The organism is Pseudomonas sp. B329, assembly GCF_023127835.1.
GTDB classification, from domain to species: domain Bacteria; phylum Pseudomonadota; class Gammaproteobacteria; order Pseudomonadales; family Pseudomonadaceae; genus Aquipseudomonas; species Aquipseudomonas synxantha_A.
Genome location: NZ_SPKP01000019.1, coordinates 1 through 57,671 on the forward strand (window position 1 = coordinate 1; position 57,671 = coordinate 57,671).

General features: G+C 60.5%; 48 protein-coding genes and 1 pseudogene (1 of these 49 running past the window's edge). 22 read left to right on the forward strand and 27 right to left on the reverse strand.

The genetic code is table 11. From position 1 onward, the window contains the following. The first annotated feature begins 261 nt into the window (after positions 1-261). Positions 262-2,154 carry a penicillin-binding protein 2 gene (gene mrdA, locus E4P00_RS11785; RefSeq protein WP_248131539.1) on the forward strand — a complete coding sequence of 631 codons (1,893 nt, stop codon included), beginning with the start codon at positions 262-264 and terminating at the stop codon, positions 2,152-2,154. Between the two features lies 1 nt (position 2,155). Here mrdA and E4P00_RS11790 read toward each other — a convergent pair whose 3' ends face one another. Next, positions 2,156-2,557, reverse strand: a complete 402-nt coding sequence (locus E4P00_RS11790; RefSeq protein ID WP_248131541.1) for a GFA family protein — start codon at positions 2,555-2,557, stop codon at positions 2,156-2,158. A gap of 99 nt (positions 2,558-2,656) precedes the next feature. Between E4P00_RS11790 and E4P00_RS11795 the strand changes: the two genes are divergently transcribed. Then, entirely contained in the window at positions 2,657-3,124 is a 468-nt protein-coding gene (locus tag E4P00_RS11795) for an SRPBCC family protein (RefSeq protein ID WP_032876921.1), read from the forward strand. A gap of 43 nt (positions 3,125-3,167) precedes the next feature. Here E4P00_RS11795 and E4P00_RS11800 read toward each other — a convergent pair whose 3' ends face one another. Continuing rightward, the gene (locus tag E4P00_RS11800) at positions 3,168-5,381 is read right to left on the reverse strand and encodes a TonB-dependent siderophore receptor (RefSeq protein WP_248131543.1); all 2,214 of its coding nucleotides are present in this window, start codon (positions 5,379-5,381) and stop codon (positions 3,168-3,170) included. A gap of 212 nt (positions 5,382-5,593) precedes the next feature. Between E4P00_RS11800 and E4P00_RS11805 the strand changes: the two genes are divergently transcribed. The 3 genes from E4P00_RS11805 to E4P00_RS11815 all read left to right on the forward strand — a co-directional run bounded on the left by E4P00_RS11805 (position 5,594) and on the right by E4P00_RS11815 (position 9,358). Next, on the forward strand, positions 5,594-7,951 hold the full coding sequence (locus E4P00_RS11805) for a DNA polymerase II (protein WP_248131545.1): 2,358 nt from the start codon (positions 5,594-5,596) through the stop codon (positions 7,949-7,951). A gap of 49 nt (positions 7,952-8,000) precedes the next feature. Beyond that, the gene (locus E4P00_RS11810; RefSeq protein ID WP_078820816.1) at positions 8,001-8,633 is read left to right on the forward strand and encodes a glutathione S-transferase; all 633 of its coding nucleotides are present in this window, start codon (positions 8,001-8,003) and stop codon (positions 8,631-8,633) included. A 152-nt stretch (positions 8,634-8,785) separates the two neighbouring features. Then, positions 8,786-9,358 (forward strand): DUF4174 domain-containing protein, encoded by a 573-nt coding sequence (locus tag E4P00_RS11815; protein ID WP_032876911.1) that lies wholly within the window; start codon positions 8,786-8,788, stop codon positions 9,356-9,358. A 59-nt stretch (positions 9,359-9,417) separates the two neighbouring features. On the opposite strand, the gene E4P00_RS11820 is transcribed toward E4P00_RS11815, so the two are convergent. The 15 genes from E4P00_RS11820 to E4P00_RS11890 form a co-directional block, all read right to left on the reverse strand. After that, positions 9,418-10,824 carry a lipid II flippase MurJ gene (locus E4P00_RS11820; protein ID WP_078820817.1) on the reverse strand — a complete coding sequence of 469 codons (1,407 nt, stop codon included), beginning with the start codon at positions 10,822-10,824 and terminating at the stop codon, positions 9,418-9,420. After that, positions 10,824-11,645 (reverse strand): acyltransferase, encoded by an 822-nt coding sequence (locus tag E4P00_RS11825; RefSeq protein WP_005786788.1) that lies wholly within the window; start codon positions 11,643-11,645, stop codon positions 10,824-10,826. Before E4P00_RS11825 ends, E4P00_RS11820 begins: the two co-directional genes overlap by 1 nt. Then, positions 11,642-13,045: an O-antigen ligase family protein gene (locus E4P00_RS11830; RefSeq protein ID WP_005786790.1), complete on the reverse strand. Its 1,404-nt coding sequence runs from the start codon at positions 13,043-13,045 to the stop codon at positions 11,642-11,644. The genes E4P00_RS11825 and E4P00_RS11830 overlap by 4 nt, the downstream gene beginning before the upstream one ends. Beyond that, entirely contained in the window at positions 13,045-14,148 is a 1,104-nt protein-coding gene (locus E4P00_RS11835; protein ID WP_078820818.1) for a glycosyltransferase family 1 protein, read from the reverse strand. The genes E4P00_RS11830 and E4P00_RS11835 overlap by 1 nt, the downstream gene beginning before the upstream one ends. Then, positions 14,139-15,353: a glycosyltransferase family 4 protein gene (locus E4P00_RS11840; RefSeq protein ID WP_032876904.1), complete on the reverse strand. Its 1,215-nt coding sequence runs from the start codon at positions 15,351-15,353 to the stop codon at positions 14,139-14,141. Before E4P00_RS11840 ends, E4P00_RS11835 begins: the two co-directional genes overlap by 10 nt. Positions 15,354-15,375: 22 nt before the next feature. Next, on the reverse strand, positions 15,376-16,716 hold the full coding sequence (locus E4P00_RS11845; protein ID WP_103735419.1) for a beta-xylosidase: 1,341 nt from the start codon (positions 16,714-16,716) through the stop codon (positions 15,376-15,378). After that, a complete protein-coding gene (locus tag E4P00_RS11850) occupies positions 16,713-17,894 on the reverse strand; it encodes a glycosyltransferase (RefSeq protein ID WP_248131548.1) in 1,182 nt (393 codons plus the stop codon). The genes E4P00_RS11845 and E4P00_RS11850 overlap by 4 nt, the downstream gene beginning before the upstream one ends. Then, positions 17,894-19,873 (reverse strand): exopolysaccharide transport family protein, encoded by a 1,980-nt coding sequence (locus E4P00_RS11855; protein ID WP_248131550.1) that lies wholly within the window; start codon positions 19,871-19,873, stop codon positions 17,894-17,896. The genes E4P00_RS11850 and E4P00_RS11855 overlap by 1 nt, the downstream gene beginning before the upstream one ends. A gap of 76 nt (positions 19,874-19,949) precedes the next feature. Beyond that, positions 19,950-20,744 (reverse strand): polysaccharide biosynthesis/export family protein, encoded by a 795-nt coding sequence (locus tag E4P00_RS11860; RefSeq protein WP_078820823.1) that lies wholly within the window; start codon positions 20,742-20,744, stop codon positions 19,950-19,952. A gap of 6 nt (positions 20,745-20,750) precedes the next feature. Beyond that, positions 20,751-21,662 (reverse strand): glycosyltransferase, encoded by a 912-nt coding sequence (locus E4P00_RS11865; RefSeq protein ID WP_078820824.1) that lies wholly within the window; start codon positions 21,660-21,662, stop codon positions 20,751-20,753. Then, on the reverse strand, positions 21,662-23,122 hold the full coding sequence (locus E4P00_RS11870) for a mannose-1-phosphate guanylyltransferase/mannose-6-phosphate isomerase (protein ID WP_078820825.1): 1,461 nt from the start codon (positions 23,120-23,122) through the stop codon (positions 21,662-21,664). The genes E4P00_RS11865 and E4P00_RS11870 overlap by 1 nt, the downstream gene beginning before the upstream one ends. Continuing rightward, on the reverse strand, positions 23,122-24,561 hold the full coding sequence (locus E4P00_RS11875) for an undecaprenyl-phosphate glucose phosphotransferase (RefSeq protein ID WP_078820826.1): 1,440 nt from the start codon (positions 24,559-24,561) through the stop codon (positions 23,122-23,124). The genes E4P00_RS11870 and E4P00_RS11875 overlap by 1 nt, the downstream gene beginning before the upstream one ends. A 434-nt stretch (positions 24,562-24,995) precedes the next feature. Beyond that, on the reverse strand, positions 24,996-27,482 hold the full coding sequence (locus E4P00_RS11880) for a TonB-dependent receptor (protein ID WP_248131552.1): 2,487 nt from the start codon (positions 27,480-27,482) through the stop codon (positions 24,996-24,998). Positions 27,483-27,587: 105 nt separating this feature from the next. Then, the gene (locus tag E4P00_RS11885) at positions 27,588-28,538 is read right to left on the reverse strand and encodes a FecR domain-containing protein (protein ID WP_248131554.1); all 951 of its coding nucleotides are present in this window, start codon (positions 28,536-28,538) and stop codon (positions 27,588-27,590) included. After that, positions 28,525-29,040: a sigma-70 family RNA polymerase sigma factor gene (locus E4P00_RS11890; protein WP_032876877.1), complete on the reverse strand. Its 516-nt coding sequence runs from the start codon at positions 29,038-29,040 to the stop codon at positions 28,525-28,527. The genes E4P00_RS11885 and E4P00_RS11890 overlap by 14 nt, the downstream gene beginning before the upstream one ends. Positions 29,041-29,170: 130 nt before the next feature. Here E4P00_RS11890 and E4P00_RS11895 point away from each other — a divergent pair. Continuing rightward, a pseudogene (locus tag E4P00_RS11895) lies at positions 29,171-29,341 on the forward strand (LysE family translocator); the annotation flags it as partial. Positions 29,342-29,840: 499 nt separating this feature from the next. On the opposite strand, the gene E4P00_RS11900 reads toward E4P00_RS11895, so the two are convergent. After that, positions 29,841-30,521, reverse strand: coding sequence for a DJ-1/PfpI family protein (locus E4P00_RS11900; protein WP_122734959.1), 681 nt, complete (start codon positions 30,519-30,521; stop codon positions 29,841-29,843). 88 nt (positions 30,522-30,609) lie between these two features. Between E4P00_RS11900 and E4P00_RS11905 the strand changes: the two genes are divergently transcribed. Further along, positions 30,610-31,578 (forward strand): helix-turn-helix domain-containing protein, encoded by a 969-nt coding sequence (locus E4P00_RS11905; protein WP_078820829.1) that lies wholly within the window; start codon positions 30,610-30,612, stop codon positions 31,576-31,578. Here the strand turns inward: E4P00_RS11905 and E4P00_RS11910 are convergent. Genes E4P00_RS11910 through E4P00_RS11920 form a run of 3 tightly spaced genes read right to left on the reverse strand, consistent with a single transcriptional unit; the run spans position 31,564 to position 35,082 of the window. Then, positions 31,564-32,475, reverse strand: a complete 912-nt coding sequence (locus E4P00_RS11910; RefSeq protein ID WP_216091011.1) for an alpha/beta hydrolase — start codon at positions 32,473-32,475, stop codon at positions 31,564-31,566. The two genes, E4P00_RS11905 and E4P00_RS11910, sit on opposite strands and share 15 nt — an antisense overlap. After that, entirely contained in the window at positions 32,463-34,289 is a 1,827-nt protein-coding gene (locus E4P00_RS11915; RefSeq protein WP_248131556.1) for a glycoside hydrolase family 15 protein, read from the reverse strand. The genes E4P00_RS11910 and E4P00_RS11915 overlap by 13 nt, the downstream gene beginning before the upstream one ends. Beyond that, entirely contained in the window at positions 34,282-35,082 is an 801-nt protein-coding gene (locus E4P00_RS11920) for a glucose 1-dehydrogenase (RefSeq protein WP_248131558.1), read from the reverse strand. Before E4P00_RS11920 ends, E4P00_RS11915 begins: the two co-directional genes overlap by 8 nt. A gap of 177 nt (positions 35,083-35,259) precedes the next feature. On the opposite strand from E4P00_RS11920, the gene E4P00_RS11925 reads away from it, so the two are divergent. From E4P00_RS11925 to E4P00_RS11955, 7 genes are all read left to right on the forward strand, one after another. Continuing rightward, on the forward strand, positions 35,260-35,655 hold the full coding sequence (locus tag E4P00_RS11925) for a cytochrome c (RefSeq protein ID WP_228309670.1): 396 nt from the start codon (positions 35,260-35,262) through the stop codon (positions 35,653-35,655). Between the two features lie 98 nt (positions 35,656-35,753). Next, positions 35,754-36,251 (forward strand): sigma-70 family RNA polymerase sigma factor, encoded by a 498-nt coding sequence (locus tag E4P00_RS11930; protein ID WP_216091014.1) that lies wholly within the window; start codon positions 35,754-35,756, stop codon positions 36,249-36,251. A gap of 26 nt (positions 36,252-36,277) precedes the next feature. Then, complete coding sequence (locus E4P00_RS11935) at positions 36,278-37,228, forward strand: FecR domain-containing protein (protein WP_148854458.1); 951 nt, start codon at positions 36,278-36,280, stop codon at positions 37,226-37,228. 97 nt (positions 37,229-37,325) lie between these two features. Continuing rightward, positions 37,326-39,731, forward strand: a complete 2,406-nt coding sequence (locus E4P00_RS11940) for a TonB-dependent receptor (protein ID WP_223019147.1) — start codon at positions 37,326-37,328, stop codon at positions 39,729-39,731. Between the two features lie 161 nt (positions 39,732-39,892). Continuing rightward, positions 39,893-40,945, forward strand: a complete 1,053-nt coding sequence (locus tag E4P00_RS11945; protein WP_236648022.1) for a type III secretion effector protein — start codon at positions 39,893-39,895, stop codon at positions 40,943-40,945. 140 nt (positions 40,946-41,085) lie between these two features. Further along, positions 41,086-41,403 (forward strand): hypothetical protein, encoded by a 318-nt coding sequence (locus tag E4P00_RS11950; RefSeq protein WP_032876842.1) that lies wholly within the window; start codon positions 41,086-41,088, stop codon positions 41,401-41,403. A 419-nt stretch (positions 41,404-41,822) separates the two neighbouring features. After that, positions 41,823-42,485 carry a type III secretion effector protein gene (locus tag E4P00_RS11955; RefSeq protein ID WP_228309674.1) on the forward strand — a complete coding sequence of 221 codons (663 nt, stop codon included), beginning with the start codon at positions 41,823-41,825 and terminating at the stop codon, positions 42,483-42,485. 9 nt (positions 42,486-42,494) lie between these two features. On the opposite strand, the gene E4P00_RS11960 is transcribed toward E4P00_RS11955, so the two are convergent. Next, the gene (locus E4P00_RS11960; RefSeq protein ID WP_032876840.1) at positions 42,495-43,646 is read right to left on the reverse strand and encodes an MFS transporter; all 1,152 of its coding nucleotides are present in this window, start codon (positions 43,644-43,646) and stop codon (positions 42,495-42,497) included. A gap of 596 nt (positions 43,647-44,242) precedes the next feature. Here E4P00_RS11960 and tssI point away from each other — a divergent pair. Genes tssI through E4P00_RS11980 form a run of 4 tightly spaced genes read left to right on the forward strand, consistent with a single transcriptional unit; the run spans position 44,243 to position 50,025 of the window. Next, a complete protein-coding gene (gene tssI / locus E4P00_RS11965) occupies positions 44,243-46,258 on the forward strand; it encodes a type VI secretion system tip protein TssI/VgrG (protein WP_078820838.1) in 2,016 nt (671 codons plus the stop codon). Further along, positions 46,258-47,094: a DUF4123 domain-containing protein gene (locus E4P00_RS11970; protein ID WP_248131560.1), complete on the forward strand. Its 837-nt coding sequence runs from the start codon at positions 46,258-46,260 to the stop codon at positions 47,092-47,094. The genes tssI and E4P00_RS11970 overlap by 1 nt, the downstream gene beginning before the upstream one ends. A 4-nt stretch (positions 47,095-47,098) precedes the next feature. Next, on the forward strand, positions 47,099-47,860 hold the full coding sequence (locus E4P00_RS11975; protein WP_248130148.1) for a hypothetical protein: 762 nt from the start codon (positions 47,099-47,101) through the stop codon (positions 47,858-47,860). 14 nt (positions 47,861-47,874) lie between these two features. Then, on the forward strand, positions 47,875-50,025 hold the full coding sequence (locus tag E4P00_RS11980; protein WP_248131562.1) for a lipase family protein: 2,151 nt from the start codon (positions 47,875-47,877) through the stop codon (positions 50,023-50,025). A gap of 8 nt (positions 50,026-50,033) precedes the next feature. On the opposite strand, the gene codA is transcribed toward E4P00_RS11980, so the two are convergent. The 5 genes from codA to E4P00_RS12005 form a co-directional block, all read right to left on the reverse strand. Further along, on the reverse strand, positions 50,034-51,269 hold the full coding sequence (gene codA, locus E4P00_RS11985) for a cytosine deaminase (RefSeq protein ID WP_248131564.1): 1,236 nt from the start codon (positions 51,267-51,269) through the stop codon (positions 50,034-50,036). A gap of 50 nt (positions 51,270-51,319) precedes the next feature. Beyond that, positions 51,320-52,588 (reverse strand): cytosine permease, encoded by a 1,269-nt coding sequence (codB, locus tag E4P00_RS11990; RefSeq protein WP_248131566.1) that lies wholly within the window; start codon positions 52,586-52,588, stop codon positions 51,320-51,322. A gap of 149 nt (positions 52,589-52,737) precedes the next feature. After that, positions 52,738-53,361, reverse strand: coding sequence for an NUDIX hydrolase (locus E4P00_RS11995; RefSeq protein WP_078820845.1), 624 nt, complete (start codon positions 53,359-53,361; stop codon positions 52,738-52,740). A gap of 65 nt (positions 53,362-53,426) precedes the next feature. Beyond that, positions 53,427-53,783, reverse strand: coding sequence for a 6-carboxytetrahydropterin synthase QueD (gene queD / locus E4P00_RS12000; RefSeq protein ID WP_003190259.1), 357 nt, complete (start codon positions 53,781-53,783; stop codon positions 53,427-53,429). A 96-nt stretch (positions 53,784-53,879) separates the two neighbouring features. Beyond that, entirely contained in the window at positions 53,880-54,959 is a 1,080-nt protein-coding gene (locus tag E4P00_RS12005) for a patatin-like phospholipase family protein (protein ID WP_148854446.1), read from the reverse strand. Positions 54,960-55,118: 159 nt separating this feature from the next. Between E4P00_RS12005 and E4P00_RS12010 the strand changes: the two genes are divergently transcribed. The 4 genes in view from E4P00_RS12010 to E4P00_RS12025 are tightly spaced (each overlapping or abutting the next) and all read left to right on the forward strand, a layout consistent with a single transcriptional unit that may run on beyond the window. Next, complete coding sequence (locus tag E4P00_RS12010) at positions 55,119-55,421, forward strand: PepSY domain-containing protein (RefSeq protein WP_005786863.1); 303 nt, start codon at positions 55,119-55,121, stop codon at positions 55,419-55,421. Continuing rightward, on the forward strand, positions 55,421-55,732 hold the full coding sequence (locus tag E4P00_RS12015; protein ID WP_078820847.1) for a PepSY domain-containing protein: 312 nt from the start codon (positions 55,421-55,423) through the stop codon (positions 55,730-55,732). The genes E4P00_RS12010 and E4P00_RS12015 overlap by 1 nt, the downstream gene beginning before the upstream one ends. Next, entirely contained in the window at positions 55,732-56,400 is a 669-nt protein-coding gene (locus E4P00_RS12020; protein WP_005786867.1) for a response regulator transcription factor, read from the forward strand. Before E4P00_RS12015 ends, E4P00_RS12020 begins: the two co-directional genes overlap by 1 nt. Continuing rightward, positions 56,397-57,671, forward strand: the 5' portion of a protein-coding gene (locus tag E4P00_RS12025) for a sensor histidine kinase (RefSeq protein ID WP_032876820.1). Its footprint extends 39 nt past the window's final position; 1,275 of the gene's 1,314 nt are visible here — the first part of the coding sequence; the start codon lies at positions 56,397-56,399; its stop codon lies beyond the right edge, outside the window. Before E4P00_RS12020 ends, E4P00_RS12025 begins: the two co-directional genes overlap by 4 nt.

Below are 57,671 nucleotides of genomic sequence, written 5' to 3' on the forward strand. Positions count from 1 at the left end.
GTAGTGTGGGGTTTCCCCATGTGAGAGTAGGTCATCGTCAAGATTAAATTCCGAAACCCCTGTTTGCTAACGCAAACAGGGGTTTTGTTTTGGGCGGTCGAAAAGCCGGCTGCCTCTGGGACTCTCGCTTAAATAACGTGCCGTTGGGGAAATCAATGCAAAGTGTTTCTGCATTTTTGGTATGGTGCAGCACATTTTCACAAGGACTGATCGTTACCCGCAGGAGGCGGCGTCGCTAATTTCCAACGAGATGCTGTAGAAATGCCTGAGCCGATACCTATCAAAGATCACGAAAAAGAAAACCGCCTGGTCAACAAGCGCTTGCTGGCCTGTGCACTGCTGGTGGTAGGCATCACCTGTGCCCTGGTGGGGCGTATGTATTTTCTGCAAGTGGTGCAGTACGACTACCACTCCACGATCTCGGAAAACAATCGGGTTCACGTACTGCCGATCACGCCAACTCGCGGCTTGATCTATGACCGTAATGGTGTAGTCCTGGCCGACAACCGTCCGAGTTACAACCTGACCATCACCCGTGAACGCACCACCGACCTTAAGGGTGAGCTGGACGCGCTCGTCAATCTGCTGCATCTGCCTGCCGAAGACCGAGCGATGTTCGATAAGGCGCTTAAGCAGGCTCGTCACCCGTTTGTTCCGGTCACGCTGTTCTATGAGTTGAACGAAGAACAGATCGCCGTTTTGGCCGTCAACGAGTTCCGTCTTCCAGGGGTAGACGTCGAGCCCCAATTCGTCCGCCACTACCCGCTGGGTGCGCACTTTGCCCACTCCATCGGCTACGTCGGCCGCATCAATGAGAAAGAATCCAAGGCCCTTGATTCCGTGGAGTACCGCGGTACCCAATCCATCGGTAAAACCGGGATCGAGCGTTTTTACGAGGCCGAGTTGCACGGCCATGTCGGTTATGAAGAGGTCGAGACCAACGCCCAGGGGCGCGTACTACGCGTGCTCAAGCACACCGATCCGATCCCTGGCAAAAACATCGTCCTGAGCCTCGACGTCAAGCTTCAGGAAGCCGCGGAAGAAGCCCTGGGCGACCGGCGTGGTTCGGTGGTGGCCCTGGATCCGCAAACCGGTGAAGTACTGGCCATGGTCAGCAAACCGAGTTTCGATCCGAACCTGTTCGTCACCGGCATCAGCTTCAAGGAATACGCCGCGCTGCACGATTCCATTGATCGGCCGCTGTTCAACCGCGTGCTACGTGGGCTCTATGCGCCGGGTTCAACCATTAAGCCGGAAGTGGCTATCGCGGGTCTCGACAGTGGCGTTGTCACCCCGCAAACCCGGGTGTTTGACCCTGGCTATTACCAGTTGCCGGACTTTGACCACAAATACCGCAATTGGAACCACAGTGGCGACGGTTGGGTAGACATGGACGCCGCCATCATGCGTTCCAACGACACTTACTTCTACGACCTGGCCCACAAGCTAGGCATCGATCGCCTGCACGACTACCTCGCCGAGTTCGGCCTTGGTCAGAAGGTGTCCCTGGACATGTTCGAAGAGTCCGCAGGTCTGATGCCCTCTCAGGCCTGGAAGCGTGCGACCCGTCGCCAGCCCTGGTTCCCAGGCGAAACCGTCATCCTTGGCATCGGCCAGGGCTATATGCAAGTGACACCGCTGCAACTGGCCCAAGCCACTGCATTGATCGCCAATAAAGGCATCTGGAACCGTCCGCACCTGGCCAAGACCATCAACGGCGTGCCTCCGGTGGATGAGAACCCGATGCCCAACGTGGTCTTAAAAGACCCGCGTGATTGGGAGCAGGTCAACCATGGTATGCAATTGGTGATGCACGACCCACGCGGTATCGCCCGGGCGGCAGCGCAAGGCGCCCAATACCGCATCGCCGGCAAGAGCGGCACTGCCCAGGTAGTGGCGATCAAGCAGGGTGAGCGCTACAACCGCAACAAGACGCTGGAGCGTCATCGCGATAACGCCTTGTTCGTCGGTTTTGCGCCGGCCGAACATCCGAAAATCGTGATTTCCGTCATGATTGAAAACGGCGAGGCCGGAGGCCGTGTGGCTGGGCCGGTTGTGCGGCAGATCATGGATGCCTGGTTGCTTGACCAGGAAGGTCATCTCAAGCCGCAGTATGCGACGCCAGCCAAAGCGCCAGGCGACCCACGCGTCTGACTCAGGCCCGCCACTCGTCCCAGCGCTCTAAGCCTTCATAGGCCAGCCATGGCACCTCATGGGCCATCCAGATATGCGAGGTGGGCCTGACGCCGGGATCATCGTCCAGCGTCGCCACCCGCACGATCACGTGGGGCTGATGCCCCCGTTCGGCAATCAGATGTGAGCCGCAGCGCGAGCAGAAGCGTCGGAGTTTCCCCGGCGAGGATTCAAAGGATGCCAAAAGCTCTTCACCGTGCGTCCAGCGAAAATGCTCGCGCATCACCCCGGCAGTGGCAACAAACGCAGCTGCGTGTGCCTTGCGACAGCTGTCGCAATGGCAGTGGCTGATGGGCATGTCCAGGCTGTCCACCTGATAGCGCACAGCTTTGCACAAGCAACTTCCATTCAATGGGTCAGTCATAACCTATGGCCAGGTCAAGGAGAGGGTCATCATCATCGCGCACAACGCAAGGTTGCGCATTGGTCGATGTCGCCTACTGTTCAAAGAAGGAGGTGACTCATGCACGTATTAGATCGAATCGAACGCAAAGTCCTGCTCAATGCATCGCGTAAACAAGTTTGGGAGGCTCTCACGGATGCCGAGCAATTTGGCAGCTGGTTCGGTATCGCGCTCAAGGGCAAAACCTTTGTAGCCGGGCAAACCATCGAAGCGCCAATTACTTACCCAGGCTACGAACATGTGGTCTGGAAGGCCAGGATCGAACGCGTCCTGCCGCAAACCCTGTTCTCTTTCTGGTGGCACCCCTTCGCGGTAGAGGAGGGCATCGACTACGACAACGAAACACCGACTCTGGTGGAGTTCACCATCGAGGATCACGCCCCCGGCATCCTGCTGCGGGTTGTCGAATCCGGTTTCGACCAGGTTCCCGAGGCACGGCGCCAGAAGGCGTTCAAGATGAACTCCCGTGGTTGGGATGAGCAGATGGGCAATATCGAAACCTATCTGAGCGAAACCCGACCAGTATGATGGTGGGCAAGGGGGCAGATCAGCCCCCCAACGTAATCACGTTCTAGAAATCAATCGACGCCGACAACTTCGCCACTCGCGGATCCCCCTGGCTCAGGAACCCGCCCTGGGCCGACTCCCAGTATTTCTCGTTGGCGACGTTCTCTACCGTGGCACCCAATGTCACCTCGCGCTTGTCCACGGCGAAGGTGTAGCGCGCACCCACGTCGAAGCGGTTCCAGGCCGGCAGGCTCAGGTTGTTGGCCGCGTCGGCGTACTGCCCGCCGGTGCGCAGCATACGCCCGCTGAGGCTTACGCCTTGCAGGCCGGGCACATCCCAATCCACCCCGGCGTTGAGCTGGAATGACGGTACGCCAATGGCACGGTTGCCGTCGTTGGCGCCGTTGAGGGTGCCCTTGAGTTCGGTTTTCATCAGGGTCACCCCGCCCAGCAAGCGCAGGCCGCTGACCGGTTCGCCGAATACGTTGAGCTCGACGCCCTTGTTGATCTGCTGACCTTCCCGCACGTAGCGGGCGGTGGTGGCGTCGATGGCCTCGGCATAACCCGCGCCGGGCTGCTCGATACGATATACACCCAGGGTCGCGCCATAGGTGCCCATGTCCACTTTGACACCCGCTTCGATCTGCTTGGACCGGGCAGGCGCATAAGCTTGCCCGCCACCGATGACCGTCAGGTTGCCTGATTTGAGCGGCGACGTCGGGCCCTGAGCCAGGCCTTCAATGCGGTTGGCATACAGAGATACGTGCTCCCACGGTTTGAACACGATGCCGTACACCGGCGTGGTGATCGATTCGTCATAGTTGGCGGTGCGGGTACCGCTCATGTAGTTGTAACTCTGCACCACCATCTGCTGGCGACGTGCACCAACGGTCACTAACAGGCGGTCATCGAAGAACCCCAAGGTGTCGGATACCGCGACGCTACGCACGAATGTCTTGTCGGTGATGGTCGGATCGCTGAAGTCGGTACCTGGGGTATTGCGTGGGCTGTTGAGGGCCGGCGGCGCGCCGGTCACGGGGTTGTAGATATTGGTCGGGGTTTTTGCGCTGGCGAATACATAGGCGTTGCGCGCCTCGGTCCAGATGCCTGCCAGGCCGAAGTTGAGCCGATGGCTCACCGGGCCGGTGTGGAACTTGCCATTGAGGCCACCCATGGCACTGGTATTGTTTTCTTCGTGGGCGATAGTCGAGCCGCTGGCGCTGGCATTGCCGAGATTATCGCTCAAGGTCACCGACGAGTAGCGCCCCATTTCACGGCTGTGCTTGGCACCGGTTGCCGCGTAGGCGGTCCAGTTTTCATTCAGGTCATATTCGGCGCGCAGCATCCCCAAGGTGTCTTCAAGGTTGGTACTGCTCCAGCTTGGCGCGTAGTTGGTGTCTGCCGACGGCGCATCCGGCACCTGGGTGATGGTGCCAAGGAACACCGAGTTACGCCCACCGTTGATACGCTGCTTCTGATACACAAAATCACCGGACAGCCGCAACGCATCGCCGCGGTAATCAAGGCCGACGGCAAACAGCTTCGAACGCTGGTTTTCATCATCAATCCCGGTATCGCCTTCGCGCTGGGACAGGTTGACCCGTGCGCCAAACCGGTTGTCTTCGCCGAAGCGCTGGCCAATATCCAAGTGTTCGCCAATCCGCCCATCACTGCTGATGTCGGTACTGAAACGACGCAGTGGCACATCATCGGCTCGCTTGGGTTGCAGGTTCACGCCGCCACCAATCCCCGAGCCGGTGGGGGTGACGCCGTTGATAAAGGCGTTAGGGCCCTTGAATACCTCCACGCGCTCCAAGGCGTCAGTGGAAATGATCTGGCGCGGCAGGACACCGTACAAACCGTTATAGGAAATGTCGTCACCATTCAACGGCAAGCCACGAATCATGAACGTCTGGGACTGGTTCGCATACCCTGAGGCCTGGCGCACAGAAGAGTCATTGAGCAACACGTCGCCGACGGTTTCCGCCTGCTGGTCGCGAATCAGCTTTTCGGTGTAGGAGGACATGCTGAAGGGCACATCCATGATGTCCTGGTTGCCCAGCACACCCAATTGGCCGCCGCGTGCAACCTGGCCACCTGCAAACTCAGGGGGCAGCGCTGTGGGCGCCAGGGCTTGGACATTGATGTTGGTGGCGCCCAGTTCCAATACGTTGTCTGAGGCCGCTGGGGTTGCCGCCTGTGCAGCAAGGCTCACGGAGCAACAAAGGGCGAGCAGGGTCGGGCGAAATGGCGCAGCGAAAAGATTGCAGAGGGGCATGGTCGATCCAGACGGCTAACTTATGAGGAAGGGGGCAGCGACGTTGCGCTTCCTCACTGCGCGGATACGACTCCGACGCAAATGATAGTGATTGTTATTAATGTCCTGCAACAAATTTATGCGATTGCGCTCTGCGTGCGCGTTAACCTGCCGCGTTTGTACAGATGCCGAGTAGAATCACGCCCTGAAAGCGATTCCTGAGGTGCGGTACGGTGGATTTACAGCAGGGTTTTGTCCTGACCCGGCATTGGCGCGATACCCCGTTAGGCACGGAGGTCAGTTTCTGGCTGGCCACCGACCACGGGCCTCGGTGTATTCGCCTACCCGTGCAAACCTCGGTGATGTTCATCCCCGAAGTCCATCGCAAGCCGCTCGATTGGCTGCTCAAGGGCGAGCGTGATCTGGAGTTGCGTGCGCTGCAACTGTGCGACTTCCACCATCGCCCGGTCCTGGGCCTCTATGCCCGCCAGCACCGCCAATTGATGGACATCGAAAAGCGCCTGCGCAGCGCCGGGGTCGATGTCTACGAAGGCGACGTGCGACCGCCCGAGCGTTACATGATGGAGCGTTTTATCACTGCCCCCGTATGGTTCGGCGGCACGCCCGACGCGAACGGCACCTTGCTCGACGCGCAGATGAAGCCCGCGCCCGACTACCGCCCGCGCTTGAAGTTGGTGTCCCTGGACATCGAAACCACCGCCCAGGGCGATCTGTATTCCATCGCGCTGGAAGGCTGCGGCGAGCGCCAGGTGTATATGCTCGGCCCGCCAAACAAAACCGATGCCGTGGACTTCAAGCTCGACTACTGCGACACCCGTGCGCAACTGCTCGAACGCCTCAACCAATGGCTGGCCACCTTTGATCCCGATGCGATCATCGGCTGGAATGTGGTGCAGTTCGACCTGCGCGTCCTGCATGAGCACGCCCAACGTCTGAACGTGCCGCTGTTGCTGGGGCGTGGCGGTGAAGCCATGACCTGGCGCGAGCACGGCAGCCGCAATCACTACTTCGCGGCAGCGGCGGGGCGCTTGATCATCGACGGGATCGAAGCGCTGCGCTCGGCGACCTGGAGCTTTGAATCCTTCAGCCTGGAAAACGTCGCACAAACCCTGCTCGGCGAAGGCAAGGACATTTCCACCCCGTACCAGCGCATGGACGAAATCAACCGCATGTTCGCCGAGGACAAGCCCGCCTTGGCGCGCTACAACCTCAAGGACTGTGAGCTGGTCACACGGATTTTTGAAAAGACCGAGTTACTCAAGTTCTTGCTGGAGCGCGCCAGCGTCACTGGCTTGCCGGCCGATCGTAACGGCGGTTCGGTCGCCGCCTTCACCCACTTGTACCTGCCGTTGATGCATCGCCAGGGTTTCGTCGCGCCGAACCTGGGCGACAAACCGCCCCAGGCCAGCCCTGGCGGGTTTGTCATGGACTCACGCCCGGGCCTCTACGAATCGGTGCTGGTGCTGGACTACAAAAGCCTTTACCCATCGATCATCCGCAGCTTCCTGATCGACCCGGTGGGCTTGATCGAAGGCCTCAAGCATCCCGACGACAGCGACTCGGTAGAAGGCTTTCGCGGTGCGCGCTTCTCCCGCACCCGGCATTGCCTGCCGTCCATCGTCACCCGGGTGTCCGAAGGCCGCGAAGAGGCCAAGCGCGAGCGCAATGCGCCGCTCTCCCAGGCACTGAAGATCATCATGAACGCCTTTTACGGTGTGCTCGGCTCCAGCGGCTGTCGGTTCTTCGACACTCGACTGGCATCCTCGATCACCCTGCGTGGGCACCAGATCATGCGCCAGACCCGCGAGCTGGTGGAGGCCCAGGGTTATGAAGTGATCTACGGCGACACCGACTCCACCTTCGTCTGGCTCGGCAGCGCCCATTCTCCGCAGGATGCCAATCGCATCGGCCTGGCGCTGGTGCAGCACGTCAATGATTGGTGGCGCGCCCACCTGAGCACCGAGTACGGCCTGCAAAGTGCTTTGGAGCTGCAATACGAAACCCACTTCAGCCGCTTCCTGATGCCGACCATCCGTGGCGCGGAGGAGGGCAGCAAGAAGCGCTACGCCGGTTTGGTGGTGCGCGACGATGGCAGCGAAGAGATGGTCTACAAAGGCCTGGAAACCGTGCGCAGCGATTGGTCGCCTCTGGCCCGGCAATTTCAGCAGGAACTCTACCGGCGCATCTTCCATCGCCAGCCCCATCAGGACTACATACGCGACTACGTGCGCCGTACCCTGAGCGGCGAGTTCGACGAGTTGCTGATCTACCGCAAGCGCCTGCGCCGGCCCTTGCACGACTACGAACGCAATGTCCCGCCCCATGTGCGCGCGGCACGTTTGGCCGACGAGTACAACGACCGCCTGGGGCGCCCGCGCCAGTACCAGCGCGGTGGCTGGATCAGCTACGTGATCAGCGTCAACGGCCCCGAACCCTTGGAAGTGCGGCAAGCGCCCGTCGACTACGACCACTATGTGACCCGGCAATTGCAGCCCGTTGCCGACGCGATCCTGCCGTTTGTGAATGATGACTTCGGTACCCTGGTGGGCGGGCAGATGGGGCTATTCTAGGCAATGGACCACACTGTCCCTATCGCCCATCGCTCAGGAGGCAACGCCCATGTACACACTTTATGGCACCGACGAATCCGGTTCCTGCATGATCGAAATCGCCCTGCAGCGCTGCGCCGTGCCGTGGCATCGCGTGGACGCCAGCTCCTGGCAGGACGGCGAGGGCAGTGACGCTCTTGCACGTATCAATCCACTCAAGCAGATCCCCACCCTGGTCACCCCCAATGGCCAAGTGTTGACCGAAAGCGCCGCTATCCTGATCCACCTGGGCCTGGAGTACCCCAAGGCCGAGTTGCTGGCCGGCGATCGTGCGCAGATCCTGCGCGGCTTGCTGTACATCGCCGCCAATTGCTATTCGGCGATCGGCATCATCGACTACCCGCAACGCTGGTTGGGTAATGCCGATGAGGCGCAGCAAGCGCAACTGGTCAGCGGCACACGGCGCTACCTGCACCAGGCCTGGATCGTGTTTGCCGATCAGTTTGCCGACCAGCTGTTTACCCCGGGCAACGTGCCAAATGCACTGGGCATCATGGCGGCGGCGGTGTCGCGTTGGGATGACGCGCGCGAGGTGCTCGGCAACCTGGCGCCGGGCTTTGCACAGAGCCTGGAGCGGGTAGACGCCGACCCTGTCGTGGCCCCGGTTTTTGCCCGGCATTGGCCGCAGTGGAAGGTCTCGTAACCGGAAGAAACAATGACCTGGCCACTCTCCAAGCCCTTGCGTAGCGGGTGTCCTGACCTACTCTTCTCAAAGTGATGTAGGAATCATCCTTGAATTTGACTGTCGCAGACATGAAACTCAAGAACCCTGCATGGAATTCAAAGGAGGTGCGCATGCTCATCCGGTCGCTGACCCTGGCTACCTTGATGGCTTTTACGGGGCCGTTGTTGGCCGCTGATGATAATCCGCTCAAGCAGGAGTTGGGCAAGACGCGCCCGCTGGTGGTCGTGGAGCTTGATGCTGGAAACCCGACACTGGCAACGCTGAAGAAACAACTGGAAGAGGCTGCCACCAAGCAGTCCTTCGAAGAGCGCAGCATGGTGTTCTACACCGTCAAGTTCGGTAGCATTGGCGCCGAAGGGGAGAAGTTCGCCAAGGACCCAAAGGACAGCAAAAAGCTCACGCCGCCTGAAACCAACGCGCTGATCCGTGCCCTCAAGCTCGGCGTCGGCAGCGGCACCAAGGTGATCCTGATCGGCAAGGATGGCGAGAAGAAACTGGAGAAGACCGTACCGCCGGATACCCTCGACCTGAAGGAATTTTTCAGCGCCATCGACCAGATGCCGATGGCCGAGAAAGAAGCGGCTGCTCCGGTTGTGCCAGAACCGGCGCCTGCGCCTGGCAAGAACGCTACCAAAGCGGGTAAGGCAACCAAGCCGGCTGCGCCTCAACAGCTGGATGACTGAGTCCGTGCAGGAGCTGGCTTGCCAGCTCCTGCGCAGGCCATTGCGGTGGTGGCTCCAGTTCACTGTTTCCACGGCTTGAACCACCCAGCCAACCCTCCCAATACCAGGGCCGCCGTCACGGTACTCAAGCCCAGTTGCCACCCATCATTGTGCAGCGGGTGCAATATCACGGCTGCAAAACCCAGTAAAACCGCACTCAGCCCCCATTGCAGCGGCCAGCCCAGTTGCCCAAGCAATTGCTGGCGCTGCATCAGCAGCAGATTGGTGACGATAACCCCGCCCAACGCCGCCAGGGCGATACCCGGCAAACCCAGAAAGTACGGCAGCAGCACCAACAGCAAAGCGTTGACCCCGCTGCCCAGCAATTCGCAGCGCAAGGGCAGGCGCGTGTCGCCGCTGGCATAGGCGTAGCGGGCGAGCATAGCGTTCCAGGCGCCGAACACCAATGGCGTCGCGAACCAGGCCAGCAGGGCGGGCAGTGGGCTGTCGGCGCTTTGGGCGGGCATCAGCAGATGAATCAGCACCGGGCTGGCGCCGATCAGGCCGAGGGCGGCCGGCAGGCTGAGCAGGGTCGCAGCATCCAGGCCTCGGCGCAGCAGGGCCAGGCGCTGCTGGCCTTGTTCGCCGCTCATCATGCCCAGCAGTACCTGGTTGAGGCTCATCAGGGCGATCAAGGGCAGATTGATCAGTTTGCGTGCAAGGTTGACCCACGTGACGGCACCTTCCCCCAGGTAACTGGCGATCAAGCGTTCGAGCAGCGCCAAACCCTGGCTGGCGACATTGCTGGCCAACAATGGCCCGATGCGCCCCAACAGTTCGCGGCCCGCCAGCTTGTCGCCAGTGACTTGCCACGGCCGCCAGCCGAAAGACCAGACCGGCGCCAGCAGTGGCAGGCACATCAATACACTGCCGGCAAAAAAGCTCATGGCCAGTTCGCCGCTGTCGCTTGCGCTGCCACGGATAAACAGGTACAGCACCGGCGGCAGGTTGAACAGCAAAGAGCCCAGCCCCGGCAGCACAAAACGCTGGCGTGCCTGCAAGGGAATACTGAACAACCCATGCATCACCAGGCCCGGCGCACAGGCCGCCAGCCAGCGCAAGTTAGCGGCGGCTTCGGCATGGGCTGCGGCGTCCAGGCCGGGGCCGATCAGGCGCACCCACAGCGGCGCGCCCAGCGCCAATACGGCAAACAGGGCCAGGCCTACTCCCAGCAGGCGTGGAGAAAGGCTGGCCAGCCAGGCTTGCTGGCGTTGTGGGTCGCGTTGTTGATAGAGGGGCAGGGCAGCCGCCGCAAGCAAGCCGGCGGCCAGGGTCATGCGCAACGCTTCGGGCAAAAACACCGCCACCAGAAACCCGTCGCTGCGGCTGCCCGCGCCCCAGGCCGCCACCAGCAGCCATTCGCGGGCAAAACCGGCGACCAGCCCGGCGAGGGTCGCGACGGTCAGCCAGAGCGTGCTGCCGAACATCAGTGGAACAGGGTGAACAGGCCTTTGCCACCCACCTTGTAGTTCAGATCATGGCAACGTTCGCCCATGATTTTGGCCCCGGAACCGCCAATGATTTTGTAGGGGGCCACAGCCTTGGCCACCACGGTATTGGCGCTGATCACCGAACCATGACCCAGGTGCGTGCCGTAGCCGATCAACGCCCGGCTGCCGATCCACACATAGTCGTCGATGTAGATCGGCCCGGAAATCGACCAGAACTCCGGTGCCTGCAAATCATGACTGCCGGCGATGATCAGCACGTGGGAGGCAATCGCCACGTGGTTGCCGATCACCAGCCCGGCGCGGGCGTCTACCTGGCAATGCCAACCGATCACCGTATCGTCACCGACTCTCAAGTTGTGGATGCCCAACACTTCGGTGTTACGCCACAAGCTTGTGCCCTTGCCGATCTTCGCGCCGCCCAGGCGCAGCCAGGCAATGCGCACATGGTGGCTGGGGATCTTGTTGATCAAAATGTTGTAGGCCATGTCCCAGGCGTTGCGCCAGCGATCCTTGATCGTTGCCCAGTTTTTGCCATAGCGCGGCAACAGCTTGCCCGGCAGGTCCTGCTTCATACGGCGGAACAAAAGGCGGGCCACCGGGTGCTCAAGGGCGGGTTCCAGGTCGATGGAGTTTATCCAGAAGCGCTTGTTGTCGCCTTCGCCCTCTTCAAACACCACGTCGTTGGCCAGGCACCAGTCCAGCGCCTCTTCCAGGTCCGGCAGGCTCACGCCCAGTTCAGCGGCCAGTGTGGGGAGGCGATCGCGCAAATCGGTGGAGTGAATCATCCGGTGTTTCATGGTTGGTTATCCTTTGGCGCAATAGCAGCAACAGGGGCGGTAATGGAGGGGCGCAGACGCACCTGTTGCAGGCTCATGCCCATCAACAGCCAGAACAGCGCGATCAGTACAAAGGTGAAGCTGAAATAGTGGTCGAAAATCCCCGTCAACAGCGCTGCCATCACGCCGCAGATACACCCCAGCCACAGGGCGTTGTCGGCGGTGACCTTGCGCACCTGGCCCAGGGGCCGCACTTCACGCCACCACAACACCGTGACGGTGATAAACAACAGCATCCCCGGAATGCCGACCTTGTAGATGAAGTTCAGCCACAGGTTGGAGATGCCCAACAGGTTGGTTCCGGGTACGGGTGGGTCGATCTTGAAGCCGATCCCCAGGGGGTATGTCGACATGGCCTCGGGGAATCTTGCGTACTCGTCGAAGCGGATTTCGGTACTGGCATTGGTGGACGAGAAGATAGTCAGCAAGCGCTCCTGCAACGGCGGGTAGAACATCACCAGCGCAACCCCAAACGCCACGCCGATACCGATGATGCGCCCGCTGTTGGGTACGCGCTTATAGGTCAGCCAGATCAGCACCAGCGCCAGGGCCACGATGGCGCCACGGGAAATACTCAGCAGCAGGCCGGCGCAACCCAGCACCGCCACCGCCAGGCCCAGCGCCCGGCGCCAGCCGCTGCGGGTCCAGCCGTAGAACAGCGCCAGGGGGATAAACAGCACCAGCACGCCACCCGTCAGGTTTGGGTGCACCCAGGGCGAGGCCATGCGCGTGTAGTTGGCGGAAAAAATATCCTTCACCGCTTCCGGGTGGGCGTACTTGAGGTCGGTAAGCACCTCGATCATCGACATGGCGTTGCGCGTTTTCAAAAACATGAAAATCGACAGCAACAGCATCGCCAGGTTGCCCAGCAGCAGGGCGACCACCACCTTGTCGCGGTCGGCGTCGGTGCGCAGCAGCAACGGCACGATAAACAGCAACGACAGGTTCATCAGCCAGCGTACCCAGTTCACCGGTCCGTTGCCTTCGGCATGGATGATGACCATGCCCCAGATAAACGGAATAGTGCTGAACAGCATCAGCCACATCAGCGCGCGCTCGGTCGGACGCCACAGGATCAAGCCGCGGGTCTTGCCGATAAACGATTGCCAGAACACCCCGACCCAGGTCAGCCCCAACACGGCTTCGCTGATGGTGGTGCGGATCCCCAGTTCCAACGTGGTGTAGGGAATGCTGGTGGCCAACACCGCGAAAATCAGCAAGCCCCACAGGGGAAAGCGGATCAGGGTCAAGGCCACACCCGCGCCGGCCACGACCAGCAAGGCCTTGATCGGCGACAGGGCCAACAGCAAAATGCCGAAGACCAGGCCCAGGAGCAGACTGATGAGTTTTCCTGGCAGCATTAGCGGTCCAATTCCTTGAGCAAAGTATCCAGGCGCGAGCGATAGGCCGGTTCGGCAAATTGCCGGGCCCAGGCGCGCTGCGTTTCGGCGTCTGCCTTGTCGCCCGCGGTTGCCAGTTGCTGCATGACGTTCTGCAATTGCCTGGCATCGTGTGGGTCGAAGCGCGGGGCGCCGGGCGGCGCGACTTCATCCAGGGCGGAACCGCGTGCCACCGCCACCGGCGTGCCGACACTCAAGGCTTCCACCACCGGCAGGCCAAAGCCTTCGGCATAAGACGGCTGCCATAGGCAGTCGGTATGACGGTAGAGGGCTTGCAGTTGGCCGTCGGATAAACCGCTGCACCAATGCAGGCCCGGCAGTTCGCCAAGGGCGGACGGTACATCGCTGGCATGGCCCACCAGCACCAGGTCCGGCACCTCAGGGTTCGCCGCACGGCAGGCCTGCCATTGGCGCAGGAAAAATGCCATGTTCTTGCGCGGCTCCCGCGTGCCCACCACCAGCCAGTAACGCGCCGGCAGGTTGTCTGGCAGCGGTTCTGGCGCTGCATTCAATTCGGGCACCAGGTTGCTCAACACCCGGAACTTGGCCCGGGCCCAGGGGAATACGCGGGCGGCTTCGTTGCAGGAAAACTGCGAAGGGCACCACACCCGGTCAGCCTGCCACACCGACCAGGCAATCGAGGCGCCGTCGATCAAGCGATAGGCCAGGGCCTTGAGCCTGGAGCGATGGAAGTTACGCTGAGTCAGCTGAAACAGGTCATGCAGCACCAGGATATAACGGGTGCCGGCGGGTTTGCGGCACAGCGGCAAGCCCATATTGGCCGTGGCGATGTGCAGGTCGATCTGTTGCTCGTGCAAGGCTCTGGGCAAAAATTTGCGCTCGAACCGCAAGCGTACCTGCGGCCGTTGCAGGCCATCCAGCGGGCTGGCCCACGGTGGGCAAATGGCGTTCTGGCGTTGCGGGTGGTCCAGGGGCGCCTCAGTGAACAGCACCACCTCGGTGTTGCCCCGTGCGCGCAGGGCATCTTCCAGCGCCAGGACCTGGCGGGCGATGCCCGACGAGGGCGCAACCGTAGCGGGGCGATAGTCCAGGGCTACGCGCATGGCTGAGACTCCTTAGAGGCGATCAAGGTGCGGTAGATGTGCTCCAGTTCGTCACCGGCCACCGCCCAGTCGTGGTAATGCCGCGCATAATCGCGTGCCGCATCGGCCAGTTGCCGGGCCAGCAGCGGCTGATCCAGCAAACGCACGATGGCATCGGCCAGGGCCTCGGCGCTTTCGCCCGCGAGGTAATGCGCCTGGGATTGCACCGCCAAACCGGAAACACCCTGGGCCGTGCTGACCAGCGGCAAGCCGGCGGCCATTGCCTCCAACACCTTGAGCTTGGAGCCGCCGCCATGGCGCAACGCGGCGACAAAACCGGCGCAGCGCCGTTGCAGGGCGCACAGATCAGGAACAAACCCCAGCCACTCGACACGTTCATCCGGCCAACGGTCGCGCCAGTGTTCGGGCAAGCCGTAACCGGCCACTGCCAGGCGCGCGTTCGGACACTGCAGCCAGACCCGGGGGAATATCTCCTCAAGCAACCACTGCACAGCGTCCAGGTTCGGTGCGTATTCGTAATTGCCGACAAACAACAAACGCTGGCTCTGCGCATCGGCACTGACCTGGGCGAAGGCACGGCTGTCGACGCCATTGACTACCACGCTTACCGGCGTTGCAGTCAACGGCCGCATGGCCTGGGCGTCTGCGTCGGTCACCGCGATCACATGGGCGGCGGCATCGAACGCCTTGCGCTCCCATTGCCGGCAGCGCCATTGGTCGTACTGCACGAACGGCGCAGCCCACTTGGGGAAACGGTCATAAGTGGCGCCACCCAGGCTTGACTCCAGGTTGTGCTCGGTCAGCACAAACTCGCGCTGGCGCTGCTGCAAGGTGCGCAGAAACGGTTGCAGGCTGTAGCTGTGTTCCACTTGAATCACGTCCCAGCGCTCGTTCAACAGTTGCGCAAATTGGGCTTGCAACGGTGCCGACAGGCCATTGACCGTGGTCAACAGCGGCCACGGTGCGAATACGCCCGCGAGCAGGGTCATCGGGTGTTTCAGCGGCCGGCGCGGCACCACGATCAGGCGTTCGAGCAACGGTTCAAGGGCTGCGTGCACCGCGTCATCGGCCGGTGTCTTCGATTGCGCCAGCAGCGTGATGCGATGCCCGCGCTCACTCAAGGTGCGCAGCAAATGATACTGCCGGGTCTTGCCGCCGCTGGTGGTCGGCCACGGCAGATAGGGCACAATCCATAGGATTCTCATGTACAGCTCTCCATGCCCGGGGCTACCACACCAGTATCTGCAAACTCGGCTTCACCGCTGGGCGAATACCGTTGTCGTCGTTCAGGGGCTGCCGGGCTCCGGTCAGCGGGTCCAGCAGTTCTGCGTGTTTGATGTCCGGCAGGCTGATGCTGCTGCCTTTGGCACTCCAGTACATCAACAAGTGTTTTCCGTCAGGCCGAGTCCAGGCCACGCTGTAGAAACTGTCCGGCACATCCTCAAGCTTGGGCGTGGTGCCGGGTTTAAGGGAGGGGCCGGTGATCTCGAGGAAGCGGGCGAGGGCGGTGTAGACCGGCTTGGGTTCGCCGTCCAGGTTCAGCAGGCCGTAATGCTGGTCGCGTGGCGAGGCGCGTTGGTCGAGGTCGGACAGCGCGAACAGGAAAATCTTCTGATAGTCCTGGGACGCCATCAACGCCAGGCGGCGCAAGGTGTAGTCGGCCTGCCCGTCGATACCGATCAGGTCCTGCATCTCCTTGGGGCCGGCATAGCTGGACCAGCCCCACTCGGTAGCCCATACGTTCTTGATCCCGGCGCCGTGCAGCATGGTATTGAGTTGATCGCCGCGCAGCAGCACTTCGTTCTTGCCCGGTTCATCGGTTTCCGGGGTCATCGAATAAGGGTGATAGGCCGCGACCATGCCCAGGTTTTGCACGCCCAGCGCGCCGAGCGCTTCGAACATCAGGGTTTTGCCACGCGGCGGCATCTGGCTGTAGTACGCCATGCCGCCCATGACCTGCAGTTTGCCGGGCGCAGCAATATTCAACGCCTGGTGACTGGCCAATAACAATTGCCCGTACTCCTTGGCGTTGACTTTGGGGCGCCAGTTGTTCGGCAGGTTCTGCTCGTTCCACACCTGCCAGGCATCAATATTGGGGTAGCGCTTGGCCAGGAGTGCCAGGCGCAGCGCGTAGATTTCGGGGTCCCGCGGGCGATACTGGTCCTGGAACTGCGCGCCCTTGGGGGCGGTGGTGATAAAGGGCGCCGAGCCCACCAGGTAAAACACCGAGCGGATTTTTTCAGCGCTCAGGGTGCGGTCCAGTTCATCGAAGGTGCTGAGTTGATAACCGTCTTCTGTGGGCTCCAGGCGATCCCAGTGCAGGTCGACCCGCACCCATTGCAACCCGAGTTTCTTGTATTGCTTGATCTGCTGGCGGTACTGCTCGGGCGTGAACCACAGAAAGTGCGCGTTCACGCCAAGGAAGTCCTTCCATACCACAGTGCGCTCCGGGGCCAGATTCACCGGCTGCGCATCGACTTTTTCACTCGACAGCAGGGCGCCACCCACGGCGATTGCCAGCACCAGCGGCAGATAGCGCCACATCGGGCGAACAGATGAAATATTCATCGCAACGGCTCCTCACAAGCATCCCGAAATAATTCGGCAAAACGTTGGGCCGTGGTGGCCCACTGGCGTTGGTGGCCGATTTCCGCTGCCCGGGCAGCCCATTGCCGGGCCTGTTGCGGGTCGAGGATCAAGCGGCTCAAGGCGTTGCTCAAGGAATCGATATCGCCCTGCTGATAGGTGATGCCATTGCCGCCGGCCACCTCTTCAGCAAAGGCACGCGCATTGGAGGTGATTACCCCGCGCCCGCAGGCATTGGCCCACGACAGTGCGCCACTGGTGCCACGCATCTGCCCCAGGAAGCCGAGTTTTTTCGATTCGCGGTAGGGCAGCACCATCACATGGTGCGCCTGGATCGTAGAGGCGATCTGCGCCGATGGCAGGTCCAACTGCCAGTCCACCACGTCCTCCAGGTGCAGCGCGCTGATCTGTTGGCGCAGGCCGTCGAGGTAGTTGCCGGCCGGGTCAAAGGTCATTTCCGGAGCAGTGCCGCCGGCCAGAGTCAGGCGCACCTGGCCTCGGCATTGCGGGTGGGCGGAAAGTGACTGGGCCAGGGCCTGGAGCAGATCTTCAATGCCCTTGCCGCGATAGATAAAGCCGAAATACAACAGACGCAGCGGCGCAAGCGGCGGCAAGTCCTGGGGCGCGATGGGCAGGTTGCCGTGAGCAATCACCGCCACTTGCTGCGGGCGCAGGCCCATGCGTTGGCGCAGGCAGTCGCCTCCCAGGCGGGTGAGGGTGATCAGCCGGCGCATACCTTTGGCCAGGCGTCGTTCTTCGTGCAAGGTCAGCGGGTCGGCCAGCAGCGCCGCCGCCTGGGGCAGCGGGTGGGGCAGGCGTTCGAGCAGGGTCAAGGGGAAAAACAGCTTGGCCCGGCGCCAGATCAAGCGCTCCGGATCATGCACCGTAGCGGTCAACGGCAGTTGTGGATGTGCCCGACGCAGGTAGTCAAGCGCCTGGAACTCACCGAAGCGCCCACCTCCCAATTCGGCATGGACCAGGTCCACACCGTGCCAGTCAAAGGCTTGCAAGCGCCGCAACTGTTCAGCCAGGTCCTGGCAACCCGCGAGGGGGGTCACCACTTCAAGGCCCAGTTCGATCAACGCGTTGCGCAAATGCGCGGCGTAATCGGCGATTCCGGTCTGCTCCGGTGGCAGAGGGGCCAGCAATGCAATACGCATCAGGCCGCACCGCGCCAGCTGTTGATCCGCGCCAGGACCTTGGCCGGTACTTCGAAGCGGCGGCGGTTGAGGATCATGCCGTCGACTTTGCCGAACGCGGTGGTCAGCAGCGACACCGCGTTTTCGATGGTCGGTACGGTACTGGTGCGGGCTTCGATTACCAGCACGATCTGGTCGGCACGGCGTAGCGTCAGGAAGGCCTGCGGGTTGGACGACAAGGCCGAGGCGTCCAGCAACAGCACTTCACCCGGCGTGGGCGCGTTCGCCCCGTCGACCGAGACGCGGTGGCCACGTTCTTCCAGCAGGCGCTTGAGCTGCTCGATGATAAACGTCACGCCCTCGCCATGCCGCGCCGAGGTCAGGCCCAGGGCAAAGCCTTCACTGGCGATGCGCTCCAGGGGCAGCAGGCTGTACAGGCGATAGAGGCTGGCGGTGACGGCGGCCGGCGTGGCGTCTTGCACGTCGGGGATGCTGCTCCACAGCGGCACCTGGAACATCTCCTGCAAGCGGGTGCCATCGTGGATGCGTTGGTCCAGCAGGTACAGCACATAAATGGTCAAAAAGCCCACGGCTACGCCGGCGGGAATGGCGAACAACAGAATCAGCAGGCTCTTGGGAAACACACGTGACGGGTTCAGGGTGGCGTGTTCGATCAGCGCGATGTTGCTGATCTGACTGTTGTCCAGTTCGTGATCGATACGCGCCTGTTCAAGATTGTCCGAGTACAAGGCGTAGCTTTTTTCGGCGGCGCGCAGTTGTTGGCTCAGCTTGTTGAGTTCCGGCTCATCGGTCATCGCCTTGTCACGCTGGTCACGCAGTTCGGCGAGGGTCTTGTCGTAGTTCTCGATCTCCCCGGCCAGTTTGCGCTCTTGCAATTGGGCGTCGATCACTTGCTGCTTGACGTTGATCACCAAGCTGTTGGGCGCAGTGTTTTGCGAGCGTTCCAGGCGCGTAGCCTCCTGAGCGCTGAGGGCTTCAATGTCGCGGATGTTCTGCTCGATCTGATTGACCTGCGGCGTGCCCGGCAGGTAGGTGCGCAACAGGCGTGCGCGTTCCACTTGCAGCGCATTGAGCTGGCGCTTGAGGTCCAGTTGGGTGGGATTGAGGCTGGTTTCGCGCATCGTCACCACGTCTGCCGGCTGGCTCTTGATCTGCTGGCTGGCGTTGGCCAGGAGGCTGCGAATGCCCGAGATCTGGTTTTGTGCGCTGACCTTGGCGTCGGTGACACGGTCGATCTGACTGGTGAGGTTCTTCAGGCGCGCATCGACACTGATCGAATCGATCTGCTTCAAACGGCCTTGCAGTTGGTCCTTCAGGCTTTGGATATTTTCCGCCACCTTGGCGCGTTCGGTTTCGTAGAAGGTATGCAGGCTCTTGCGCCCGAGAATCCGCGCACGTTCCTCAAGGTAGGCGTTGACCCATTCCTCGACGATTTTTTGCGCCACAGCCGGGTCGTCCCAGGTGAAGGAAATCTCGATCACTGAAGAACCCGGCTCGTGACCGGCTTTGAAGTTCTTCTCCAGCGAGGTCGCCAGGCGCTCCAGCGGGCTTTGCTTCTCGGCAAGGCCTACGAACTGCAGCACGCTGCGCACGCCGTTGATGACTTCGCCAAGGCCCTTCTTGATGTAGAACTTGGTGACCTTCCAGAAGCCCTGCGGCGGCTCGGAGGTCATCGCCATATAGCGCTCGGCAACGATATGCACGATGGGCCGGCCCGTGAGCATTTTTTCTTCGTCGACAATCGGGTCGTGCTGGGTGCTCGGGGCAATCAGCGTCTGGCGGTTGGCGGCTTCGATCGGCAAGGTGGTGTTGTCCCGCCCCGGCTTGACCAACAAGCGCGCGTCGGATTCGTAGCGAGCCGGCAACAGGAAGGCACCCAGCACCGCGACGACGATCGTGGTGATCACTGCCAGTTTGAATTCGCGGCGGTAGATGAAAAACAGCCGCAGCAGGTCGCGAAGAGAGCGGATTTCGATCACAGGATCACTCCATTGGATAGATGTTGTTCGTCGAATGAAATCGGCGTGCTCAAGTGATACAAAGCCTGCGTCATGATCATGGTCTGATGTTGTAAGTGGTATCGCCGGACTTGTTGTTGAGCTGATAATTCAAGCCCAGTCCAACCCCTTTGTTAACCGGAAACAGCTTGGTGAAGTACATATCCACGGCCTCCACCGTCGCGCCGATGCCCGACTGCGGCACGAAGATCAAATCGCCGCGCTGCAACGCCACCCGCGGGTGATTGGGGTTGGTCAACATGCTCTCCAGGCTGATGAAGTACGTCCTGTACTTGCCATCTGGCCCGGTGCGCAGCAAGGCCACGTTGGAGGCATCCGCCGAGGGCAATACACCACCGGAACTGAGCAGTGCCTGCTCGACGCTGACGTTGCCGGCCAGGTCGAAAAACGCCGGGTTGGACACCGCACCGCCGATAAACACCTTGTTGCTCGGTGCGCTGGCGATGTTCACCGTCACCGCGGGTTCGCGGTAGATGCGCTTGTACTTCTCGGTGATTTCCTTGCCCAGGTCTTCGGGCGTGCGCAGGGCGGCCTTGACCCGGCCAATATTGGGTACCGAGATCACGCCGTCGGGGCGCACGACGAATACGGTCATGTCATCGGCCGCCGCCGGTTCCTGGGCGTCGCGCACGATCCGCAGCGAGTCGCCGGTCTGGATCAGCACCTGGGGTGGTGGCAGGTCGGCCAGGGTCAGCGCCGCTTGATGGCCGGCCTTGAGCGTATTGTTGTCAGGAAGCGGCACCCGCGCGGGGGTCGAACAGCCCGCCAGCCAGATTGAGGCACTCAAGAGGCTGAGCAGGGTAAGACGGGAACGTCGGTTGGTAGTCTTCATGACGGCTCAAGTCCAGTAGGTGGAAAACATGCCCAGACGCCGTTTAAGCGAGTTGGGCAAGTGGCGTTCAAGGTGGCCGAGGCGATAACCCAGCAATTTAAAGGCGCTGCGCATTACTACTTCTGGCGCACGGTGCAGCGCGTTCGCCTCGCGCAATGCGCGCAGTTCGGCCAGCACATAACGCTTACCTTCGCCGCCGGCGTCGCCGAACGCCTGGCGAATCCACGCCTCGCGGCCGTAGAACACACCGATATCGAAGTAGCGCTTGAACTCGTCCAGCAAGCGGTAATCGTGGGAGTGATAAACCTGCGCACTGGCGGCGTAGCGCACCTGGTAGCCGGCCAGCAACATGCGTGCGGCGACGTAGGCGTCTTCGCTGCCAATCACATCCTGGGGGAAACCACCCACCGCCTGCAGGGCGCTGCGTCGGTACACCGAAAACGAGTCGGAGCTGAAGCAGGTCTTGATCCCTAGTTGCGGTGCATCGGCCAGGCTTTTGCTGCGGCTGGCCGCCGGGTAATTGAAGTGCCGCGACTGTGCCCCCAGCACCCCTGCACCGGGGTGCGGCAGCTGCCGTCCATAGGCCACGCCATTGAGCGGCTCCAGTTGCAATTCGGCGATCAGGTTGGCGAACGTCTCGGCCGTGGCGGGGATTGCGTCCTGAGTCATGACGATCAAAGCGTCGCCGCCCACCTGTTCACTGGCCCAGCGCCGAGTGCCGCCGTGGTTGAAGTCGCGGGCATCAATCACCTCCACGCGCGCGCCAAACTCGCGAAAGCGCGCCACGGTGTCATCGCTCGATGCGCTGTCGACCACCAGCATCTCGTCCGGTTGCAGGGTTTGCATGCGCAGCGCCGGCAGTAAGCGGTCCAGATGGCTGGCCGCGTTGCGGGTGGGGATGATCAGGGACGTGCGCATCAGGGTTTCTCTTCCACCGGCGCGCGGCCGTAGATGTCGTCATAACGCACGATGTCGTCTTCGCCCAGGTACTCACCGCTCTGTACCTCAATCATCACCAGATCGATGATGCCGGGGTTGGTCAGGCGGTGTTTGTGGCCGGCGGGAATATAGGTGGACTCGTTCATATTGAGCAGGATTTCGCGCTCGCCATTGGTGATCATCGCTGCGCCGCTGACCACTACCCAATGCTCGCTGCGGTGATGGTGCATTTGCAGGGACAGCGAGCCTTTGGGCTTGACCACAATGCGCTTGATTTTGAAGCGCGTGCTTTCTTCCAGCACCGTGTAGGTGCCCCACGGGCGGGTGACTGTGCGATGCAGACTGAACGCCGGGTGATTCTGGCGCTTGAGTTCGGCGACGATATAGCGCACGTCCTGGCTGCGGTGCGCGTCGGCGATCAACAGTGCGTCCGGGGTGTCGACGATGATCAGATCGCGCACGCCCACTGCACCGAGTACCCGCTTGGGCGAGTCGATATAGCAGTTATGCACGTCGTGCAGGATCGCTTCGCCATTGATCTGGTTGCCATTGTCGTCACTGGGCGTGAGTTCGCGCAGGGCTTCCCAGGAGCCAATATCGCTCCAGCCAATGTTGCAGGGCACTACCGCGACCTTTGCGGATTTTTCCATCAAGGCCACGTCGATAGAGATGTCCGGCGCGGTGCCGAAACCTTCCGGGCTCAGTTCGCGCTGGCGACTGCTGCTGTTTTGCAGGCTCTGGCTATGCTCGAGTGCAGCCTTGGCTGCGTCCAGGACTGCCGGGGCGTGGCTGGCCAATTCGTCCACCAGGCTGGCCGCCTTGAAGCAGAACATGCCGGCATTCCACAGGTGCTTGCCGCCGTCCAGGTAGCCTTGGGCGGTGACCTGGTCGGGCTTTTCGACAAAGCGCTGGACCTGGAACCCCGCCCCCAGGGGCGCCCCTTGTTCGATATAACCAAAGCCGGTTTCCGCACGGTCAGGCTGGATGCCAAAGGTCACCAGGTAACCGGCCTCGGCCAGTGCGCGGGCTTTTTCCACTGCTTGGGCAAACGCGCTCTCATCCAGGATCAAATGGTCGGCGGGCATCACCAGCAACTGCGCGTCCGCGCCGAAATGCTCCTGCACATGCAAGGCGGCCACGGCGATTGCGGCAGCGGTGTTGCGACCAAACGGCTCCAGCAGCAGGTCGAGGGCCAATCGCTGGGTGTTCACCGCGCGGTAGTCATCGAGGGTGCGAAACAGTAGGTCACGATTGGTCACTGTCAGGATGCTCTCCACCCCCGGCAAGTGGCTGGCGCGCAGGAAGGTCTTTTGCAGCAGGCTCTGGTCGTCGCGCATGCGCATGAAGGGTTTGGGCATGTTCTGCCGCGAAACCGGCCACAGCCGCGTGCCCGAACCACCGGAGATGATGCACGGGATCAATCCGTTAAGAGGGTTCATCAATAAACTTCCTTGGTGGAAAGGACGGCCGGAACCGTCATGAAAACGATGTACAGATCCAGCCACACCGACCATTTGGCGATGTATTCCAGGTCGTATTCGACTCGCTTCTGGATTTTGAACAGGGTGTCGGTCTCGCCACGGTAGCCATTGATCTGTGCCCAGCCGGTGATGCCTGGCTTGACCCGGTGGCGTGAGCTGTATTCGCTGACCGCTTGCTCGAACGGAACCCCGGCGGCCTTGGTGGCCGTGGCGTGGGGGCGCGGGCCGACCATCGACATATTGCCCAGCAGCACGTTGAACAGTTGTGGCAGCTCATCAATGCTGGTCTTGCGAATGATCCTGCCTACCCGGGTGATGCGCGGGTCCTGGCGTGTGGTCTGGTTCTCGGCGTTGAGGTCGGTCTGTTCGACGTACATCGAGCGGAACTTGAACACTCGGATCAGGTTGTCGTTGTAGCCAAAGCGCTTCTGGCGAAACAGCACCGGGCCCTTGGAATCGAGTTTGATCGCGATGGCCGTCGCCAGCATCACCGGTGACAGCAACAACAGGCCGAGGCTGGCCAGCAGCAGGTCTTCGCAACGCTTGATAAAGGGTGACCAGCCGCGCAGCGGCAACTGCGAGGTGTTGAACATCAAGATGCCGCCCACATCGGTGATGCGGTTATGCCCATAACGCAAGGCAGCCATGTCGGGCACCAGCATGACGTTCACCGACATCTGCCGCAGGCGTTTGACCAGCCCGTTGATACGCTGCTCGGCAGCCCAGGGCAGGGTGATCATGACCTGGTTGACCTGTTCGGAGCGGATCAGCTTTTCCAGGTCGCGGGTATTGCCCAGCAAGGGCAGGCGGCTCAATTCCTTGGGAATGCGCTCGGTACGGTCGTCGATAAAGCCGATCAGGCCGGAACGGATATCGCTGTTGCGCGACAGGTGTTCAGCCACATGCACCGCCGTCTCGGTAAAACCCAGGATCACCGTACGCTGCAAGAATTTGCCGTTCTTCATCAAATGGCGATACAGGCGCAGCATCAATATCCGCTCCACGCCAAACAGCACCAGGCTCATGGAGAACCAAGCCGCCAGGTTGCGTGGGCTCAACTGTGGGAACAGCAGCAGGATCTGGTACATGAACAGCAGGATGCAAAACGCTGAGACCCAGGCCACCAGCATCACGCGAAAACGCAGGCGATTGCTGAACAGATCCTCGGAGTACACCCCCAGGGCCTGGAACAGAATGATGGTCAAGAGCGCAAAGAATACCAGCAGGCCAAGGTAGTGGTTGCGCATGTGCTCGGCGACGGGTTCCGGGTAGAACAACAGGATAATTGCCGGCACTACAGCAGTGAGGCCGTGGATCAGTTTTACGAAGACGACAAAAAACTCAACGAAACCGGGACGAGTCAAAAACAGGCTATCGACCGACGATTTACCGCGCATAGATCAGATCCTCAATACACCACCAGAACGTTCCTATTCGTTTTGCTCATCCATAAGGCAGGTTTGCTTTACAAGTGGTGCAAATCGAACAACTGCAGTTGCTGGGTAATACGTAATGCCTGTTCAGACGCAGGAATTTACGGAGTGATGGCTAAATAGTGGCTTCCTTGAGGTTCCGTGTCAATGATTTGGCTTTTTTTGCCGTTGCCTTCAATGGCTCTCATGAGGCCCCCATGATATGACGATTTATTGACATGAGAGGCCGTGCTTTCAGAAAAATCGAGAATCGATGATGGCTTTTTGGAGTGTAGGAACAAACGTGGGGATTTGCCTGCCAGCGAAAAAAAGCTTTTTTTTGACAGAAGCAGGGCGGGGGAAGGGGGGTTGTCGAACCAGAGCCGGCTTGCCGGCTCTGGTGCAAGGACTGCTGATGTTTAGAAGTTGCCTTTGAGGCTCAGCGTGAGGTTGCGCGGCTCTCCATAAAGATTACCCCAGCCTGAGGTACCCACGGTCTGGTAGTAGTTTTTATCGAACAGGTTGTTGCCGTTGAGCGCCACAGTCCAGGTGTCGTCCACCTGATACGCAATGCGCGCATTCCACAACGCATACCCGGCCTGTTCCAGTTTGATAGTTTGCAACCGGTAGTTGCTGCTTTGGGCGTTGACCCCTGCGCCGACTGTCCATTTTGACAGTGCACCGTCCAACTGGTAGTCGCCCCACAAACGCAGCATATGCCTTGGTACGTAGGTGTTGGACACCGCGCCTTCGGCTGCGCTGTCGATGTTCTTCAGGTTCTTGGTTTGCGTGTAGGTGTAGCCGCCAAACACTTGCAGGCGTTCAAGCAATTCGCCGCTCAGCTCGGCCTCGACCCCTTGGGCGCGAACTTTGCCCGTGTCGGTGTAGCAGTAGCCGTCAGAGGAACTGCCGCAGCGGGTCTCGAAATCGGTTTGGGCGGCGTTTTTTTCGATGGCGCGAAACAGCGCCAGGGAGCTGTTGAGGCGCCCGTCAAACCATTCGCCCTTGATACCCAGCTCATAGTTCTCACCCATTTTCGGCTTGAGCGCCGAACCGCTGACCGTGGCGTAGGAGCTTTGTGGCTGGAAGATATCGGCGTAGCTGGCGTACACCGAAAGGTTGTCATTGAGGTCGTAGATCAGCGCGGCAAACGGCGTGACCACGCCGGTTTCCTTGGTGCGTGCATCCTGGTCGGCCCACTCGCCCCAGGCCAGGTTCAAGGACTCACGGCGGTTTTCATACCAACTGACGCGACTGCCGAGAACCAGCATCAACGGTTCGGCCAGGCGCAGGCGCAAGGTGGCGTAGGCGCCGTATTGGGTGGCGGTTTCCTTGACCGTGCCGCCACGGTACATGTTGGGCCAGAAGGTATCGTCGGCAGGTTCCGGGAAGTGGTGGTTGGGGTTGAAAACGCTTTGGCGCTGGGGCAGGTTGCGGATCGCGTAGACATCGTCCTGGGTGCCACGACTGCCATTGGCGCCGAGGATCAACTCATGTTGCAGGCCAAACGCTTCAAATTGACCATCAATGTAGGCATCCAGGCCGTAGTCCTTGTGATCGTAATCCAGCAGCGCGGCGTAGCTGGTGAGCGTAGGGGCCGGGTTGCCATAGTCCACGGTGCTTTCGCTGGCGGCGTATTTGATGTCTTGCAGGTTGCGGCTATGCACGGCGCTGACTTTGAGCTTCCAGTCGTCGTTGAAGTGATGGGTCAGATCGGCGAACAGCGTGGTGCGCTGGCTTTGCCAATCGTTCCAGGCCTGGCCCAGGCAGGTGGAGCGGCTCAGGCCGAGGCTTTTGCCGTCGCGGTAGCGCGGCAGGCCGCTCCAGCACGGTGTGGCGTCGACATCCTCATAGCTGGCGCCGAAGCCTAGGGTGGTGTCAGGGCTGACATCCATGTCCAGCGCCGCGTAAAACGCCTGGTCCTGGCGCTTGGCAAGGTCCATGTAGGAGCCACGATTCTGCTGGCTGACCGACGCACGGCCGCGCACCGTGCCGCTGTCGTTCAACGGGCCGCCGGTGTCGAGTTCGGCGTGGTAGTTATCCCAGGTGCCCGCCGACAGCCCGAGGCTGGTGGTCGGGGTGGCTTGGGGCCGCTTACGCACGAAGTTCACTGCACCGCTGGCGGTGCCGGCGCCCTTGAGCATACCGGCGGCGCCTTTTAGCACCTCTACCCGGTCATAAATCGCCATGTTCGCGCTGAAACTGTCGGCCTGTATGTAGTCCTTGCCGATGTCCAGCGGCACACCATCGAACTGGTACTGACCGAGCATCTTGAAGCCCCGGGAGTAAAAATACTTGCCGCCCATGGGCGACTCGTAGCTGGTGATCCCCGGCGTGCGCTCCAGCAATTGGTCGATGGTGGTGATGTTCTGGTCATCCATCAGCTTGCGGGTCATCACGCTCACCGATTGCGGCGTGCGTCGCAGGCTGTGTTCACCCTTGCCGATGGTCACCGCACCGGTGGTGTAGGAACCGCTGCCTTCGGTGGTGGCGCCTAGACGATCACCAGTGATGGTGGTGGCGCCCAGGTTCAGTGCCGAGCCGGCTTGCTGCTGAGGTAGCAGTAACCAGGCGTTCTGGCCCTGGCTTTGCGCCTGCAAACCCTGGCCCTGAAGCAACTGGCTCAGGGCCTGTTGTGGGGCCAGGGTGCCGCTCAGCCCCGGGCTGCTTTTGCCGGCCACGCTGCCCGCGTCATACGACAGGCTGATACCGGCCTGCCGCGCAAACTGATCAAGGGCGCCGGCCAGAGGCCCGGGCGCAATATTCCAGGTGCGGGCCTGGCGCTCGCTGCCGGGTTCCTGGGCTGTTGCGGTATACGGCAAAGCGCTGGCTGCCACGCACGCGCCAAGAAGAGTGGCATTGAGGGCGTGTCTGAGGGGGGAACGCTTGGAGGGGAACGCTTGCATGACCGCGGGATGCTCCTGAAGGAAGTGGACAACACCGGCCTGTTGATCGGCCTTTCCTTACAGGTCGAATGGCAATGAGAATTCACCTCATTTATTTTCGGCCGCTCAAACCCGAGCGGAGACGGTCACCCAATAGGGGCTGCGGTAGGTCACATTGATCGACAACGATTGCGCCACCAGCTTGAGTACCTGATCGGTGTCTTCCAGTTGATAGGTGCCCGAAACCCGCAGCCCCGCGACGGCTTCGCTGCAACGGAGCAAGCCGTTGCGGTAGCGGCCCAGTTCGGCCAGGAAGTCGTCAAGGCGCATATTGTGGGCGCTGATGACGCCGTCGCTCCAGGCCCAGGGATCCAGGCCATTGGTGGGAGAAGGGCGAATGCCGCTACGGTTGAACAGCACCTGTTCGCCCGGCTTGATCATTTGGCGTGAGCTGGCGTCATGGCTGTCGGCATACACCGCGACCGCACCCTGCTGCACAGCCAGCAGCGTGCCTTGGGCTTCTTCACGTACCACAAAGCGCGTGCCGAGGGTGCGCAGGTAACCATCGCGGGTGTGCACCCAGAACGGACGGTTGTCAGCGCCGGTATTGACCAACACTTCACCCTGACGCAGGTTCACCAGACGCCGCTCGGCATTCAGGGTGATATCGATGGCACTGGCGCTGTTGAGCTGGACCTTGCTGCCATCGTTCAATGCCACCCAGCGCCGCTCGCCGGTGGCCGTGCGGTAGTCCGCCATCAGGGCGGGCAGGGGCGTGTAGTCGCGACCCAGCCAGGCCAACCCGGCGGCGCCGGCCAACAACCCCAGCAGCTTCAAGCCTTCACGCCGACTGATACGTTGGCGCGCGCCATCGAGGGCATGGCGACTGACATGCGCCGGCAGTTGGGTGAAGTCGTCATTCATGGTCGCCACGCGCTGCCACGCCAGTTGATGCGCGGCGCTGGTGTGCAGCCACTGCTCAAAGGCCGCCGTGCTGGCGTCGTCAGCGGTGTTGAAGCGCAGCTTGATCATCCACTGGATGGCCTGGTCCACCAGGCGCGGATCAGCATTCGGCATAACGTAACCGATAGCAGGCGTGCAGCGCCTTGGACAGATCACGCTCCACCGTGGCCTTGGACACGCCCAGGCGCAAAGCGATTTGCGCGCAGGTCAGGCCGTCCAGTTGGGCCAACAGAAACGCCTCGCGCACCCGTGGCTTGAGCTGGTCGAGCAAACGGTCGATGCGCGCCAGGCTGTCGAGGATCAGCAGGCGGGTTTCTTCGCTCGGCACCTCGACTTGAGGAAAGTGCGCCAGGCTTTCCAGGTAGGCACGTTCCAGTTCGCGGCGTCGGTATTGGTCGATCATCAAACTGCGCGCGATGCTGCTCAAGTAAGCACGCGGCTGCTGCAGGGTTTGTTGCTTGCGCGCGTTGAGCAGGCGCACAAAGGTTTCCTGCGCCAGGTCAGCGGCGTGTTCACGGCAGCCGGTGCGTCGGCTCAACCAGCCGCGCAGCCAGGAATGGTGGGCTTGGTATAGCTGGCCGATGGCGGCATGGTCCAGTGGGTGATCGCTCGACATGGTCATCCTGGCGCAGCAGGCTTAATTGATAATGTTTCGCATTCTAGACGTTGGTTGTGGCATTCAGCAATCACTGGTTTGCTGCGTCAGTAATGTATCCAGCACAATTTTTGTAGAGCCTGCGAGCGCCGTGCTGACGCTGATCGCGAGTGTGTTTCACGTGCTGCTGGGCATGTTTGGCGGGGTGCTCAGCCGCTTCTTCGCCAAACGCACCAAAAGCGCCTGGCTGCAGAAGTGGGGTTTGGCGGCGGTGCTGATGGCGTTGGCCGTGCGCTTGGCGGTGATGTCGCGTCCTGCCTGACGACACGCGGGAAGCCAAGCAGGTTTCTGTGTGGCGAGGGAGCTTGCTCCCGTAACGGCCTGCCAGTCGATGCTCATTTACCTGACACCTCACAATCCAATTGTGGGAGCTGGCTTGCCTGCGATGGCGGCCTGACAGGCGATGCTTCTCTACCTGACACCCCGCGATCCAAATGTGGGAGCGGGCTTGCTCGCGAAGGCGGCCTGACAGCCGACACAGTCATACCGAGTACATATCCATTCCTGCGGTAACGGCCACTCAGGGTTCCGCCCTGACGGCGGCTCACTTTTGAACAGCGTGTCCGGTCCGTACAGGTTGAAGGTTCGCAACGCAGTGTGGTGTTGGGGATTTGCCGGATGGTAGAGGGCGTTCAGTTGCTGGTTGATCGGGTAGTAGAGGGAGGCGGCGAGACGCGAGCGCAGTAACGGCGATGCCTGTCAGTTAAGAAACAGCGCTGTACTGTGGCGAGGGAGATTGCTCCCTCGCCACGGATGAACATTCACCCCAACCGCGCAGCCGCCCGCGCAACAATCTCCCCACGCACTCTGCGTGACTCCACCGTGCGCTTGTTGGCTTCCTCCAGCACATGCCGGGGCGCAGTCTCCGGGCGGCCGGAGTCAAACGGTGGGGCCGGCGCATATTCGATCTGCAGTTGCACCAGTTGCGCCGCCGCTTCGCTGTACAACTCTGCGGCCAGGGTCAGGGCAAAGTCGATGCCGGCGGTGATCCCGCCGCCGGTAAACAGGTTGCCGTCACGCACCACGCGCTCCTGCACGGGAACAGCACCGAGCGGGGCGAGCAGGTGGTGGTAGGCCCAGTGGGTGGTGGCCTTGCGACCGCGCAGCAACCCTGCTGCGCCCAATACCAATGAGCCGGTGCACACCGAGGTCAGGTAGCGCACTGTCTGTGCCTGGGCCTTGAGAAAATCCAGGGTTTGCGGGTCTTCCATCAACGGGCCCACACCGGCGCCACCGGGTACGCAGAGCACATCCAGGTTCGGGCAGTCGGCGTAAGTGATGGTCGGCGTGAACACCAGGCCAGTGCTGGAGGTGATCGGTGCGAGGTCTTTCCACACCAGGTGCAGCTTCACGTCTGGCAGCGAACCGAGGACATCATAGGGGCCGGTAAGGTCCAGTTGCTGGATGCCGGGGAACAACAGAAAGCCGATCTGCAAGGTCATGGTGCAAGCTCCGAAAAGAATGGACGACCTCACTGTAGAAGCCTAGGCTTTGGCGGGTACGCCATTGAGCCCACTAATCACGCCAATCATGCCCAAGATTATTCATGTACTCGCTTTTGAAAATGCCCAGGTGCTCGATGTCACCGGGCCTATGCAAGTGTTTGCGTCGGCTAATGACCTGTTGCGCCAACGTGGTTTACCGTTGCCCTACGCGGTGAACGTGATCGCCGCTCAGCCTGAACCGGTGAGGACTTCTGCCGGCCTGGCGCTGCTGGCTGAACCGCTGCCCGCCATCGACGCGCCTTGCGATACCCTGGTGATCGCCGGTGGCTGGGGCGTGTACGCTGCCGCCGAAGACCCGACACTGGTGCAATGGGTGCGCGATAAATCCCGGCACACCCGGCGCATGGCTTCGGTGTGCACCGGGGCCTTTCTGCTGGCCGCCAGCGGTTTGCTCGATGGTTGCCGAGTGGCCACGCACTGGACGCGGTGTGAAGAACTGGCGCGCAAGTTTCCCGCACTCACGGTGGAGGCCAATCCGATTTTCATCCAGCAGGGCGCCGTGTGGACGTCTGCTGGTGTGACCGCCGGGATCGACCTGTGCCTGGCCCTGGTAGAGGATGACCTGGGTCGCGCCATTGCCTTGGAAGTGGCGCGCCACTTGGTGGTATTCCTCAAGCGCCCTGGCGGTCAGTCGCAATTTAGCGTGACGTTATCCCTGCAAAGGAGCGACAGCCGCTTTGCCGACCTGCACGCTTGGATCGCCGACCATCTGACGCTGGATCTGAACATCGCCACCCTGGCGGCCCAGGCTGGCATGAGCGAGCGTAGCTTTGTGCGCCATTACCGCGCCGAGACCGGCCAGACCCCGGCCCGGGCCGTGGAACTGATCCGTGTCGAAACTGCGCGCCGGCAATTGGCAGACAGCACGACCTCCATCAAACGTATCGCCATGCAGTGCGGTTTTGGCTGTGAAGAGACTTTGCGCCGCAGCTTTGTGCGGGCCTTGTCAGTGACGCCTCAAGCTTACCGGGAGCGTTTTTCAGCGCTCCAGTAGTTCCAGCAATGCTTCAAGCGTGACCCGGGGCGCTTCCTGGAAAACATTATGACCAATGCCTGGCAAAACCTGCCGGCGATAAAAACCACTGAAGTGCTCCACATCGTCATCCTCAAGCGACGGCGGGCCCACACCGTCGTCGGCCCCGCATAACGAAATGCTGGGCACCGTTATCGCCGGTTGCTGCACCAATGCCTGCTCAATGGATTCCAGCGCGGGATCACCCGGCGCATACATGAAACGATGGCGGTAAGAGTGAATCACCACCGCGACAAAGTCCGGGTTATCAAATGACGGCGCAGTCTTGCCATACAGACTTGGCCCTTCACGCCAGGTCGGCGACCAAAGCCGCCATAACAACTCACACAGCTCTTGTCGATTGGCGGTCAAACCGTCGACTCCACGCTGGGTGTGGAAGTAATACTGGTACCATAATCGATGCTCGGTTTCCGGTGCCCGAGGCTCGAGGGACTGGGCGATGTCCTGGATGTTGTAACCGTCCCCCGTCACCAAGCCGCGTACCCGCTCGGGCCATAGCGCCGCGACAATACACGCCGCGCGCCCACCCCAGTCATACCCGGCGAGCGTGGCCTGCTTAATGGACAGCGCATCCATGAAATCCAGCAGGTCCTTGGCCAACGCCGCCTGTTGGCCGGAGCGCATGACCTGGTCGTTGATAAACCGCGTCGGGCCATAACCGCGCAAATAGGGGACCAACACCCGATAACCACGCTCGGCCAGCACCGGCGCGATTTCGTCATAACCGCGAGGGTCATAAGGGAAACCATGCAGCAGGATCACCGGCTCGCCTGCGATGGGGCCGTGGGTTTCATAAGCCACGTCTAGCATGGACGTGCGCACATACAACAGCGGGGCAGGGGACGTCAGGGTTGCCATACAGTCTTCTCCCCACTGAGTTTGCGGTCCAGGAAGGTTGCCGCACTGATCAATGCCAGGTGGCTCAACGCCTGAGGTGTGTTGCCCAAGTGCCGAGCCTGGCTGTCGAATTCTTCGGCGTACAGTCCCAGCGGGTTGGCGTAGCGCAGCAGCTGTTCGAACTCCAGGTGGGCCTTTTCCACTTGCCCGGCGCGGGCCAGGCATTCCACGTACCAGAACGAGCAGGCGGCAAATGCGCCTTCGGTGCCTTGCAGGCCATCGATCTGGCTGTCGTCATTGCGGTAGCGGTAGACCATGCCGTCGCGCACCAGGCTTTTCTGGATCGCTTCCAGCGTCGCCAGCCAGCGCGGGTCGGTGGCCGCAACGAAGCGCACCAGCGGCATCAACAGCATCGAGCCGTCCAGCGCCGTGCTGCCGATATGCTGGACGAAATGCCCGCGCTCTTCGTTCCAGAAGTTGCTCCAGATGTCGGCGTAGATAGCCTGGCGTGTCTGGTCCCAGCGCGCGAATGGGGCGGGCAGCGAGCGTTTGGAGGCGAGGCGAATAGCTCGGTCCAAGGCCACCCAGCACATCAGGCGCGAGTGCAGAAAGTGGTGTTGCTCGCCGCGCATTTCCCAGATGCCTACGTCTTTGCGGTTCCAGATCTCACACACTTGGTCGACCACTTCCACCGTATGTTTCCAGCCTTCGTGGGAAATGGCTTCGCCGTACTTGTTGACCAGATACACCGCGTCCATCAGTTCGCCGTAGATATCCAGCTGGATCTGGTCGAACGCTTCGTTGCCCACGCGCACCGGCTGGGCGCCGCCGTGGCCGCGCAAATGATCGAGTGTGGTTTCCGGCAACTCCTGGCGACCGTCGATGCCGTAGAGAATATTGATTTTGGTCGGCTGGCCGCAGCAGTCGCTGACTCTGCCTTTGAGCCAGCGCATATAGGCGTTGGCTTCCTCGACAAACCCCAGGCGCATGAACGCGTAGACGGTAAACGACGCATCGCGTATCCAGGTATAGCGGTAATCCCAGTTGCGCTCGCCGCCGGGGCTTTCCGGCAGGCCGAAGGTGGCGGCGGCGATGATTGCGCCGTGCTTGCGCGAGGTCAAAAGCTTCAACGCCAAGGCTGAGCGGTTGACCATTTCGCGCCAGCGCCCACGGTAATTGGACTGGGAGATCCAGCCGCGCCAGAACTTGAGGGTGCGTTCCAGGTACAGGTCCGTGCAGTTGTTGACCACCCGCGGATCATCCTGGCCGCCGAGCACAAATTCGGCGCCCTCGTCCTGGGCCAGGGTGAAGCGGGATACGACTGCATTTTCTTCGAGGGTCAGCGGGTGGCTGCCTACCAGGCGCAGGCCGGGCTGACCGTCGGCGCTGAACAGCACGCCGCTGTCATCGGCTGTGGTGTGGGTCTTGGCACGGGCGTAGTCGTGGCGCACGGCGCAACGCAGGTGCAGAGTTGCCTGGCCACTGACTACCCGTACGCGGCGAATCAGCAGCGGCAAATCGTCAACGTCTTCGCTGACGGCCAGCAGGTCGGTGATTTCCACCACCGCCTCGTCACTCAGCCAGCGTGTTTGCAGCACGTTGGTGTCAGGCAGGTAGATCTGCTCGCGGCGGGCGTTGGGCAGGTCCGGGGTAAGCTGGAAGGTACCGGCGTCGGGCGTGTCGAGCAGTGCGCAGAAGATCGACGGGCTGTCGAATTCCGGCCAGCAGAAAAAATCGATGCTGCCACGGTCGTTTACCAGTGCGGCACTGCGCATGTCGCCGATGATGCCGTGGGCATCGATGGCGCTTTGGGGTTCTTTTTTCAGATCAACCATTGCCGCGAAACTCCGGATAAAGGCTCATGCCGCCATCGATGAACAACGTACTGCCGACCACGTAATCAGAAGCATCACTGGCCAGCCACACCACTGCATTGGCCACATCTTCTACATCGCCGATGCGGCCATAAGGAATCAATTTGAGCAACTCTTTCTCCGCAGCGCCTTCAGTGGCTGCGCGGTTGATCGCCGTGCGAATCGCCCCCGGCGCAACGCCGTTGATGCGGATACGTTGCTCGCTGACTTCCTGGGCGAGGGTGCGCATCAGCATCTCCACGCCGCCCTTGGACGCTGCATAATTCACATGCCCGGCCCACGGAATGACTTGATGCACCGAACTCATATGGATGATTTTGCCGGCCGCTCGTGACACCCCCTCACGAACGCCCTGACGATTGAAGATACGCACCGCCGCTCGGGCACAGAGGAACTGCCCGGTGAGGTTGACACCGATCACGGTGTTCCAGTCCTCAAGGCTCATGTCGACCAGGTTGGCGTCTTTTTGCAGGCCGGAGTTGGCCACCAGAATATCCAGGTGGCCGAAGGCATCGAGGGTCTGTGCGAACAGGCGCTCGACATCAGCCTCCTTGGACACATCGCCACCGATGGCAAGCGCCCGACCGCCGTTGGCATTGATCTGTGCGGCAAGGGCCTCGGCGGGGGCCGCCTGGGAGTTGTAGTTAAGCACCACTGCCGCGCCCGCGTCGGCCAGGGCTTTGGCTGCGCCAGCACCGATACCGGAACTGGCGCCGGTGACCAGAGCCACTTGTTGCTGCAAGGAAATCTGCATCGCCCACCCACTGTGTTTATCCGAGTCCTTTCAGCTGACTGGCGACGGGGAGCGGAAGTTCACCGCACGGCTTTTACGCCTAGACCGCGGGCCGCAGGTGTAGCGCCGGGGCGCAAGGCAAAGGTTTATCGTAATATGCTGAAAACAAAAGGTAAGGGATGGAGCAAAGGAATGTGTATGTCGACACGCACCCCAAGGATGAAAAGTTTACTCATTGGCTTATCAGCCGTTTTATCACTGGCTCAGACATCATTGGCTGTTGCGGAAAACAGCAATGGAAAAACGCTCTATCTACAGCGATGCGGCGTGTGCCATGGACCCGATATAAAGGCCACCGGGCCATTGGCTAAAAAAAGCAATCCCCCCACGCCTGACCTTACAACCGCCGCGTTCAAACAGCGGCTGCATGATTATCCGGGCGTGATCGTCTCGTCGATAATACTTCGCCCAAATGGCAACCTGATTCCAAAGACGTTGAAGGACAACGGTGTGAAGATAGCGCCGCACGCGTGGAGCGTTCAGGACTTCCGCGATCTGCATCAATACATGAGTAGCGTGATTTCAAAAAGTTGAGGGGTTTGAGTGCGGCGGGCGTACCGGCGATGGACAGCAATTGCCCCACTTAATAGGAAGCATTACTATTCACGCCCCGCCTCCTCAGTGCCTTCGCGATGAATCCTCAGCCGCCCCGCAGAACAGGCTTTTTCGAGCACTACGAAGAGTTGATCGGCACCTGGACGCGCCGCTTGAGGAACCGTCAGCAAGCCGAGGACCTGACCCACGACACTTTTGTGCGAGTGCTTGAGTCCGACGCCAGCGAGGTTGCACAACCGCGCGCCTACCTGCATCAAACCGCGCGCAATATCGCGGTGGACGCCTACCGGCGCGCAGAACGCCGCGCGGCGTTGACGTTGCAGGCCGTTGATCACGCCCCCCACAGCGGTGATCCGGAGCATTACATGCACGCGATTCAGTTGGCCGACTCCATCGAGCGGGCCCTGGTCGAGTTGCCGCTCAACTGTCGCAAGATTTTTATCTGGCAGAAAATCGAGGGGCTCACCCAACAGGAAATCGCCGTGCGCCTGGGGCTGTCTAAAAACATGGTGGAGAAGTATATGATCCGCACCCTGCGGCATCTGCGTGACCACCTGGATGCAATGGCGCCATGACCCGCTTTGAAACAGGATCTTCCACGATGGATAAGCGTGTCCGTGACGAAGCGGCGCAATGGTTTGTGCGCCTGCAAGACGGCCCGTTGAACGCCGAAGAACGGCAACGTTTCGAGGCCTGGCGTGCCGAGCAGCCCGAACACCAATATGAGTTCGATGTGCTGCAAGGGCTGTGGAGCGCCACGGATCTGCTGCCCCAACCCCGTTTGCAGGCTTTGTGCGATGCGCCGGCCGAGCGCCCCAGGGGTGGGGCGGTGTTGCGCTATGCGGTAGCGGCCGGTGTGGTTGCCATTGCCGTGGGCCTGGGTTTGTTCAGCGGGCTGGGCCAGTCCAAGCTCTACAGCGCCGAGTTCACTACCCGGGTGGGCGAGCAGCGCCAGGTGGCCTTGCCAGACGGCTCTGTGATGGACCTCAACAGCCGCAGTGTGGTTGCGGTTCACTACGAAAAAGGTCGGCGGGGCATTGAGCTCAAGCAGGGTGAGGCGATGTTCAGTGTCGAGCACGACGCCAGTCGCCCGTTCGTGGTGGCCGCCGGGGCAGGGCAGGTAACGGTCACCGGCACACGCTTCGATGTGCGTCGCGATGACGACCGCACCCGCGTGGTGGTCGAGACCGGCACCGTCAAGGTGCAGGGACGAGCGTCGGCTCAAGTCGTGACGCTCACCGCCGGCCGGGGCACTCATGTCGATACTCAGGGCGAAGTGGCTGCGGCCTATGCCGTAAACCCTGAAGAGCTGACCGCATGGCGCACCGGCAAACTGGTGTTCAACAACGCTAGCCTGGCCGAAGTGGCGCGGGAAGTGTCGCGCTATCGCGAGCAACCGTTGCGCATCACCACGGCAGCGGTGGGCAACCTGCGTCTGACCAGCGTGTTCAACGCCAGTGACACCGACGCCTTGCTCAAAGCCTTGCCACATATTCTGCCGGTTGCCTTGCGCACCTTGCCGGACGGCAGCCAGGAAATTATTTCACGCTGACATTCAGGTTTTTTTCGCATTGTTCGTCTTCTCCTGCAACTGCAACTGGTTTGCATTAACAGCCGCACACTTTTGCGATCACAGGACTAGGTTCGACGTGAAAAAACTCGCCCTCCACAACAATAAAACCTCCCGCTGGGCGCCTCTCGCCCTGGCTATCGCAGTCAGCATCGCGCTGCCTGCCGCACAGGCTGGCGAAGGCGTTCATATTCGCGCCCAGCCCCTGGGTGCAGCCTTGAGCCAACTGGGCCAGCAGACCTCCCTGCAAGTGTTCTTCAGCCCCGACATGGTCGCCGGCAAGCAAGCCCCAGCAGTGGATGGCAACCTCTCGCCTGAACAAGCCCTGCGCCAATTGCTGGAAGGCAGTGGGCTGGATTACCAGATCGACGCAGGCTCCGTAACCTTGCGCACGCTGAGCTCCGGCACTGGCGAAGCTGGCTCGCCGCTGGAACTGGGCGTCACCGACATCAAGGTGGTGGGCGACTGGCTCGGCGATGCCGATGCCGCCGTGGTGCAAAACCATGCGGGTGCACGCACGGTGGTGCGCCGCGAAGCCATGGTGGAGCAGGGCGCGATGAACGTCGGCGACGTATTGCGCCGCGTGCCTGGCGTGCAGGTACAGGAATCCAATGGCACCGGGGGCAGCGATATTTCTCTCAACGTCGGGGTACGCGGCTTGACCTCACGCCTGTCGCCACGCTCCACCGTGCTGATTGACGGCGTACCGGCAGCCTTCGCCCCGTACGGCCAGCCGCAACTGTCGATGGCGCCCATTTCCGCCGGTAACCTTGACAGCATCGACGTCGTGCGTGGTGCCGGGTCCGTGCGCTATGGCCCGCAGAACGTCGGCGGCGTGATCAATTTCGTGACCCGCGCCATCCCGGAAAAATTCTCCGGGGAAGTCGGCACTACCCTGCAAACGTCCGCCCACGGTGGCTGGAAGCACGTCGAAAATGCGTTTATCGGCGGCACCGCCGACAACGGCATCGGCGCCGCGCTGCTGTACTCCGGGGTCAATGGCAACGGCTATCGCAACAGCAACAACTCCAATGACATTGACGATGTAATCTTCAAGACCCACTGGGCGCCGACCGATCAAGACGACTTCTCGCTGAACTTCCACTATTACGATGCCAGCGCCGACATGCCCGGCGGCCTGACCCAGGAGCAGTTTGACGCCAACCCGTACCAGTCGGTGCGCGACTGGGACAACTTCAGCGGCCGCCGCAAGGACGTGTCCTTCAAGTACATCCGCCAGATTGACGACCGTACCCAGGCTGAAGTGCTGACCTACTATTCCGACAGCTTCCGAGGCAGCAACATCGCCAACCGCGATCTGAAAACCCTCAGTTCCTACCCACGCACCTACTACACCTTCGGCATCGAGCCACGGGTGTCCCATGTGTTCGATGTGGGCCCCAGCACGCAGGAAGTCAGCGTTGGCTACCGCTACTTGAAGGAAGGCATGCACGAGCAGGCCACCAGCCTTAACCTGGTCAACAACGTACCCACGCCAGGTGGGCAGAGCGACGGCCACGTTTATCAAGACCGCACCGGCGGCACCGAAGCCAGCGCTTTCTACATCGACAACAAAATCGACATCGGCCAGTGGACCATCACGCCGGGCATCCGCTTTGAAGACATCCGCACCGAATGGCATGACCGCCCGGTAGTGGCCTTGAACGGCAAGCGTACCGAGGAAAAACGCCGCGAGATTCACAACAATGAACCGCTACCGGCCCTGAGCGTGATGTACCACGTCAGCGACGCATGGAAACTGTTCGCCAACTACGAAACCTCCTTCGGCAGCTTGCAGTATTTCCAGTTGGGGCAGGGTGGTACCGGCAACCAGACCGCCAACGGTCTGAACCCGGAAAAAGCCAAGACCTACGAGATCGGGACGCGCTACAACGACAGCATCTGGGGCGGCGAAGTGACGCTGTTCTACATCGACTTCTCGGATGAACTGCAATACGTCAGCAATGACGTAGGCTGGACCAACCTCGGCGCCACCAAGCACGCCGGTATCGAAGCGTCGGCCCACTACGACCTGTCCAATCTTGACCCGCGCCTCGACGGTCTGACCGCCAACGCCGGCTTTACCTACACCAAGGCCACCTCCGAGGGCGACGTACCGTTCAAGGGCCGCGATCTGCCGCTGTATTCCCGTGAAGTGGCGACCCTGGGCCTGCGTTACGATGTCAATCACTGGACGCACAACCTGGACGTCTATGCTCAGTCTGGCCAGCGTGCGCCAGGCACCGGCACCACCTATATCACCCAAGGCACCGCTGACGGCCAGTACGGTGATATTCCGGGTTATGTTTCGGTCAACGTGCGCAGCGGTTATGACTTCGGTGCGCAACTGTCGAACCTGAAACTTGGCGTGGGGGTGAAAAACCTCTTCGACCAGCAACATTACACACGCTCCAGCGACAATAACGCCGGGATATACCTGGGCGAGCCGCGCACGTTCTTCGTACAGGCAAGCGTTGGATTCTGATCTTCGGTTGATGGCAATAATCGCAGCCCAAGGGTTGCGATTTTTTTTGCCCGCGCCCGGCGTAATGCAAGCCTGCCTGATCTGTTTCCTACACCGTCAAAGCACGTATTGTTGCTGCGTCAGGAACTGTTTCCGACACAAAACCACACATGGGAAAGCTGATGGGCTTCGACACTGCGTTGGAGCGACAAGCTGAAATCGCGCCTACTGCAATGGAGAAACCTATGTCGGTATCGATGGATACATCCGTCTCTGCTTCAACAACGCCAGACCTTTCACAAGTCACTGGCAAGGCCGTCGTCAAACACACTCGCGAGGCACCTGCTGCGCCTTCTTTCAATGATCAGCGTGCTGCCCATGTCAACTTCCCGACCACGCAAAACAAGGCCGGGCCGGTGTTCGATCACCATCAGCCGGCAACAACCGCGGCTGATGTGCTTGGCCATCAACACAACCCTCCCGGGCTGCATCACTTACTGAGCCAACTCAAGCGCTGGCTCAGTCATTGGTTCCTGGGGCATCGGCCGCCCATGCATCCGGGCTGCAGCAACCCGCCGCCAAGGCCCAACCCCGGGGCAAGCAATCCACCGCCGCGCCCCGACCCTACTGCAGGGGGTAGGCCTTATCCGGTCGCCCCCGGCAGGCCGGATCCGCAATACTCATTAAAGAGTAACGAAGAGTTGGCGCAGCAATTGCGCGACAGCTTCAACGCGTTTAGAGATCCAAATAACCCTGGGTCTATTAGCGTTGACAGCATTCTTGCGATGGCGAAACGAGGATGGTCACCTAACCCGGTCATGAGGGAAAACGCCCGCTTGGCCAATGAGCTGCTGCGACGTCCGGAGCTGATGGCGGCGCTTGACCGGGACGGTCGCACCGGTGCGTTGAATGATCTTATTGATTGGAAAAGCCTGAACGCGGTTATCCAGGGAGATAACTACTTCAAGTACAAGACTGACAAGGAATTGGCCGCTGAAATGCTCGAGCATTTCGATGAACTCAAGGATGGGAGCGGCGGGCCACACCTGAAATTCAAAGACTTGAGGAAACTCGCAAGTCAGGAGCTCACAGGCGATGCAGCCAAGGATCACCTGATCCAATTGGCCCAGGCAGTCATGAAACGGGGCGACCTGCTCAAACTGTTGGATAACCTCGTCAGTGCCGACGGTGATGGAAAGATCCGTCGCAAAGCATTGGCCTTACTGTCGCAATAACCCGCCTTCAGGCGCTGTGCTGCGAAAACGGCGCCTGATTCAATCATTTAAGGAACGGCTTACGCTTATTTGCCACATAGGTGGTAACTGCGGTGGTGCATTGGCCCACTGCTTTTCAGATTTCGCCTGAGGGAAAACACATGACTTCAACTTCGTTTAATTCCTCCCAATCCTGCCGCCTTGAACTTCTGCAAAACACCCAGCAAGTAAACCCTGCGCTGTCCGAGAAGGGCGGAGTATCAGAAGGTATGCCCACTGCCGCGCAGGAATATGTGGCCCAAGCCCGCCGCATGAAAGCGTTTGCCGGCGAGCGAAAATTTCAGGCGCCCGTTGCGGATGATTTTTCCCGGGGCATGTTGGCTGACCGCCAGGTCCCAGTGGCCCGCGCTGATTCACTGAAAAGCACCGGGCTGATCAATAGCCTGGCGACGTGGTGGCGTAGTCGAAAGTCAGGTTGATGCTGCCTTGCCTGGGCTTTTACATATTGTCATTGGTATTCGCTGCTCATCCGGAACTGCCGTCTCCCTCCAACCACACATGAGGTGCTTGTCCGAGTGGAATCCATTCGTTGATCTTGTCATTCCGACACAGGTCACCAAGCGGATATGCATCTGAATAGAGTTGGAGAAAACCCATGAAAATCGAGGGTGTACTACCTCCCGGTCGGCCTCTCGCCCCTGGCGGGTCAGCTGCGCGAGCAACGACGCTATCACCGGTCACTTGGCAGGAAGCTTCTTCCGTGCCGGAGCGAGGGATCTCTCGCCAGCCCACTCTTTTGCGCGGAACGTTATCCGCTCTAAGTCATCGAGACCTACAGAACTTCCCCGCTGAACGGGCGAGCAGTTCCCTGCCGGGTGAAACTTCAACGGACAAGCAGTTGGCAAAGGCCCTTGAAAAAGCCTTTGGCCTGTTGCACCCCTTCCTTAATGAGGGGCGCTTGACCTGGATGTCATTGCAGCGGATCGCCGCTCAACCCATGGGTGAAAACGAGGCACTGGACGGCGCCATTCAGGTCGTCAGGGAAATTCTCAAGCGTGCGCGGTTAAGCGACACCATCTTCAGCCGCGACGGCGATATCACGCGTGACAGCCTCAGTGCGGCAGCCCAGGCTTTGCATGGCAACAGCTCGGCGAGTGTGTTCAGCCAGGATCCGTTTCATACCCATGGCAACGCGCAAGTGGTGCAAGCGCTGCAAAGCCAGTTTGAACAGTTGAGAGACAAGACAATGGACCGCACCTTCCTGTTCGAACAACACCAGTACGTTGAGATTGCCAAGCTCAAGGCGGTCATGCAGGACCCTTACGAAGTTGATCAGAAGGGCAGCCCTGTACTGGATACGTCTACCGGCATGCCCAGGCCCCAATACAGTGAGTTGTGTGTCTACACGGCGAAGAACATTATCGAACGCCCAGGTTTGCTGCCTTCATTGGAACGTGCCAACGGCACACGACTGTTTGGCCCACCCCACAAAGAGGGTTGGCTGAGCAACAAAAGCCTCGAGCGCTGGCGGGAGCAGGACGATGCTCGCAAAGCGCGCTGACTGCCGGGCCTATACCTTGAGGATTTTGCCGCTGATGGCCACGGCCGCCAGCAACACCGCAATCAATACAAAGGCGGTGCTCAGGCTGCTGCCATGGGCGATAAAGCCGATTACCGCAGGGCCGGCGAGAATGCCGGCATAACCGAGCGTGGTGATGGCCGGCACCGCAATATGCTCCGGCATGACCTTTTGTTTGCCGACGGCGGTGTACAGCACCGGCACGATATTCGAACACCCGGCACCCACCAATGCGTATCCAAGCAATGCAGTTTCCCAGGCGGGTAATAGCGTCGCGATGAGCAGGCCGACACACGCCAAGGTGCCCCCGATCACGATCACTCGCGTTGCCCCCAGGCGTCGGACAATGGCATCACCGGTCAAACGCCCAGCGGTCATGGTCAAGGCAAATGCCGCGTAGCCAAGGCCGGCGTAAGCTTCATCCAGGCCGCGCTCGGCACTGAGGAATACAGCACTCCAATCCAGCACGGCACCTTCGGCCAGGAACACGATGAAACACAGGCAACCGATAAACAACACCACACCATGTGGCACCGCAAAAGCCGGGCCGGAGCTTTCACTGCCATAAGGCAGGAGGTGCGGTGCGGCCTTGAGCAGCGCCACAACCATGATAGCCACCACTACCAGCGTCGCCTGCAGTGGCGACAGGCCCAGGCCCAGCAACCCGGCAACCCCCGCTGCGCCGACGATGCCCCCCAGGCTGAATAAACCATGGAAGCCCGACATCATGGTTTTACCACTGGCGCGCTCGACAATCACCGCTTGCAGATTGACGGTGGAATCCACGGTGCCCAGGCCCGCGCCGAACAGGAACAACCCTGCGATCAACAACGGGATCGAACTGACAGTGGCCAGCATCGGCAGGGCCAGGCAGATCATGAGCGTCCCTGCGGTCAGTACGCGACGGCAGCCGTAGCGCGATGCCAAGGCGCCTGCTGCCGGCATCGCGATGATCGAGCCAACTCCCAGGCACAACAGCAGCAGGCCAAGCGTGCCTTCATTCAGATCTGCGCGCGCTTTGGCATACGGCACCAAGGGCGCCCAGGCGGCGATACCGAAGCCGGCGATAAAGAAAGCGATGCGCGTCGACATCTGCTCCAGCCGCCCGGGAATTACGGGCGCAGGGGTGGGGATGGCAGTCATGAAAAGTCCTTGGTTTTGCGTTCATCGAGCGATGTTCAGTGTCACATCCTTGCACATCAGGCCCTCTGGAGCGAGCCGGGTTCCCTTCGCGTTCGGAATCAAAAATACGGATCGAGAAAATTATTTTTACAAAGCCGGAACGCTTTGGTGGCTGATAACCACACAGGAGTGATCGAGCCTGTAGGCGGTGGTCTGGAAGGTGTGTAATCCTCGTGAGGGTGGCTGAACCCCAGGTTTCTTGCGACGGATTACCACCTTCCAGACCACTTCCCACAGGTTGGAGGTTCTGTAATACGCTTCCCCTGTCCGATAACGTTGGTGGGCAGATGTCAGCTGTTTCTTCGGAACTTGGTTATTCAGATATAAAATCGCGTAAGAATTTTCTTGTTGTTCTTAGATGTCTTATTGGCTGTATGTCTTGCTTTATAAGCGACACTTCCATCTTCGATGTACGAAACTTCTTTTTTATTGGGTAAGCGCCGAAAAGCGCGGGAAATCGCTAAGCTTTAGTCTGTTCAGGTGCTTTTTTTCGCAATCCATCCGGTATTGGCGAGGGAGAGTCGTTCAGTTGAAAAGTTGATGGCGGGTAACAAAGGATGGTTAACGCGTTTGTTTCGTCACGTTTCAAATTAGTTCTTTCAGGCATAACTACAGACTTTCAGGTAGTGGCATTCAAAGGCACTGAAGCCCTCGATCAGCCTTACTTCATACATGTGCAACTGGTCAGCGAAGACCCTTCCTTCGATTTGGAGGCGCTGCTTCATCAACCCGCCTATCTGGACTTTGGCGAAGCGGAGCAGGGGCTGCATGGGCAGGTCTACGCCATCGGTCGAGGTGACCCTGGCGTGCGGCTCACCCGTTATCACCTGACCCTCGCCCCGCGCCTGGCCTGCCTTGCCCATCGTCGCGACCAGCGGATATTCCAGCAACGCAGCGTGCCGCAGATCATTGCAACGGTCCTTGAACACCACGGGATCCTTGCCGACGCCTATGCCTTCGAGCTTGGACCGGTGGTGTATCCACCGCGAGTGTTTTGCGTGCAGTACAGGGAATCCGACCTGCACTTTATCCAGCGGCTGTGTGAAGAGGAGGGTATTCACTACCATTTTCGCCACAGCGTGGATAACCATCTGCTGGTATTCGGTGACGACCAGACGGTATTTCGACGGCTGGCGGTGCAGCGTTATTGCTCGTCGGGTGATCCGGCGCTCGAGACCCGGGTGGTCCAGCGCTTCGACCGGCGTTTGCAGGCACGCAGTCAGCGAACCGTGCGTCGAGACTATGACTTTGAGCATCCTTCGTTTTGCCTGCAAGAACAGGCCGGTGCCAAAACGGCAGAACCATGGGAAGACTATGAATGCCCCGGTGGTTTCACCGGCCGTGCCCGGGGGGCGCAACTGGCGCGGCGTGGCCTGGAGCGCCATCAGCGTGATCGCCATCGGGTGTTGGGCAAAAGCGATCAACCCGCGTTACGCAGTGGTCACTTTCTTGAACTGTGCGGTCACCCGGATCCAGCGTGCAATGACTTATGGTTGCTGACGTCGGTGCGTCATGAGGGCTACCAGCCGCAGGTGTTGGAAGAGTCGGCATTCGAGGCCGGCGGGTTTCAGGGCTATCGCAACCGATTCACTGCAACCCCCTGGCGCGCAGTGCATCGCCCGGCCCTCAAGCACCCCAAGCCGACGATCAGTAGCAGCCAGACCGCAACGGTAACCGGGCCCGTTGGAGAGGACGTGCATTGCGATGCCTATGGCCGGGTGAAGGTGCGCTTTCATTGGGATCGCCTGGACAAAAACGACGATACGAGCAGCTGTTGGCTGCGGGTGGCGTCGGGCTGGGCCGGTGACGGATTTGGCGCGCTGGTCATTCCCCGGGTAGGCATGGAAGTGCTGGTGAGCTTCCTGGAAGGCGACCCGGACCAACCTTTGGTCAACGGCTGCCTGCCCAATGCGTCGCACTTGCCGGCTTACCCCTTGCCACAGCACAAGACACGCACGGTACTGCGCAGCCGCAGCTCCCCAGGCGGTAGCGGTGGCAATGAGCTGCATCTGGAAGACCGCAGTGGCGAAGAGCTCATCTACCTGCGCGCCCAGCGTGACCTGGAACAACGGGTGGGGCATGACAGCCGCCTGGAAGTGGCAGGGGAACGGCATGAAGTCATTCGGGGAACCAGTACGGTTCGGTTGGAGAGTGAGGAGCGTCGCCATATTCTCGGTGCTCGCAAGGTCGTGCTCGAGGCGCATGACCACCTCGACGTACAGGGCGATAGCCTGACCCGTGTTGCTCAGACCCTGGTGATCGAAGCCGGGCAACAGGTTCATCTCAAGGCTGGTGCCAACCTGGTGATTGATGCGGGTGCGCAACTGAGCCTGAAGGCTGGCGGAGAGCACCTGCTGATTCAGGCCGGAGGTATTTTCAGCAGCCGGCCCATCATCCTGGGCGGTTCACCGTCCGCAACGCGCTCGGTAACGCCCCCGCCAGTTGCCCGCGCGCAAGTTTCTGCAGCGCAAGGCGTCATCATGGATTTGGCTAAAAAACTGGGTGCGGACTTTTGCCCCCTGTGCGAATGCTGCCGCGAAGGTCAGTGCGATATTGCGGGGAGGGCAGCTTGATGGACAGCCTGGTCACTCGATGGATGGCCCGACAACAGCAACAAGGCTACCACCTATGCCTGATGCTTGAGGGGAGTCATGAGGCTAGCCAACCGCTGCTGGCAGGGCGCGACCTGTCGCGTTATTGCAAGCTCTACAGCGAGACCGATGCGGCGCAGTTGGCGAGTTCTGGCCCGCTGATCCTATTGCTGGAACAAATGAATGAGCCTGCACTGATCGACCTGCTGCAACATCCCGAGTCGAACTGGGGATGGCTCTTTAGCCTATCCGCTGCCGACTTGGCGGGTGCAACGCGACATTGGCGCGACAGGCTGCTGGTGGGGCCGACGGGGCAGCGGGCGCTCTATCGTATTCACGACAACCGCACCCTGGCCCGCGCCTTGCTCCATCTATCAAAGGAGCACTGGCCGGTCTATCTCGGGCCGCTGGTCAGCGTGTGCTATTGGCATGAAGGGCGCTGGCACCAAAGCGAAAACCCTGCTCCGGGCGATTATTCGGCACCGGATCCAGCGCCCTGGCTGGATACGCCAAACCCACAGGCCGAAGCCATCCTGCACGCCAATATCCTGCGTTATCTGCTCGCGGAGCACAGTGAGGACCTGGCGGCATTGGTCGAATTCCAGGACCCCAAGGTCTGGCTCAGCCAAATACTGGAACAGGCGCGGACCTGGCAATGGCGCAGCCCCGAGCAGTTGGCGTTCCTGGTGGTGCGCCGGTTGGAAGGGACGATCCGAAGCAGCGTTATTCATTGGCCGCCTCGGGCTGGGGAAACACCTGAAGTGCATTTTGACCGGGTCGTGGAGCAGTGGCACAGGGAGGTGGGAAACGGTGAGTAGGTGGATGGCAGCGGTGTTGCTTGTTCTTGGGGGCGCGGGGATTCCGGGGTGCGCGGGGCGGGTGGTGGATAGTTTTACATTGGAGGTGGATTTGCCGGCCCAGTTTGAACTTAAAACTGCTGCCAATTACCGACCTGCGACGGGTGAACGCTGCGTTTTACCCAGGCGTCGAGGTAAGAGACCAGAGCGAAAAGTCTTTTTCACGGAATACAAACCGGTAGCGAGCAGGATTAGCTATGAACTGCCGCTGGCTGAAACGGTAGAGGGTTGCCCGTTGGTACTGCGCAGTGTGGAGTTTGGTTTTTATGCGAAGTGGGGCGCGCGGGATACAGATGTGGGGGGGGATGATGCCTATATCTCTATTAGCGATCATCTGGATATACCTGGGATGCAGGAGAAAGGAGTGAAGGAGCTATCAGGTCAGTGTCAATGGTTGTTTCGGACAGTAGGTCCCTTTCATGCAATCAGGAAAATCCTCCAGTGCCGTTCGGTTAATTCGCTAGGACAGTTGCAGACAACACGCGTTGGTGGAACTGCACAGCGCGATCAACTGCGGGGGAGAACCCTCAGGGTGATGCTAAAGATGACTGATGAGGAACGCCCCGCTTTTGGCGATAACTGGGTCGCTGTTCCAGGAGGGTGGAAACGCTGCAAGGGTATAGATTTTGCCGATCTGGATGCTTACTGCAATGGCAATAACACCGATTTCAAGCCAATAAAAATGCCGGATGGCCGCATCTGCAATATTTATCCAACGTGTGAGTGATAAGGAGTTAAGCCATGTATTTGGACGCAAGGAAGCGATCCTTTTTCAGCGACAGTGCGCCAGCTTGTTCATTGCGAGGGCACTGGGTCAGCTTTTGCCTGGTCGATGAGCTCGGGGTTGGCGCGACGTATGGCGGCCTGCCATATACCGTCCGCGACAGTGTAGGACAGCAGTACAAGGGTAGATTGAATGTAGAAGGCTTTGCCAAGCTGGAAAATATTAATAGCGGCCCCGTCATCCTTGTTTTTGATGACCTGTATTCAGGAGCAGGGCAGCCATATCGTCGGTTAATGATGCGACCGACCTATCAGCTTCCAGTTACCGAGCTTCAAGTTCGTGCTGAGCAGACTGGATTTGCTATGGCCGATGGGCGTCGCGTTGAGGCTAATCCTGCACAACAACAAGCCAACCAATTCTACCAAGTCGAAGTCAGGGATCTAGTACGCCATGTTGCCCACTTACCTGCGATAACGCCTCGTGCCCATAGTCCCAAACGTCATGTACTGAAAATGATGGCCGACCTTGGATTCGGCCCACCCGAGCCAACGTTGTCAGGTATCGTACTGTTCCCCAACAACCACACTGTCCTCGAAGTACGACCACTACGGGCGTTGCGCCCAATGCTATGTATTGAAGACAGATTCAGTGCCCTGAACCTGTACCAGCTCGCATTGTTTGCCGCGTTGAGTTATTGCGATTTTGGGCAGGAACCCTCAGAAAGGCCTTTGCATGAAGTCCGGTTTCCGCTCGATCCAAGCGTTGGAAATTTATTCGCTGAACAGCTTTCGTTGTATCACGAAGCCTGGCGAATTGACCCGAAGCAAGTGCAGCGTTTTTATCCGCTCTATGAAGAGGTCCCTTATTCCAGCCGTTTCGAAATCCTGCCATTCGATCCTGAGTTGTATCCCCAAAACCGACCGGAACTGAAGGAAGAACAGGAGCACCCTGCGCGCTTGCACTTTTTCGATGACGAAAAATTCGGCACCGACACCCAGGCTTTCATCACTCACCACGATGAGGTAATCCTGATAGCTGTGCGAGGAACCGTCAGCCGTGCCGATGTGCTACGTGACGCAGACGCCCATCAGGTAGCGTTTGCCGAAGGCGTTGGAAAAGTGCATGACGGATTTTATCAAGCCTACCGGGCTATGCGTGATTTCGTATTGCGATACCTTGATCAGTTTCACACCGGCCAACGCATTGTAATTTGCGGCCACAGCCTCGGCGGCGCCATTGCATTGCTGTTGGCCGAAGGACTGCGCCGAACGCCGGACGCCCACTACAACATCCTCCTTTACACCTATGGGGCGCCCCGTGCCGCTGACTCCGAATTCACTGCCGGCGCTTCATCACTGGTCCACCACCGCATCGTCAATCACAACGACCCCGTGCCTAGTGTCCCCGCCCCGTGGATGAACACCACCGCCAAACTCTGGATACCCGGTGCCATCACCTTATTCAGTACTCCTGTACCCGGTGGCCTGTTGTTCGCCGCCGGGTTGGTGCGCATGGGGGGCAACCCCTATCAACATCATGGTGAACAACATCACTTCATGCCGATCACGCTCCCGGATGGCACCCATTCTTCGGTGTTATGGAAGCCGGGCTGTGAGTCCATCGAAGAGGCGGGTTGTAATCGCGCATTGCAACTGCAGGGCGACATGCCCGACCGCGACAATTTATTGAGGCAGCTTTTTCAGGCCGGTCAACACTTCATGACCACCAGCTACATCCCTGCGGCCTGGGCTACATTGCGGCGCTGGCAACAAACCCTGGATAGCCAAGGCCCCTTGGTGACTCCAAGGGAGTTTGAGCTGCTCGACCAGGCTCTTGAGGACATGCGCGCGCAACTGCGGGCCAAACGGCGTGACCTCGCCCGTCTACGCCCTGCCAATGATCGCAGCCATGAAACCAACGATGCCTTGAACGCCGAGATCGACCGTTTGCACACCAGCCGTGAGCGTCTGGCCAGCCTGCGCTGGCGTCGCCTTCAAGCCCGCGATGTCTACGGCAGTCATGCGGAGGCTGCGCACCTGCACGCCAGCCTCAAACGCTGGTTCAGCCACCGTGAGAATCGCGAGCCTGCTCAATTTGCCAGCATCCCACCGCCTTCCCACGATGATCTGGCAAGGGCGCAAACACTGGATATCGACTCCATCGTCTAGCCACCGGGTTACATAAACTCCACCTGTGCCGGTTGCCGCTTCATCAGCACCTTGCCATTGCGGATCGAGTACAGCGGCAGGCCCTGGCTACGAATGACTTCGTAGTCGCTGTCGGCCGACAGGATCAGCAGGTTGGCAGGGCGGCCGGCTTCCAGACCGTAGCGGTCACCCAGGGCCATGGCCTTGGCACTGTTGTCGGTGACCAGGTCCAGCGCGCTTTGCAGGTTGCGGTAGCCGAGCATATGGCAGATGTGCAGGCCGGCTTCCAGCACGCGCAGGATGTTGCCATTACCCAACGGGTACCAGGGGTCGACGATGGAGTCCTGGCCGAAACACACGTTCATGCCGGCTTCGAGCAACTCGTTGACACGGGTGACGCCGCGGCGTTTCGGGAAGCTGTCGAAGCGGCCTTGCAGGTGGATACTTTCGGTGGGGCAGGACACAAAGCTGATGCCGGAATGCCCCAGCAGGCGAAACAGTTTGGCGCAGTACGCGTTGTCGTAGGAGCCCATGGCGGTGGTGTGGCTGGCGGTGACGCGGGTGCCCATGTCGCGGCTGCGGGCTTCCTCGGCAAGCACTTCGAGAAAGCGTGAGTGAGGGTCATCGGTTTCGTCACAATGCACGTCCACCAGGCAACCGGTGCGTTCGGCCAGGTCCATGAGGAACTTCACCGAACTGACCCCTTGATCGCGGGTGTATTCGAAGTGGGGGATGCCGCCGATTACGTCGGCGCCCAGGCGAATGGCTTCCTCCATCAACTCGCGGCCATTGCGGAACGACTCGATGCCCTCCTGGGGGAAGGCAACAATTTGCAGGTCGATCAGGTGCGTGCTTTCTTCACGCACTTGCAGCATGGCTTTGAGCGCGGTGAGGTCCGGGTCGGTGACGTCGACATGCGTGCGCACATGCTGGATACCGTGGGCGGCGAGGGCCTGGATGGTTTTTTTGGCCCGGGCCTTGGTGTCTTCCTGGGTAATGGTGGCCTTGCGTTCCCCCCAGCACTCGATCCCCTCGAACAGCGTACCGCTCATGTTCCAGCGCGGTTCGCCGGCAGTGAGCGTGGCATCAAGGTGGATGTGGGGTTCGACGAAAGGCGGTATCACCAGGTTGCCGGCGGCGTCCAGATCGCCGGCCGCGAGCGTGGGAACGCTGGTTTGCGCAGTAATACTGGCGATCCGGCCGTGTTCCAGGTGCAGATCATGCAAGCCTTCACGGTTGCGCAGGTGGGCATTGATGATGTGCATGGTCAAGTTCCTCTTGGCTAAAAACAATCAGGCAGGCAGCCGCCGGATCCTCAAGGCGATATCGATGCCCCGGCGGTCATGATGCGTAGTATGGCGCTGAGCAACACGTAGGTCAGCGATGCGGCAATAATTCCCACCAGCGGCGCGACCCATGGCGAATTGAACGCCAGTACGGTACCCACCCCATACGCTACCAGACCCGGCCAGTTGAATGCCGGCAGGCGAGCATCCGCCAGGCGCGGATATTGGCCGCCATAACGATAGAAGAAGTCCGCCATGATCACCCCGCCAATCGGCGGGATCACGGTGCCCAGCAGGATCAGGTAGGGCACCAGCAGGTCGTACATGCCAAGCAAGGCGAGCAGGGTGCCGATTACTGCACCGGCCAGGGTCACCGTTTTGCGGCGCTGGGTGCGCAGCAGGTTGCAACCGGCGACGGCGAAGTTGTAGATGGTGTTGTCCTGGGTGCTCCAGATATTGAGCAGCAACATCGCCATCGCGGCCATGGCGAAACCTTGCAGCAGTAAAACCTCTACCACATCCGGTTGCTGATAGACGATGGCGCCATAGGCGCCGATCAGCACCATCAGGCCATTGCCGATAAAAAAGCCGATCAGGCTGGCCAGCACCGCGACCTTGGCCGAGCGCGAAAACCGCGTCCAGTTAGTGGCCTGGGTCGCACCGCTGACGAAGGTGCCGAACACCAGGGTAATCGCCGTGGACAAGTCCAACTCTGCGGTCGGCACCACCGCCAGCAGCCCCGGTAGCCCGCCGACCTTCACCGTGGCGACCCACATCGACAGGATCAACAATAACCCCATTGCAGGCACTGCGATCCAGGACAGGATTTCCAGCCCGCGATACCCCACATAGGCGGTGGCGCAGAACAATAAGCCAAACACCATCATCAACCCCAGCACACTGCCTGGGCTCAGTTGGAAATACTTGCCCAATACTACGGCCGCCGTGGCAGTGCCCCAGGCATACCAGCCGATCTGGGTAAAACCGAGGATCAAGTCGCTGAGCTTGCTGCCCACTTCGCCAAAACAGAAACGCCCCATCAACACCGAATTCAGGCCGCTCTTGAACGCGATGTAACCCAGGCCTGCGGCATAGATACCCAACAACAGGTTACCCAGGGCCACGACGCCGAGCATGTCGATGAAACTGAACGCCACCCCCAGCTTGCCGCCGGCAAACATGGTTGCGGTAAAAAAGGTAAAACCCAGCAACACCATGGCCGTGGACGCAAGGCCTTTGCGCGCATGCAGGGGGACTTCGCTGAGGGGGTAATCGTTGCCAGGTGGTTGCTGCGTCATGGGGGCTGCTCCCTGAGTAGTGACGCAGCTCGTTTGCATCGTGCGTGCCAACGCAGAGGCGGGTAGATATCAGCTAGCGCAAGCAAGCCCCTTCAAGTTACCCCAGCCCAATCCGGTGCAGAAGCAGTGCAGCGGTGAGCCAAACTGGCTCAGTCGAACAGCGTCTGCGTGGTCTCACCCCGATGAAACGCAAAGGCCGCCTCAAGATCACTTTCAATCGTGCGCCCGCGAGACAGGGGCGGCAGATCATCCAGTGTGAAAAAACCGACTTCGGTGGTTTCAAAACCTGCCATGGGCGCGAGTTGGTCCACCCGGTCACACAGGAAGTACAACTTGTAGAAATCCCTCACATCCGGCCGGTACAAGCCCTTGGCTTTGTGCGTCACGCTGTATAACGTCCTTGCGGTGACCGTCAGCCCGGCTTCTTCGCGGATTTCCTTGACAATGTTCTCGGCCGCCGACAAACCGATGTCGGCATAACCACCAGGTAATGCCCAGCAGCCATCCGTCGACTCCCGTACCAGCAAAATCCGCTCACCTTCGATCACTGCACCGCGTACATCGATCATTGGCGTCGAATATCTCTGGGCAAAATCCGAGACCAGGCCGTTGATACGCTCCAGCGGCACGTTGCCCAATTGCGCCAGCATGGTGTGGGCGATCAGGGCAATTTCTTCCAGACGTTCGCGCTCGAAATCATCGGTGCAGAAATGCAGCCCCGTGGAAGCCAGTGCCTGCAAGCGCTTGGCGTGGGCCAGCCAGGTGTTTTCCATCACGTTCTCCTGTAGGCATTTCCAAAAAAAACCACCCGCAGGTGGTTTTTCCAACACGCTACCGCTTACTCGCCGCGATAGATGCAGCCGCTGGTGCAAGTCTCATGGATGCGGATTGCACTGAGCTCCGGCAGCAGAGGTTTCAATTCATTCCAGATCCACTTGGCCAGCACTTCGCTGGTGGGGTTTTCCAGGCCGGGGATGTCATTGAGGTAGTTGTGGTCGAGGCGCTCATAGAGCGGCTTGAAAATCGCCTTGATCTCCGAGAAGTCGCGAATCCAGCCGGTATGGGGATCCAGGTCGCCGCTCAGGTGGATGGCCACCTTGAACGAATGCCCATGCAGGCGCCCGCATTTATGGCCTTCCGGTACGTGGGGCAGGCGGTGGGCGGATTCGAATGTAAATTCCTTGAAGATTTCCACAGTGTTTTCAGCTCGGTCAGGTGTCTGGCAGGCGGCGAGTTTAACAGTTTGATCAACCCTTGCGCATACCGCCCCTCGCCAGCAGGCCCCATGGGGTCAAAGGGCTTGCAAGTGTTCGCCCAATTTACCGTTATCTGCCAATGCCAGGAACTCATCCCCCAGCCGCTGGCTCTCGCTCATCGCGGTTTGCCAATATTTGTTGCGGCTCGGGTCGTCGCCCATAAAGCGCTTGAAGTCACTGCGGTCTGGCAGTTTGCCGTGGGGCAGGCGGGCCAGGTAGTCCCTGGATGGCGCCAGCAACAATACATCCTGCAAGCCTTGCGGGTTGCTGCGTCGCCACGGCAGGCCCTTGTCAAACCAGCCGGGGATGACTCGGTCGGTGAAGTGCGGGTACAGCACGATGTCATCGCCGTGATAGGGCAGGTCGAGGTGGTAGTCCAGCAGGCCGCCGTCGCGGTAGGTGCCGGCCCCGGCGCCGGGCAGGTCGCGCACGCCTTGCATGACCATGGGGATTGAGCCGGATGCCAGTAGCGCCTGGCGCAGGTTGCCCAGTTCCAGGTCGATGAAGCGCGAGGCAAAGTCCTTGAGCGGATGTACCGGCGGCGCCTGGCGCGGGTCGTGGATGATCAGCCGCTCGAAATGCCGCGACAGCCGGGCGCGGCCCCGCAGGTTATCGGCAATTACCGACGACAAGCCCAGCCCCAGCCGCCCACGGTGGTCATCGGCAAGCAGCCCGTGGCTCTTGACCACCATGATGTTCAGCCGGTAGTCGGGGTTGTCCAGCACCCGCGCATCACGGCCGGCCAGCAGGTCATCGAGCATCCGTTGGCAGCTCTGACTGACTTCGGCCATGGTCACGCCCTTGGCAAAGCGCTGCTCGTTATACAAGCGGCCCAGGTCCAGCAAGCCCTGCACCGGGTCGGGCAGGCAGGCGCTGGCAAACCGCCACGAACCAATGGAGGCGCCGATCAGCGCGCGTTCCCTTGGTGCGCGCGGCAACCAGTCACCGAACAGCGCCAAGTCCAGCCCTTGGATACCCAGGGCCTTGGGGCCACCGGCCGCACCGGGGAGGATGCCCACGTCGGCAGGCGCAAGTCCCTGCTCGCGAATACGGCTGAGCGCGCGTTTGCCTGCCTTGAGGGTCAAGGCAGGGAACTTGATATGGATGGCAGTCATACCGGTCTCTGTTGAGGCAAGCGGGGCATTATAGAAAATCTCGCTGGCAGTGGGGAAAACGGTCCGCTTGGAAATTGCCATGGTGGCAATTCAGTTTCAGTTAAGTTGCGACAGGTACCGTGACCGGCGTAGGAAAACATCATGTAACGGAGACTTATCATGAAGCGCCTCACTGTTCTGGGCGCCGCCGCTATCATCATCGTTACGGCGACCCAGGCCGCCGCGGCGGACCCTGACAAGCCACTGATCGTGCCCGCCACTGTTACTATTGTCGCTTTCGATCAATTGGAAGCCACGGCCCTGGCCCTTCACCCCGGTTCGACGCTACTGGACACCGACCTGGATGAGGAATACGGCAAGTACGTCTACGAAGTGGAGCTGCAAGATGCCGACGGCATTGAATGGGACGTTGAATTGAACGCGCTCACCGGGCAGGTTCTCAAGAATCATCAGGATACGTAATGAAGGTAAATTTACGCGTCGGCAGTCGAGTGGCGCTGTTGCTCATGATTTTTTGCTCCAGCCTGGCGGCCCGCGACCTCAACCAGGATGAAGCCCTGGCCCTGCGCCAGCAGGGCGTGATTCTGCCGCTGGAGCAGCTGCTGCACCAAGCCATGGCGCGTTATCCCGGCTCGCGGCTGCTGGAGGCCGAGCTGGAAAAGAAACACGGGCAATACGCCTATGAAGTGGAATTGGTGACTACCGAAGGCGTGGTACGCGAGATCAAGCTGGACGCGACCAATGGTGTGTTGATCAAAGATGAGGAAGACTGATGCGCCTGCTTCTGGTGGAAGACAACGTGCCCCTGGCCGACGAACTGCTGGCCGGCCTGCAGCGCCAGGGCTATGCGGTCGACTGGCTGGCCGATGGCCGCGACGCGGTGTATCAAGGGCGCAGTGAGCCGTATGACCTGATCATCCTCGACCTTGGCCTGCCTGGCTTGCCCGGGCTTGAGGTGCTGGCGCAATGGCGCGCCGCCGCGCTGGCCATCCCGGTACTGATCCTCACCGCCCGCGATTCCTGGGCCGAGCGTATCGAAGGGCTCAAGGCCGGAGCCGATGATTACCTGAGCAAACCCTTTCACCCCGAAGAACTGTACTTGCGCATCCAGGCGCTGTTACGCCGCTCCCACGGCCAAGCCAACCAGCCAACGCTGCAAGCCGCCGGCCTGCATCTGGATGAAGGTCGCCAGTGTGTACTGCGCGATGGCGCCGAGATCCAACTGACGGCTGCTGAGTTTCGCTTGCTGCGCTATTTCATGCTGCACCCCGAACAGATTCTGTCCAAAAGCCATCTGGCCGAGCATTTATATGACGGCGAGACCGAGCGTGACTCCAATGTACTGGAGGTCCATGTCAACCATCTGCGCCGCAAACTGGGACGCAGCGTGATCGAAACCCGGCGCGGCCAGGGCTACCGATTTGGCGCCACCCCGGCATGAAGTCGATCCAGCGGCGCCTGAGCCTGGGGTTGATCAGCGTGATGGTGATCGTCGGCGTGGTACTGGCGCAGACCAGCCTCTTGCTGTTTGAAGCAGGCTTGCAGCGCTACCTGGAGGCGGGCTTGCGCAACGACAGCGAGAACCTGCTGGTGGCGCTGGTGCGCGGGCCCAACGGCGTCCAGTTGGATGAACAGCGCCTGTCGCCGGCTTATCAGCGGCCGTTCTCCGGGCATTATTTTCGTATCGACTTTGCCGATGTCCATTGGCGCTCCCGTTCACTGTGGGATCAGGAACTGCCCAGGCTCCCGGAGGCGGGGCTCAAGGGCAACCTGCAATTGGGCCCGGAAGGTCAGCAGTTGTTGGTGTTGCGCTCGGACTACAAGCGCTTTGGCAAGTTGATTTCCATCAGCGTGGCGCAGGACTACACACCCGTGCGGGAAAGCTTTCGCCTGATGCGTCAGGTGGGCCTGGTGGTGGGGGTGGTGGCGCTGCTGCTGGTGCTGGTGCTGCAACGGGTCACCGTGCGTCGCGCCTTGCGCCCGCTGGAGACGGCGCGCAACCAGATCGCCCAACTGCAGCAAGGCCAGCGCTCCCAACTCGACACTCAGGTGCCGCAGGAACTGGAACCGCTGGTAGCGCAAATCAACCATTTGCTGGCCCACACTGAAGACAGCCTCAAGCGCTCACGCAATGCCCTCGGCAACCTGGGCCATGCGCTGAAAACCCCTATGGCAGTGCTGTTGAGCGCAGCCTCCAGTGATGCGCTCAAGGATCATCCGCAGTTGAGCCAGTTGTTGCGCGAGCAGCTGGAACAGGTGCAGCAGCGCCTCAATCGCGAGCTTAACCGTGCCCGCCTGGCGGGCGATGCGCTGCCGGGTGCACTGTTTGACTGTGAAAAAGAACTACCCGGTTTGTTGGCCACCCTGCGCATGATCCATGGTGAGCACTTGGACCTCGCCTATCATGTCGCGCCGGGTCTGCATTTGCCCTGGGACCGTGAAGACCTGTTGGAACTGCTGGGCAACCTGTTGGACAACGCCTGCAAGTGGGCGGATGCCGAGGTGCGCTTGAGCGTCAGCGAGACGCCCCGGGGCTACGTGTTAGCGGTGGAGGACGACGGTCCGGGCATTCCTCAGGCCCAGCGCGACCAGGTATTCAGCCGCGGCGCACGCCTGGATGAGCAGAGGGTCGGCCATGGCCTGGGATTGGGGATCGTGCGGGACATCGTTGAGGTGTGGGGCGGGGTGTTGCAGTTGCAGGAAAGTGAGCTG

What these genes read in the sequence shown, in the direction of transcription:
- E4P00_RS11865 (WP_078820824.1), bottom strand. Translation starts at nt 21,662, where the DNA reads ATGCGCACGTCCCTGATCATCCCCACCCGCAACGCGGCCAGCCATCTG.
- E4P00_RS11920 (WP_248131558.1), bottom strand. Translation starts at nt 35,082, where the DNA reads ATGCAGATTTCCTTGCAGCAACAAGTGGCTCTGGTCACCGGCGCCAGT.
- E4P00_RS11790 (WP_248131541.1), bottom strand. Translation starts at nt 2,557, where the DNA reads ATGACTGACCCATTGAATGGAAGTTGCTTGTGCAAAGCTGTGCGCTAT.
- E4P00_RS11795 (WP_032876921.1), top strand. Translation starts at nt 2,657, where the DNA reads ATGCACGTATTAGATCGAATCGAACGCAAAGTCCTGCTCAATGCATCG.
- E4P00_RS11905 (WP_078820829.1), top strand. Translation starts at nt 30,610, where the DNA reads ATGCCCAAGATTATTCATGTACTCGCTTTTGAAAATGCCCAGGTGCTC.
- E4P00_RS11850 (WP_248131548.1), bottom strand. Translation starts at nt 17,894, where the DNA reads ATGCGTATTGCATTGCTGGCCCCTCTGCCACCGGAGCAGACCGGAATC.
- E4P00_RS11910 (WP_216091011.1), bottom strand. Translation starts at nt 32,475, where the DNA reads ATGGCAACCCTGACGTCCCCTGCCCCGCTGTTGTATGTGCGCACGTCC.
- E4P00_RS12010 (WP_005786863.1), top strand. Translation starts at nt 55,119, where the DNA reads ATGAAGCGCCTCACTGTTCTGGGCGCCGCCGCTATCATCATCGTTACG.
- tssI (WP_078820838.1), top strand. Translation starts at nt 44,243, where the DNA reads ATGGTTAACGCGTTTGTTTCGTCACGTTTCAAATTAGTTCTTTCAGGC.
- codA (WP_248131564.1), bottom strand. Translation starts at nt 51,269, where the DNA reads ATGCACATCATCAATGCCCACCTGCGCAACCGTGAAGGCTTGCATGAT.
- E4P00_RS12020 (WP_005786867.1), top strand. Translation starts at nt 55,732, where the DNA reads ATGCGCCTGCTTCTGGTGGAAGACAACGTGCCCCTGGCCGACGAACTG.
- E4P00_RS11875 (WP_078820826.1), bottom strand. Translation starts at nt 24,561, where the DNA reads ATGCGCGGTAAATCGTCGGTCGATAGCCTGTTTTTGACTCGTCCCGGT.
- codB (WP_248131566.1), bottom strand. Translation starts at nt 52,588, where the DNA reads ATGACGCAGCAACCACCTGGCAACGATTACCCCCTCAGCGAAGTCCCC.
- E4P00_RS11885 (WP_248131554.1), bottom strand. Translation starts at nt 28,538, where the DNA reads ATGCCGAATGCTGATCCGCGCCTGGTGGACCAGGCCATCCAGTGGATG.
- E4P00_RS11835 (WP_078820818.1), bottom strand. Translation starts at nt 14,148, where the DNA reads ATGCGCGTAGCCCTGGACTATCGCCCCGCTACGGTTGCGCCCTCGTCG.
- E4P00_RS11935 (WP_148854458.1), top strand. Translation starts at nt 36,278, where the DNA reads ATGGATAAGCGTGTCCGTGACGAAGCGGCGCAATGGTTTGTGCGCCTG.
- E4P00_RS11980 (WP_248131562.1), top strand. Translation starts at nt 47,875, where the DNA reads ATGTATTTGGACGCAAGGAAGCGATCCTTTTTCAGCGACAGTGCGCCA.
- E4P00_RS11950 (WP_032876842.1), top strand. Translation starts at nt 41,086, where the DNA reads ATGACTTCAACTTCGTTTAATTCCTCCCAATCCTGCCGCCTTGAACTT.
- E4P00_RS11800 (WP_248131543.1), bottom strand. Translation starts at nt 5,381, where the DNA reads ATGCCCCTCTGCAATCTTTTCGCTGCGCCATTTCGCCCGACCCTGCTC.
- E4P00_RS11925 (WP_228309670.1), top strand. Translation starts at nt 35,260, where the DNA reads ATGTCGACACGCACCCCAAGGATGAAAAGTTTACTCATTGGCTTATCA.
- E4P00_RS11960 (WP_032876840.1), bottom strand. Translation starts at nt 43,646, where the DNA reads ATGACTGCCATCCCCACCCCTGCGCCCGTAATTCCCGGGCGGCTGGAG.
- E4P00_RS12015 (WP_078820847.1), top strand. Translation starts at nt 55,421, where the DNA reads ATGAAGGTAAATTTACGCGTCGGCAGTCGAGTGGCGCTGTTGCTCATG.
- E4P00_RS11900 (WP_122734959.1), bottom strand. Translation starts at nt 30,521, where the DNA reads ATGACCTTGCAGATCGGCTTTCTGTTGTTCCCCGGCATCCAGCAACTG.
- E4P00_RS11825 (WP_005786788.1), bottom strand. Translation starts at nt 11,645, where the DNA reads ATGAAACACCGGATGATTCACTCCACCGATTTGCGCGATCGCCTCCCC.
- E4P00_RS11840 (WP_032876904.1), bottom strand. Translation starts at nt 15,353, where the DNA reads ATGAGAATCCTATGGATTGTGCCCTATCTGCCGTGGCCGACCACCAGC.
- E4P00_RS11970 (WP_248131560.1), top strand. Translation starts at nt 46,258, where the DNA reads ATGGACAGCCTGGTCACTCGATGGATGGCCCGACAACAGCAACAAGGC.
- E4P00_RS11890 (WP_032876877.1), bottom strand. Translation starts at nt 29,040, where the DNA reads ATGTCGAGCGATCACCCACTGGACCATGCCGCCATCGGCCAGCTATAC.
- E4P00_RS11930 (WP_216091014.1), top strand. Translation starts at nt 35,754, where the DNA reads ATGAATCCTCAGCCGCCCCGCAGAACAGGCTTTTTCGAGCACTACGAA.
- E4P00_RS11880 (WP_248131552.1), bottom strand. Translation starts at nt 27,482, where the DNA reads ATGCAAGCGTTCCCCTCCAAGCGTTCCCCCCTCAGACACGCCCTCAAT.
- E4P00_RS11845 (WP_103735419.1), bottom strand. Translation starts at nt 16,716, where the DNA reads ATGAATATTTCATCTGTTCGCCCGATGTGGCGCTATCTGCCGCTGGTG.
- mrdA (WP_248131539.1), top strand. Translation starts at nt 262, where the DNA reads ATGCCTGAGCCGATACCTATCAAAGATCACGAAAAAGAAAACCGCCTG.
- E4P00_RS11830 (WP_005786790.1), bottom strand. Translation starts at nt 13,045, where the DNA reads ATGCTGCCAGGAAAACTCATCAGTCTGCTCCTGGGCCTGGTCTTCGGC.
- E4P00_RS11915 (WP_248131556.1), bottom strand. Translation starts at nt 34,289, where the DNA reads ATGGTTGATCTGAAAAAAGAACCCCAAAGCGCCATCGATGCCCACGGC.
- E4P00_RS11820 (WP_078820817.1), bottom strand. Translation starts at nt 10,824, where the DNA reads ATGTTCGGCAGCACGCTCTGGCTGACCGTCGCGACCCTCGCCGGGCTG.
- E4P00_RS11815 (WP_032876911.1), top strand. Translation starts at nt 8,786, where the DNA reads ATGCTCATCCGGTCGCTGACCCTGGCTACCTTGATGGCTTTTACGGGG.
- E4P00_RS11945 (WP_236648022.1), top strand. Translation starts at nt 39,893, where the DNA reads ATGGGCTTCGACACTGCGTTGGAGCGACAAGCTGAAATCGCGCCTACT.
- E4P00_RS11995 (WP_078820845.1), bottom strand. Translation starts at nt 53,361, where the DNA reads ATGGAAAACACCTGGCTGGCCCACGCCAAGCGCTTGCAGGCACTGGCT.
- E4P00_RS11975 (WP_248130148.1), top strand. Translation starts at nt 47,099, where the DNA reads ATGGCAGCGGTGTTGCTTGTTCTTGGGGGCGCGGGGATTCCGGGGTGC.
- E4P00_RS11810 (WP_078820816.1), top strand. Translation starts at nt 8,001, where the DNA reads ATGTACACACTTTATGGCACCGACGAATCCGGTTCCTGCATGATCGAA.
- E4P00_RS12005 (WP_148854446.1), bottom strand. Translation starts at nt 54,959, where the DNA reads ATGACTGCCATCCATATCAAGTTCCCTGCCTTGACCCTCAAGGCAGGC.
- E4P00_RS11870 (WP_078820825.1), bottom strand. Translation starts at nt 23,122, where the DNA reads ATGAACCCTCTTAACGGATTGATCCCGTGCATCATCTCCGGTGGTTCG.
- E4P00_RS11860 (WP_078820823.1), bottom strand. Translation starts at nt 20,744, where the DNA reads ATGAAGACTACCAACCGACGTTCCCGTCTTACCCTGCTCAGCCTCTTG.